Origin of the sequence: Collinsella sp. TF10-11AT (assembly GCF_003437565.1) — a bacterium.
Taxonomy (GTDB): domain Bacteria; phylum Actinomycetota; class Coriobacteriia; order Coriobacteriales; family Coriobacteriaceae; genus Collinsella.
On sequence record NZ_QSQW01000002.1, the window covers coordinates 230,686 to 277,680 of the forward strand.

Sequence of the window (46,995 nt, forward strand, 5' to 3'; positions counted from 1 at the left end):
GGCCTACGCCGTGCTTTCGGACGAGCAGAAGCGTTCGCGCTACGACGCCATGCGTTCGGGCAACCCCTTCGCCGGCGCTCCTACGGCTTCGCCCTATGGCGGCGGCTACGCCGGCAGCGCGGGCTATGGCAATCCCTTTGAGGGCGGTTTTCCCTTTGGTGGAGCCTGGGGCCAGCCGCGTCGCGGGCAGGCTGCCTACAATCCCGAGAACGGCGCCAACGTGGTCGTCGATATCAAACTCGACGCCAAGGAGGCAAAGGGCGGTGCCCGCAAGACCGTCCGCTACACGCGCTTCGATACCTGTAACAACTGCGGCGGTTCGGGCTCTGTCTCCTCCGAGCATGCCCATACCTGCCCAAGCTGTGGCGGCCGCGGCCATATCGACGTCGACCTGTCCTTCCTGTTTGGTGCGGGCACGTTCCAGTCGGTCTGCCCCGAGTGCGGCGGTTCCGGTAAGGTCGTGGCCGACCCCTGCCCTGATTGCGGCGGCAGCGGTCGTACTCGCGTAACCTCCGAGCAGACGATTGAGTTTCCTGCCGGCACGCACGATGGCGACGAGGTCCGCATTGGCGGCATGGGTCATGCTGGCACCAACGGTGCCGCGGGCGGCGATCTGGTCGGCCGCGCCCATGTTGAGGCCGAGCGCTTGGAAGGCAAAGCTCGTACCGGTTTTTACCTGATGGGCATCGTGGCGCCGTTTTTGGTACTCTCGGCCATCTCGGGCGTGTTCTCGGCCTTTGCCGTGATGTGCTTTATTCCGTTTGCCATGGGCCTGTTCATGGTGCTTTCGGACGGCGTGCTTCATCGCAGCCTGCTGTGGTGGAAGCGCGGCGCGATGCAGTTTGCCAACGGTTTTGCCAACGGCTTCATGTTCGCGCTCGTGTCGGTTTGGTTCGCGAGCTGCTCGCAACGGGCCATGCTTTCGCCGTACCAAATGCAATAACATCAAACCCTCTGTTTGCGGTCGGCCCTGCTTGGGTATAGGACGCACTGTGACAATAATGAAAGTCGGAAGGATTCGGTCGTGTCGGAAAATAGGGATTACTACGAGGTGCTTGGCGTCGACAGGGATGCCGACGCGCGGACGATTAAGCGTGCGTTTCTAAAGAAGGCCCGTACCGTACATCCGGATGTTTCGGACGACCCCGAGGCCGAGGCCAAGTTCAAGGAGCTCAACGAGGCCTATTCCGTTCTTTCCGATGAGCAGAAGCGTGCTAACTACGACCGTTACGGCACTGCCGACGGCCCTGGTGGTTCGGGCTACGTCGATATCAACGATATCTTTGGTGGCATGGGCATGGACGACTTGTTCTCGTCGTTCTTTGGCGGCGGTGCCGGCGGTGGCGCCCGCAGCCGTCGTGAGCGTCGTCGCGGACGAGACATGGCCATCTCGCTTTCGGTGACGCTCGAGGAGGCGGCGCTCGGCTGCAAAAAGACAATCAGCTATGACCGCCTTGCTCCTTGCGAGGACTGCAATGGCACCGGTAGGGCAGAGGGCGCACAGGAAAAGCAGTGCGGCCGCTGCCACGGTACGGGCTACGTCACGACGGTTCAGCGTTCGTTTTTGGGCCAGGTTCAGTCTTCCTCGCCTTGCCCTGACTGCCATGGCGAGGGCACGGTTATCGACCATCCCTGCGAGACCTGCGACGGTCAGGGCCGCACGCCTTCGCATGAAAAGATTGACATCGATATTCCCGCCGGCGTTTCGACCGGTCGCCAGCTGCGTGTGAGCGGCTTTGGCGAGGCCGGCCTTCGCGGCGAGCCTTCGGGCGACCTGATTGTCAACGTGCGCGTTGCCGACCACGAGCGCTTTAAGCGCAACGGTGACGACCTGTACCTGGTGAGCGATATCTCGATTGCGCAGGCTGCGCTCGGCTGCGAGATCGAGGTCGGGGGCATTATGCCCGACGAGGTCGTTAAGGTGACGGTTCCCGCCGGCGCCCAGTACGGTGATACCGTGAGCGTCAATAATTACGGCATGCCTCGCATTGGCGGTGGCGGTTCGCGTGGCCGCCTGATCGTGCAACTGCGCGTGGTCGTTCCCACCAATCTTTCCAATAAGCAGCGCGAGCTGCTCCGTGCTTTTGCCGATGATATGGGCGATGACGTCGCTTCCGGTAAGAAGTCGGTGACCGACCGCATCAAGAGCGCCCTCGACGATATCCTCGATTAAGGAGCCCGCGTGCTCGCACCCCATATTTCCGTCGTCAACCTCGGCTGCCGTGTCAACCGGGTTGAGTCCGACCGTATCACTGCCGATCTTATGCGCCTGGGCTTCGCTATTGTGGAGCCCCAGGATGCCGATCTGATCGTCATTAACACTTGCGCCGTTACGGGCGAGGCCGAGGCCAAGACCCGTAAGGCCGTCCGTCATGCGCTGGCCCATCCAAACGAGCCCTATGTGGTCGTGACCGGATGCGTGGTCAATTTGCATCCCGAGGAGCTGTCGGAGCTTTCGGATCGCGTGATTGCCGAGCCGTCCAAGATAGATGTCGCCGAACGTGTATGCGAGGTGCTGGGTGTTGAGTCCGATAGCGTTCCCGCCTGCAGCGATGGCGAGGTGGTCGATGCGCTCGGTCGCTCTCGCCTGGGCGTGAAGATTCAGGATGGCTGCAACCATCGCTGCACCTATTGCATTGTGTGGAAGGCGCGCGGCCCCGAGCGCTCCGTGCCCGTCGAGTCCGTGCTCGAGCAAGTTCGCGAGGCCCAGGAGGCCGGCGTGCCCGAGGTGGTGCTGACCGGTGTGAACCTGGGTGCCTACGATGGCAAGAGCGCGACCGACGAGCACGTCGAAATCGATGAGCTGCTCGAGGCCATCATGGAGCGCACGACTATTGCGCATGTGCGCATTTCCTCGGTCGAGCCCATGGATATCTCCGAGCGCCTGCTTAAGGTTATGGCGCGCTTTCCGCAGCGTATCGCCCCGTTTTTGCACCTGCCCGTGCAGTCCGGCTGCACGGCGACCCTGCATCGCATGGGCCGTCCCTATAGTGCGGAGGCCTTTGAGGACACGGTGCGTATGATTCGCGCCAATCTGCCGCAGGCGTCCCTTTCGTGCGACGTCATCGTCGGTTTTCCCGGTGAGACGGACGAGGAGTTCGAGGAGTCGCTGGCGCTGTGCCGCCGTGTGGGTTTCTCGCGTATGCACGTGTTCCGCTACAGCAAGCGTCCCGGTACCCTTGCTGCCGACATGCCCGACCAGGTTCCGCCCGAGGTTATGGCCGAGCGCAGCCGCCGTATGCGGGCCGCTGCACAGGAGCTCGCTATTGCCGACGCTCGCCGTCGCGTGGGCACGGTCGAGCGTGCCGTGCTCGAGTATGGCGACAACCTGACGCTCGGCTCGTTCCATCATGCCCGTCTTGACGATACCTGTGGACTTACAGCCCCGTGCCTGCTCGATGTTGCTATCATCGGAGTCGATGATTCCGGCTTGGTCCATGCACGCAGGGAGGTTCATGGAAGCCTCGAAGATTAGACTTACCGTTCCCGAGGGGATTGATCCCTCGCGCGTTTTGGGCGCCGGCGACGGCGTCCTTCGTGCGCTCGAGAGCTTGGTTCGCGCTCATGTGGTCGCCCGTGGCGATAGCATCTCCGTGAGCGGCGACCCGGACGAGGTCGAACTCGTGGCGCGCTTTTTCGAGCACGCTTTTTGCGAGGCGGCCGCCGGGCGCACGCTGTCTGCCGACGATGTCTCTCGCTGCCTGGCCGTCTTGCGCGACGGTGAGCACGAGGCTACGTCGCTTCGCGATGACGTGCTGCTTTCGTATCGCGGCCGCGTCATTCGCCCCAAGACGCTCGGCCAAAAGCGCTATGTGGATGCCATCCGCACGCATACCATCACGTTTGGCCTGGGTCCTGCCGGCACCGGTAAGACCTATCTGGCCATGGCGCTCGCCGTTGCCGCGCTCAAGCGTCACGAGGTGGGCCGTCTGATCTTGACGCGTCCGGTTGTCGAGGCGGGGGAGAATCTGGGCTTTTTGCCCGGCACCCTCGAGGAAAAGATCGATCCCTACATGCGTCCGCTTTACGACGCCCTTTTTGACATGATGGATCGCGAGCGCACCGATGAGCTTATGGAGCGCGGCGTGATCGAGATCGCCCCGCTTGCCTACATGCGCGGCCGCACGCTGAGTGATGCCTTCGTGGTGCTCGACGAGGCACAAAATACCACGCCCGAGCAGATGAAGATGTTCCTGACGCGCCTGGGCTTCAACTCCAAGTTCGTGATTACCGGCGACCTGAGCCAGCGTGACCTGGTGGGTCGTCGTGGTGGCTTGGCGGATGTCGAGAAGATTTTGGGCCGTGTCGATGATGTCGCATTTTCGCACCTCGAGCGTGCCGACGTGGTGCGCCATGCCTTGGTGGGACGTATCGTCGAGGCATACGATACTTATGATGATGTGCGCGAGAAGCGCGTACGTGACCGAAAGGAGTCCCGTTGAGTGTATTGATCAGCAACGATGCCGAGCTCGATACGCTGCTCGACGCGCAGGAGGTGGAGCACATCTGCGAGGTTGTGCTTGCCGCCGAGGGCGTTGAGCGTGAAGTCGAGATTTCCCTTTCGTATGTCGACGAGGACGAGATGCACGAGCTCAACCACGAGTGGCGCGGTATCGACCGCACCACCGATGTGCTCTCGTTTGAATGCGACTCGGCCTTTGACGAGGATATTCCCGCCGACGAGACGCTCGAGCTCGGCGATATCATCTTGGCCCCGCAGGTTATTGCCCGTCAGGCCCCCGGTTTTGGCAATAGCCCCGCTGACGAGTGTCGTCTGATGCTCGTACACGGCATGCTGCACCTGCTGGGCTATGACCATATCGAGGACGACGAGGCCGAGGTCATGGAGGCCCGCGAGGACGCCATCCTGCGCGATCTGGCGCTCGAGCGCGGCGAGGACCCCAAGCTAGTCCACGTCGGCCCCATCACCAACCACGCCCACGACTAGGAGCCGTCTATGATTCCCGGATCGAACAAGGACCATCCGTCCTTCTTAAAGTCGTTTTCTTACGCTATGGAGGGCTTCGTCACCGCCGTCAAGACCGAGCGCAACATTAAGGTCATGCTCGTGGCGGGCGTGTGCACCGTCATTGCAGGCTGCATCGTGGGGCTCGACATTGCCGAGTGGGCCACGATTATCATCTGTTGCGGCCTGGTGATCCACGGCGAGCTTTGCAATACCGCCATGGAGGCCATCGTCGACCTGGCGACCCAGGAGCTCCATCCGCTGGCCAAGCGTGCGAAGGACATCGCCGCCGCCTCCGTATACGTTCTTTCCATCACCGCCGCGATTGTGGGCTTGCTGGTATTTGCCCACGCGCTCGGCTTTATTTAGAAAGGGATTCCCATGTCCGACAATATGCAGTCTACCGATGAGATTTTGGACGACGAGTCCCCGGATGCTAAGGCGACCGAGGCCTATGAGGAAGTCGAGGAGTTCGACCCGTTTGAGGGCATGAGCGACGAGGAGCTCGACGCCCTGTGCGATGAGGACGACAGCCTCGCGGGCTTTGGCGACGTTGAGCCCGGTTTCCGCAGTGGCTTCGTGGCCTTGGTCGGCCGCCCCAACGCCGGTAAGTCAACGCTGCTCAACGCCTGCTATGGCAAAAAGGTCGCCATCACCTCGCCGGTGGCCCAGACGACCCGCCGCCGCATGCGCGCCGTCGTCAACCGACCCGGCTACCAGCTGGTCTTTGTCGATACCCCGGGTATCCACAAGCCCAAGGACGGTCTAGGGTCCGAGCTGAACAAGAGCGCGCTGTTCGAGCTGAACGATGTCGATGTTGTCGCGTTTTTGATTGATGCCACCAAACCGATCGGCAGGGGAGACGCCTGGGTTGCCGAGCGTGTCAAGAATGCCCGTTCCAAGAAGGTCCTGGTGCTCACCAAGGCCGATGAAGCCGACCCCGCACAGGTCATGGAGCAGCTTAAGGCCGCCCACGAGCTTATGGAATATGACGACGAGATCGTGACGTCGTCGGTCAAGAACTTTAACGTCGATGCCTTCATCGAGACCGTTGCGCACTTTTTGCCCGAGGGTCCGCGTTGGTTCCCCGAGGACATGGGTACCGACGCTTCCGACGAGACGCTCGTTGCCGAGTTTGTGCGCGAAAAGGTCTTGCGCCGCACCCGTGATGAGATTCCGCACTCCGTTGGCGTTATTTGCGATGCGCTCGAGCAGACCAAGAAGGTGCTGCGTGTGCACGCCACCATTTATGTCGAGCGTGAGGGCCAAAAGGGCATCATCATCGGCAAGGGCGGCGAGATGATCAAGCATATCGGTATCGACGCCCGTCGCGATCTTGAGCGCATCTTTGGCACGCAGGTCTTTTTGGAGTTGGACGTGAAGGTCAAGGCCGGTTGGCGCGACGACGAGGCTCAGATTCGCCGTTTTGGCTACAACGCCGAGGACTAAGGACGCGCAGCGCGCATGGCAGGCTCCCGGACATATCGCACGAAGGTGCTCGTGCTCGACAAGACCAAGCTCAAAGAGACCGACCTGATCTTGACGATGCTTGACGAGCGGGGGCGGCAGGTTCGTGCCGTGGCAAAGGGCGCCCGCAAACCCGGCGGACGCCTGGCTGCGCGCTGCGAGCTGTTCTGTACGGTAGATATGCTGCTCGCACATGGACGGTCACTCGACGTGGTTTCCCAGGCCGAGCTTATGGAGGCGCCGCTCGGCGTTGCGCCCGATTACGAGACGACCTGCGCCGCAAGCGCGATCGCCGAGGTCGCGCGCGTGTGCTCGTTCGAGGACGCCGAGGACCCGTTTACCTTTGCTATAACGCAGCGAGCGCTTGCCCTGGTGGGCAGCGGGCTCGACACGGCGCATATGGATCTACTTGTGGCGGCATATGTCTTTAAGCTGCTGTCGCACGTTGGCTATCGACCCGATTTTTCGGCCTGCGTGCTGTGCGGAGACCCCATGCTGTCGTATTTTTCGCCCCAGGCGGGCGGCCTCATGTGCGGGTCGTGCGCGTCGAGCGTTCCAGGTGCCGAACTGGTGTCGACCGGTGAGGCCGCATGGCTGCGCGCCCTCATGTCCATGACCTTCGATGCGCTTTTGGCCGAGCGAATCGACCCGCATACCGCAGCCTTTTTGCTGGGGCTTTCGCATGTTTGGGCTGCGACGCACACCGATCAGCGCCTCCGTGCGATGGAATTCATGTTGGGTCGGTGATGATGCGCAGGCGCGGGCTGCTTGTGGTAACATACCGACCTGTTGGTACCTCGACCTTGGTTGCTCGCTCCACCGGCGGCTTCCCAGTCCGAGGCGAATCGAGTCGCCCGATGGCGACGCAAAAAGAAAGGTGAAACAATGACTGTTTCCAAAGAGCGCAAGGCGGAGCTGACTGCCCAGTTCGGTAACACCCCGGTCGACACCGGCAACCCCAAGGTTCAGGTCGCCATCCTGTCCGAGCGCATCAAGGAGCTGACCGAGCATATGAAGTCCCATCAGAAGGACTTCCACACCCGTCGTGGTCTGCTCATGCTCGTCGGTCGTCGTCGTCGTCTTCTCTCCTACATCAAGAAGAACGACATCGTCGAGTACCGTGAGCTCATCAAGGCTCTGGGCATCCGCGACAACATCCAGTAGGATTTGTACATGCTAAGAGCGTCCTGCGCAGCGGGGCGCTCTTTTTGTGTAAGGGCGCGAACAATCACGCTCTGAAGCGTGGCGGGGGCAGGGGGTCCGCGTCACATGAGAAGCCCGCAGGCAAGGGGCCTGTGGGGTAAAGGAGAACAATGACACTCGTATCCAAGACCTTTGAGCTGTACGGCAAGACCTACACCTTTGAGTCGGGCGAGCTTGCCAAGCAGGCCACCGGCGCCTGCCTGGTCAAGCAGGGCGACACCACGATGCTCGATACCGTGGTCGTCTCCAAGGAGCGCAAGAACTATGACTTCTTCCCGCTGACCGTCGACTTCAACGAGAAGATGTACGCTGCCGGCCGCATCCCGGGTGGCTACCTCAAGCGTGAGGGCCGTCCCAGCGAGAAGGCCACGCTCACCGCGCGCATGATCGACCGTCCGATTCGCCCGAGCTTCCCGGACGGCTTCCGCAACGAGGTGCACATCGTCGCTACCTCGCTTGTCGCCGACCAGGTCAACCCCTTTGACGTCATCAACGTCATGGGTGCTTCCCTGGCCATGACGCTCGGCGGCGTGCCCTTCGAGGGTCCGCTTGCCTGTGTACGCATCGGCCGCAACGTGGAGACCGGCGAGTTTATCGTCAACCCCACTTATGAGGAGCGCGAGAACTCCGACCTGGACCTGGAGCTGGGCGGCTCTGCCGACTTCATCTCGATGGTCGAGGCCGGCGCCGAGGAGATCTCCGAGGACGACATGCTCGCCGCTATGAAGTTTGGCCAGGAGGCCCTCGCTGCTTTCTGCCAGGCTCAGGATGAGTTCGTCGCCGAGTGGGAGCAGGTCAACGGCCCCATCGTCAAGAAGGAGTACCCGCTCGACCAGCCCGTCGAGGAGGTCCAGGAGCGCATCTTCGCCCACTACGACGAGATGGCAGCCGCCTTGCGCGACGCCGACAAGCTCTCCCGTATCGGCAAGGTCGAGGCTCTGAAGGAGTCCATCCGCGCCGAGTTCACCGAGGAGGAGCAGGCTGCTTGGGAGCGCGAGATCCCCGTGGCGCTCAAGAAGCTCGAGAAGAAGGCCATGCGCACTATGGTCGTCGAGACCGGCGAGCGCGTCGACGGCCGTGCCGCCGACGAGATCCGTCCCATCATGGTGAAGGACAACTACCTGCCGCTCGTTCACGGCTCCGGTCTGTTCCAGCGCGGCCAGACCCAGGTGCTCTCCGTCCTGTCGCTCGGCATGCTCAACGAGGGCCAGCGTCTGGATACCATCGAGCCCACCGAGGGTAAGCGCTACATGCACCACTACAACTTCCCGCCGTTCTGCACCGGCGAGACCGGCCGCATGGGCAGCCCCAAGCGTCGCGAGATCGGTCACGGCAATCTGGCAGAGCGCGCTCTGCTTCCGGTGCTTCCCGACGAGAACGAGTTCCCCTACGCCATCCGCGTCGTCTCCGAGGTCATGGAGTCCAACGGCTCCTCTTCGATGGCTTCGACCTGCGGCTCCACGCTCGCCCTTATGGACGGCGGCGTGCCCATTAAGCGCCCGGTCTCCGGTATCGCCATGGGCCTGATCCAGGAGGAGGGTAAGACCGTGGTCCTGTCCGACATCCAGGGTCTCGAGGACTTCCTGGGCGACATGGACTTTAAGGTCACCGGCACCACCGAGGGCATCACCGCCCTGCAGATGGACAACAAGGCCACCGGCCTCACCTTCGACATCCTGGCCCGCGCCCTGCAGCAGGCCAAGGAGGGTCGCGCCTTCATCCTGCAGAAGATGCTCGATGTGATCCCCGAGCCGCGCCACACCACACGCAGCACCGCTCCGCGCATCGTCTCCATCCAGGTCCCGACCGACAAGATCCGCGACGTCATCGGTTCCGGCGGTAAGGTCATCCGCGGTATTCAGGACGAGACCGGCGCTTCGGTCGACATCCAGGAGGACGGCACCGTCTTTGTCGGCGGCACCGGCGAGTCCGTGGACCAGGCCGTCGAGCGCATCAAGCTCATCATCAAGGTTCCCGAGCCGGGCGAGGAGTACACCGGTCGCGTGGTCTCCATCCAGCCCTTCGGCGCCTTCGTCAACCTGCTGCCCGGTAAGGACGGCCTGCTGCACATCTCCCGCGTCGCCAAGGGCCGCGTGGAGAAGGTCGAGGACGTCCTCAATGTGGGCGACGAGGTCAAGGTCGTCGTCATCGAAGTCGATGACCGCGGCAAGATTTCGCTCGATCGTCTGGATAAGCCCGAGGCCCCGGCTCGCGCCGAGGGTTCCTCCGAGGGCGACGGCGAGCACTTCCAGCGCCGTGAGCGTCCGCGTCGCGAGCGTTCCGAGCGCAGCGACCGTCCGCGCCGTCCCGGTGACAACGGAGGCCGCAAGCCCCGCCGTCACCACGACGCCGAGTAACAGCCGTACATAAGCAGCTCATGCAAGGGCGACTCCTAAGGGGTCGCCCTTTTGTTTGCGCCCGGGAGGGCCGCATATGAAGTTTCCTGCTCTACAGTCCTGCGCAAGACGGAAAGCACATTAAGTGCTTTCCTTTGCGTGCGGAACTCGCGATAAACTTCATATGCGCCCCTCCCGGTCGCAAGCAAAAGGGCTGGTTAGTGCCGCTCGCTATTTAGCTAGACAGTCTATTCAGTAGTCAGATTTCAGATCTGTAGATAGCCGCAGCAGCATCTTCCCAGATAAAACCGACCAAAACAAACCTGTCCCTTTTTGGCAGGTTTCCCGTGGGGCGGGCGCTGATGAAGTTTATCGCGAGTTCCGCACGAACAGGAGGCCACTTAATGTGGCCTCCGTCGTGAGCAGGACTGTAGAGCAGGAAACTTCATCAGCGCCCGCCCCACGGGAAACCGGCGGGATAGACCAGTTCAGATGGGGCTTTGATGCATGGGTGGTCTGTTGTTGTGCAAATGGGTATCATACTGTGGTTATTGCATCGACTCTGCGATGCATATTTGTACGTTCCCGACGGTCGGTTTGCCAGAAGCGCCCCGTCGGTTGTTTCAGACCCGTTTCGAAGAAAGGAAACAACACTAACCTATGGCAGCTAAAAAATCATCTCCCTTGAAGATCATCCCGCTCGGCGGCCTTGACGGCATCGGCAAGAACATGACGGTCTTCGAGTGCGGCGACGACATGGTGCTCGTCGACGCCGGCCTCATGTTCCCGGATGACTCCCAGCCCGGTATCGACCTGGTGCTTCCCGACTACACCTATGTTTTGGAGAACGAGGAAAAGCTCCGCGGTATCGTCGTCACCCACGGCCACGAGGACCACACCGGTTCGCTTCCGTATCTGCTGCAGGACCTCAACAACAAGGTGCCCATCTTTTCGAGCAAGCTGACGCTTGGCTTTATCGAGGGTAAGCTTTCTGAGTTCCGCATCCGCGCACCCAAGTTCCGCGAGGTCAAGGGCGGCAGCCATGTCAACCTCGGCGGCATCTCGCTCGACTTCTTCTCGATGACGCACTCCATCCCCGGCGCTCTGGGCGTGTTCATCCGCACCAATCAGGGCACCGTTATGCACACCGGCGACTTTAAGCTCGACCAGACGCCCATCGACGGCGTCACGCCCGACTATGCCGCTATCAGCCGCTTTGCCAAGCAGGGCATCGACCTGTTGCTGTCCGACTCCACCAATGCCACGGTTCCCGGCTTTACCAAGTCCGAGGCCGAGGTTGGTCCCAACCTGCTACATGCCATCAAGAACGCCCCGGGTCGCGTGTTCGTCGCTTCGTTCTCGAGCCATATCCATCGTTTGCAGCAGATCTGCGATGCCGCCCGCAAGTGCGGTCGTAAGGTCGTTGTGACCGGTCGTTCCATGCTCACCAACACCCGCGTCGCGCGCGAGCTGGGCTACCTCAACATCGACGATGCCGATATCATCGATGCCTTCGATATCGATAACCTGCCCGACGACAAGATCGTCGTCATGTGCACCGGTTCGCAGGGCGAGCCGCTGTCGGCCCTGTCCCGCATGGCCAATGGCGAGCACAAGACGCTCTCTATCCACGAGGGCGATACCGTCATCCTCTCGGCAACTCCCGTTCCCGGCAACGAGAAAGCCGTCCAGCAGGTCGTCAACAGCCTGGCCAAGCTCGGCTGCGACGTGTGGGATAAGAACCGCGCTCTTGTCCACGTCTCGGGCCACGGTAGCCAGGAGGAGCTCAAGCTCCTGATGGCCATGGCCAAGCCCACGTACTTTATGCCGGTTCACGGTGAGGCCGTGCATCTGCGCGCCCATGCCCAGCTTGCCCGCAAGATGGGCATCAAGGACGATCATATCTTTATCCTCGATAACGGCGACACGCTCGAGATGCGCGGCGGTATCGTCAAGCGCGGTACGCCCGTCGAGTCCGGCGTCGTCTACGTCGACGGCCTTCGTATCGGCGATACCGACCCCATCGTCTTGCGCGATCGTCAGAAGCTCGCCAATGACGGTATGGTTACCGCTGTTGCCATCGTCTCGCTTAAACACAAGAAGATCGAGGCCATCGAGTTCTCGGGCCGCGGCGTCTCGTTTGCCATCGACGACCAGTTCTCTGAGGATGCCTCCGCGTCCATCATGAAGACGATCGAGAAGGGCAAGTTCAGCTTTACGAGCAGCGGTTCCGATGCCATTCGCAAGGCCGTGCGCGACTCACTCTCTAACTTTATCTGGAGCCGTACGCGCACTCGTCCGATGATCATCCCGGTCGTCATGGAGGTTTAGTTTGGCGCGCGGATCTGCACAAAACGCCAAAGGCAATAAAGCCAACAACCAACCGGCATCTGCTAAGGGTGCCGGTTCCCATCTTCGTGCCAATAAAGGTCACGAGGCCGACTTCGACGATTTTGAGCCCCTGGTCGAGCCTTCGGCCAACCGCGATATCGCCGGCGTGGTCATTGCCGTTTTGGCGATTGCGTCCTTCATTGCCGTGATTTCGCCGGCGACCGCACCCGTTACGGCTGCGGTTGCCGGTTTCTACCACCTGGGCTTTGGTCTGGGCGCCTACGTGCTGCCGATTGTCATTTTGCTGTTTGCCGCCACGCTCTTTTTAGGCGAGGATTCGCCGCTCAACGTGCGCTCTGTTGCGGGCGGTGCCGTGGTCTTTATCGCCGTCGTCTCCATTCTTTCGCTGATGGTGCCGGGTACGAGCGACTCGTGCGACCTTATGTTCACGCTGCAAAACCTGTCCGCCTCGGGTGGCTACATCGGTGCGTTTATTGCGAGTGCATTGCAGAATGCCCTGGGTAAGCCTATCGCAATGGTGGTCCTATTGGGTCTGGCCGTCGTTGGCTTTGTCATCATCGGCTTTTCGGTGGGCGGCGTTTTGCGCTCTGCCCGCGACCGTGCGGCCGATTTTGCCGAGCGCCGTCGTGCCGACGTCAACGCGAGTCCGTGGGGTGACGACGAAGCCCTGTCGGTGCCCGGCGTTGCCCGTCCGCACCTGAGCATTCTTCGTCAAAAGGGCTCCGATATGGCCGTGACCACGGTGATGGGCAACGATGATGACCTGGTTTTGGACGATGACGACGAGGACGAGGATCCGTTTGTCGACGTGTCCGATGCCGTGGAGGCCGAGCGCGCCAAGACGACGCTGCTGCCGCGCCGTCATGCCAAGAAGAGCAAGACGGCTCCCAAGCTCAATACGAGTGAACCCGACCCGTCTTGGTCCGAGAGCGAGATTGAGCTTACCGAGGGCGATGACGAGGACGACGAGGCTCCGATCGAGACTGCCAAGACGACCTTGCTGCCGCGTCGCCATGCCAGGCGCGGCCAGGTGACCGGCCAGCTTTCGATGGAGGACGATCCGGACAAGGTCGACGAGTCCGAGCCGCCGTTTGCCGTGAATCCCGTCTCGGCCGCCCCTCAAATTCCTGATTTCCTCAAGCATCCCAAGGTTGCCGATGCGTCTGTTGCGAGCGCTGCCGAGGCGTCTACTTCGAGCGATGGGGGAGCGGACAATGCCCCCGCGGATAACGAGGGCGAAGAAGAGGACGGCCTTAAGCTTCCGCCGCTCGAAATCCTGCATGCAAACCCTCAGTCCGCTTCTGCCGCATCTTCGGACAAGGAGCTGGAACAGACCGCCGAGTCGCTGCAGTCCACGCTGCTTGAGTTTGGCCGTAGCGCTCGCGTTGTCGGCTGGATTGCCGGCCCCACGGTGACGACTTTTAAGCTGCAGCCCGGCGAGGGTGAGCGCGTGAGCAAGATTTCGAGCCTTGAGGACGACATCGCGCTGTCGCTTGCTGCTCAGTCCGTGCGTATCTTTGCCCCGATTCCCGGCACCTCGCTCGTGGGTATCGAGATCCCCAATCGCAAGCGTCAGAACGTCAACTTGGGCGACGTGCTGCCCTATGTTAAGGGCGGTCCGCTTGAGCTTGCCATCGGCCGCGACGCCGAGGGCACGCCGGTCGTCGCCGACCTCGCCAAGATGCCCCACCTGCTGATCGCCGGTACCACGGGTTCCGGTAAGTCGGTCATGATCAACTCCATCATCACGACCCTGCTCATGCGCGCGCTCCCCGAGGACGTTCGCTTGATCATGGTCGACCCCAAGCGCGTCGAGCTCGCAGGCTATAACGGCCTGCCGCATCTTTACGTGCCCGTAGTGACCGAGCCCAAGCAGGCCGCGAGCGCCTTGCAGTGGGCGGTGTCCGAAATGGAGCGCCGCCTGAAGGTCTTCGAGCGCCTGAACGTGCGCAAGATCTCGACCTATAACGAAAAGCAGGCCGCCGGCGAGTTTGAGCATTACGATAACCCGCCGCAAAAGATGCCCTACCTGGTCATCATCATCGACGAGCTTTCGGACCTGATGATGGTCGCCGGCAAGGACGTCGAGGCCTCGATTGTGCGTATCGCCCAGCTGGGCCGTGCCGCCGGTATCCACCTTATCGTGGCGACCCAGCGTCCGAGCTCTAACGTGGTGACGGGCCTCATCAAGGCAAACATTACCAACCGTATCGCCTTCAACGTCGCAACGGGCATCGACTCCCGCGTCATCATTGACCAGATGGGTGCCGAAAAGCTCACCGGCTTGGGTGACATGCTGTTCTCAAAGGTCGACTGGGGCAAGCCCCGCCGCATCCAGGGCTGCTTTGTTTCGGATGACGAGATCAACGAGATTGTCGAGTTCGTTAAGTCGCAAAGCGAGCCCGACTACCATGAGGAGATCCTGTCGGCTGTGGCACCTGCCTCCATGTCCATGGCAGGTGGCGGCGGCATCGTGCGAACCGGCGTTGCCGAGCCTCAGGACGACGATCCGCTTATCTGGGAAGCCGCTCATATTGTGGTGGAATCGCAGCTGGGCTCCACATCTGGCCTGCAACGCCGCCTGAAGGTTGGCTATGCGCGCGCCGGGCGTATTATGGACATGCTGGAAGAAAAGGGTGTCGTCGGACCGCCCGACGGTTCCAAGCCGCGCGAGGTTCTGCTGGATGAAGAAGGCCTTGCCACGCTGGAATCCGTCGACGCCGAGATGGCACGTGAAGATCGTGAGTTTGGAGGATTCTGATGGCTGCACGCTTTGGTGACATGCTGCTCGAGCAGCGTCGCCGAATGGGCCTTTCCATTCAGCAGGTCGCCAACACCATCAAAATCAGGCCGCAGATCATCGAGTTTTTCGAGAATGGCAATTTTGCATCGATGCCTCCGCGCGGCTATGCGCAGGGCATGATTTCGAGCTATGCGCGCTTTTTGGGCCTCAATCCGCGGGAGGTCGTCAACGCTTATTTTGACGATCTGATGGCATATGAGCGCGAGACGTCGCAGCAGGGCGGTCGTTTTCAGGACGCCGCCGGCTACGTCAATTCGCGTTCCTCGGTCGACAACGGCCGCTTCCTGATGGTTCAGGGCGGGCGTTCGACGCGTTATGGCCAGCGCCCTCAGCAGGCTGGCTATGTTACCGAAACGGGCTCGAGCGAGGAGATTCGTTCCCAGCGCGATCGTTTTCGCAGCACGCCGGCGCCCGAGGAGCGCGCACTCCCCGCTGCCCGCGGTGTCGCACGTGACCCTCGTGCCGGCTACGGCGATGGTGGTTATTCCGATCGCGGTTGCCGTGGTGTCTCTACCGGACGCTCTCGCGGTGGCTATGCGGACGCCGATGCCACGCAGGTGACGCCGCGTCTTCGCTCTCAATCACAGCCGTATGACCAGCGCTCTTCGGCTCCGCGTTCGGGCCAGCGTGGCTATCAAGGCCGCGGTGAACTTGCGCCCCGCTCGGGTCAGCGCAGCCTTCAGGGCCAGGGCGGCTATCGCGGCCGTTCCGATAGCAATCGCGGTCGTATGCCTCAGGGAGGCGGCCGCAGCAGTTCCGGTCGTGGACGCGGCGGATCCCGTACTCCTCAAAACAACGGGCTCGATCCGCGTATCGTCTACGCCGGCATCGGCGCCGTGGCATTGCTGCTGATTGTGCTCATCGTGGTGCTTCTGCGCGGCTGCGCATCTTCGACGCCCGAGACCACGCCCGAGACGCCCGCTGCCACCAAGACGACGACTAAGAAGTCTTCTAAGAAGACCGAAACGGTCGACGAGGACGAAGACACCGATGAGGCGACGGATGAGTCGACTGATTCGGACGCTACCAAGACGACGGCCAAGAAGGAAGAGAGCGAGGTCACGAAGGTCAAGGTCTCCGTTGCCAAGGGAAAGACCGCGTGGATTGAGGTCAAGGTCGACGGCAAGTCGGTCTATGGCGCCCAGGCGACTGGCCCCTTTGAGCAGGAGTATACGCCCGAGTCCTCGATCGAGATCACCACGTCCAAGCCTTCCGATGTCACCGTTACCAAGAACGGTGAAAAGGTCCGTTACGATACCAAGACCTCGGGCGTGGCGCGCGTGACGATCACCGTTCCCAAGAAGGAGACGTCTGATTCCGAGAATGGTGAAAGTTCTGATGGTACCGACACCACCGATGGTACCGATACCACCGACGGTACCGATGCCCAGTCCACGGATGGCGCCGATACCGCAACTGACGGTCAGACACCCACCGATTCTACCGACAATTCGTACGATAGCTACTAGGCCGCTCGTACGCGAAAGGAAACATCATGGCTAAAGATTCAAGCTTCGACGTCGTGTCCGAGGTCAATATGCAGGAGGTCGACAATGCCTTCCAGCAGACCACGCGCGAGATTTCCCAGCGCTATGACCTCAAGGACTCCGGCGCCACCATCGAGCTTTCGAAGGGCGACAAACTCTTTACGATCAACGCCCCGGCCGACTTTGTCTCCAAGCAGATCATCGATGTCCTGAGCTCCAAGCTCATCAAGCGTGGCATCGATCTTAAGGCTGTGTCCTGGGATGCGCCTCAGGCTGCCTCGGGCGGCACCGTGCGCGTGCTCGGTCACATCGTCGAGGGTATCGACCAGACGACTGCCAAGAAGATCAATAAGGACATTAAGGATCAGAAGCTCAAGGTCAAGGTGACGATTGAGGCCGACAAACTGCGTGTTTCCTCTGCTTCCAAGGATGCGCTGCAGGCCGTGATCCAGTTCCTGCGCGACCAGGACTACGGTCAGCCGCTGCAGTTCACCAACTACCGCTAATTCATTCGAAAGGACTGCTCTCCAACATGGATACACCGTTGGGCTCCGTGCTCTACATCACCCTCGGGTGCGCTAAGAACGAGGTTGACACCGACCGCATGCGTTCTCTTTTGACCGCCGCGGGCTACGAGGAGGCATTCGACCCGCAGGATGCCGATATCGCCATCGTCAATACATGCTCGTTCCTCGCCTCCGCAACGTCCGAGAGCATCGAGACCACGCTCGAGCTCGCCAACGAGGTTCAGGACGGCGTTCGTTCTTGCCCCATCGTCATGTGCGGCTGTGTGCCGTCGCGCTATGGCGACGATCTGCCCGATGAGCTGCCCGAGGTCGCTGCCTTTGTGAAGGCCGACGAGGAGGATGGCATCGTGGCGGTCATCGATGGCGTGCTGGGCGTCGAGCGCGAGATTGCCGTCTATATTCCGCAGGTCAAGCGCACCGTCGAGGGCGCTGTCGCCTACGTCAAGATCTCCGATGGCTGCAACCGCTTCTGTAGCTTCTGCATGATCCCGTATATTCGCGGTCGCTATCATTCGCGCAATGCCGAGAGCATTATCTCCGAGGTGCGCGACCTGGTTGCCGGCGGTGTGCGCGAGATCGTGCTGATCGGCCAGGACACGGGTATTTGGGGCACCGACTTTGCTGACGAGGATGTCGCCGAGGGCTCGCCGCGCAATCTGGCGCAGCTGCTGCGTGCCGTCGCCGAGGCCGTGCGTCCGCACAACGTCTGGGTCCGTGTGCTCTACCTGCAGCCCGAGGGCATGACTGACGAGCTCATTGAGACCATTCGTGATACGCCCGAGGTGCTGCCCTATATCGATATCCCCGTGCAGCACTGCGACGCGCGCATCCTCAAGGCTATGCGCCGTTCTGGTTCGCGCCAGGAGCTCGAGGACCTGTTCCGCGATCTGCGTGAGCGCATCCCCGGCATCGTGATCCGTTCCACGGCCATGGTCGGCTTCCCGACCGAGACCGACGACGAGTTCCGCGACCTTATCGACTTTATGGACACCGTCGGCTTCGACTACACGAGCGTCTTTGCCTACTCGCAGGAGGAGGGCAGCCTGGCCGCCAAGATGGAGGGCCAGGTCGACGAAGAGGTCAAGCTCGAGCGCGCCCAGGAGGCCATGGACCTGGCCGAGTCGCTCGGTTTTGCTGCAACTGCCGCACATGTGGGCGAGCGCGCCCAGGTGATTGTCGACGGTATCGAAGAGACCGAAGACGGCGCCGAGCTGATCGGACATGCCTGGTTCCAGGCGCCTGATTCCGATGGCGCGGTGCATCTGGATGCCAGCGAGGCATCTGTGGGCGATATTCTGACGGTCGAGTTTACCGATAGCTTCTGCTATGAGCTTATCGGCCATGTTGTGGAGTAGGAGAGCGTCGTGGCAAACGAGAGCAATAAGGAACTGACGAGTGTTTGGACGCCCGCCAACATCGTGACGTGCGTTCGCATCGTCTTTATCCCGGTGTTCATGATCGTGTCGGCGCTTTCTCACACGAGTGTTGCCGGTACAGATTGGAGCACCTTCGACGGCCCGCTCGCCGCCGCTGCCTTCATTCTGTACGTCATCCTGTCGTGCACCGATAAGGTTGACGGCTACCTGGCGCGCTCGCGCAACGAGATTACCGACTTCGGTAAATTCTTGGACCCCATCGCCGACAAGCTGCTCGTATTCTCGGCCCTGCTGCTATTCTTGGACTTTGGTGCCGTGTCGGTTTGGTCCGTGTTCATCATCTTGTTCCGCGAGCTGCTGGTAAGCGCCCTGCGCATGGTCGCTAGTGCCGCCGGCGTTGTCGTTGCGGCCGATAAGCTCGGCAAGTACAAGACGGCGACCACGATGGTCTCCATCTGCGGTTACCTGTGCGTCTTTGCGATGGCCGGCTTGCACCTTGGCCCGCTGGCGCTGACGCTCGGCATCTACTCGGTGTCGCGTTTCCTGTACGCCGTTGCCGTTGTCCTGACCGTTATCTCGGGCGCCCAGTACTTCTGGAACTGCCGCAAGATCGTCTTTTCGGTCTAGGTCCTAGTGGGTATGACGGACTCTTTTGAGCAGATTTCCGCACATAACGAGGGGCTGGCGCGCGATATTGTCGAGCGCGCGAGCGCTCGGGGCGTGACGGTTTCGACGGCTGAGTCGCTGACAGCAGGTATGATCTCCTCGACGATTGCCGATATCCCGGGCGCCTCGGCGGTGCTGCGTGGCGGTGCGGTGACCTACTGCGATGAGATCAAGCATCGCGTTTTGGGTGTTGATCAGGAGACGCTCGACCGCTATACCGCGGTGTCGCATCAGACCGCGCGCGAGATGGCGGCGGGTTCGCTGGAGCTGTACCAGAGCGATATTGCAGTGAGCGCAACGGGTTATGCCGGCCCCGGCGGTGGCACTGAGGACGATCCGGCTGGCACTTTCTATATTGGCTGGGCGTATCGCGCGGCTGATGGGGAAGTGCCGGTCGTGGACTCTGTGCGCTGCCACTATGAGGGCGACCGTTCGTGTGTTCGTGCCCATGCGGTCGCGGAGGCATTGGGACGCATTGCCCTTGTGCTCAACTCTATGGAATAGACGTGTTTTAAGGGGCCTTAGGGCCCCTTAATTGTGGAGATAGGGACCTCTGACAAATTCAGCGTTTTTGCTGGTCATAGGTTTATTTTCGCCTTCCTTGCTTATATTTGGCCCTATGTGGTCAAGCATTTGGTCAGTATTTGGTCGGCGTTTGGTTGGGTTTTGGAAAGACTGCCTGCATATGATTTATCTGAACGGTTGACCACGAACAGCCGTTCGTTTATTATCGATGCAGGTTGTTAAGAGGAGGGCTTTTCATGGCCAAGAATTCAGGTCCCGTACGTACCGTTCATGCTCGCACGACGGGTAAAGAGCGCGATGAGATGATCGCCACCACCAAGGCCGAGATCGAGAAGAAGTTCGGTCAAGGCTCCATCATGAGGTACGGCGACGGTGGCCCCGAGCTCGAGGTCGAGGCCATCCCTACGGGCGCTCTGGCACTCGATGCCGCTCTGGGTATCGGCGGTGTGCCGCGCGGCCGCATCGTCGAGATTTACGGTCCTGAGTCCTCCGGTAAGACGACGCTTTCGCTTGAGATCCTGGCCGAGGCCCAGGCAATGGGTGGCGTGGTGGCATTTATCGATGCCGAGCACGCGCTCGATCCCACGTATGCCGCGCGCATTGGCGTGGATATCGACGAGGTACTGATTTCCCAGCCTGATACGGGTGAGCAGGCGCTCGAGATTGTTGACATGCTCGTGCGTTCCGGCGCCATCGATGCCATCGTCGTCGACTCCGTCGCCGCGCTGACCCCGCGTGCCGAGATCGAGGGAGAGATCGGCGATACCACGGTCGGTTTGCAAGCTCGCCTGATGAGTCAGGCGCTCCGCAAGCTCGCCGGCTCGCTGTCCAAGTCCAACACGACATGCATCTTCATTAACCAGCTGCGAGAGAAGATCGGCGTCATGTTCGGCAACCCCGAGACCACGACGGGCGGCCGCGCCCTTAAGTTCTTCTCTTCGGTGCGTATCGACATTCGCCGCATCGACAGCATTAAGCTTAAGGATGAGGTTATCGGTAACCGCGTGCGCGCCAAGGTCGTTAAGAACAAGGTGGCAGCTCCGTTCCGTTCTGCTGAGTTCGACATCATGTACGGTACGGGCATCTCTAAGGAGGGCTCGATTCTGGACATGGCTGTCGAGTGCGGCATCTGCAAGAAGATGGGCTCCTGGTTTGCCTATGGCGAGGACAAGCTCGGCAACGGTCGCGAGGCCGCCAAGGCGTTCCTGCGCGAACACCCTGATTGCGCCGACGAGATTGAGCATAAGGTCCGCCTTGCCTGCGGGCTTGAGTTTGACGACGATGCTCCATCCGAGGTCGAGCTGACCGATCAGCCTGCGCCTGAGGAGTTTGACGAGCTTTACGCCATCGATGGTTCCGCCATGCTCGATGATGACGACGAGTAGCGGTTACGCTCATGTCGTATACGGTGACCGAGGCCACGGTCGTCTTTCCCGATAAGAAGGCGGCCTCCTCGTTCTCGAACGGGTATGCGTCCAAAAAGCCTTGCGCACATATCGATTGTGAGCTTGAGGGCGGTTTTGAGCGGTCCATTTGGATTCCCGTGCGGGTCGCGCGCCTGTATGTCAAAAACCGCCCCGATCTTCCCTGTGATTGGGACAACTTTCGTGAGGCGGTGCAGCTCGTCGAGCGTAAATGTGCACTTACCATGGTGACCGAGATGTTATCGCGCCGCGACCATGCGACGGGCGAGGTCCGTGACAAGCTGGCTCGCTACGGCTTTCACCAGACCGCGATCGATTTCGCCGTCGAGCGCGCCACCGAGTATCGCTTTTTAGACGAGAACCGCTTTTGCTCGTACTTTATCGAGGAGCGCAAGCGGCGCGGTTGGGGACAGCGCAAAATCGAGACCGAGCTCAAGCGCCGTCATGTCGTGCTCGATGACATTCCCGGTTATCCCGAGGATTATTTTGCCGTCGAAGACGATTTGGCGCGTGCGTCAGCCCTGCTCGCCAAGCGGCGTGTCCCAGAGACGCGCGGATTCGAAAAACTGGTTCGGTTTTTGATGGGCAAGGGCTTCTCGTATCATATCGCCGCCGATGCCGTTAAGGCACGTCTCGATGCCGAACGTGAGGAATGTGCGGTTTAGGCGTATGCGTTTTGTGGCCCTGCCGTTCACCGCGTTTTAGCCGCCGTGCTGGGGCCATTTATTTGACAGTTGTTGTGGTTCAACGTACGATAAACAATGTCATTTGCTTTGTGATATGTGCTCATCTGTAATGAGTTTGTTTATATGTTTATCTGTATCCGACCCGCATAAGCTGCGCCCATATTACTCAAATGTCGCGAGCCGTTCGTAAGGACGGTTCGCTTTGTTGTGTAACGAATCCATAAAAAGGAGTGAGCATGCCTATCATCGCAGCGCTCGTTGGCATCATTTTGGGTGCCATCGCCGCCATTGCCTACATGCGCACCGCCAAGCAGGGTAGTCTTCACGAGGCCGACGAAAAAATCCAGTCGGCACACGCACAGGCTGAGTCCCTGATCGGTGATGCTAAGCGTCAGGCCGAGACCCTCAAAAAAGAGGCTCTGCTCGAGGCTAAAGAGGAGATCATCAAGAACAAGCAGGCCGCTGAGGCCGAGGACAAGCAGCGTAAGAACGAGATTCGTACGCTCGAGAACCGCGTGATGCAGCGCGAGGAATCCCTCGATCGCCGCAACGACGCTCTCGACAAGCGCGAGCATCAGCTGTCCAGCCAGGCCGGTCAGGTCGAGAAGCGCTCCCGTGAGCTCGAGGAGCTCTGCGCAAAGCAGACCTCCGAGCTCGAGCGTATCGCCGACCTTACCCGCGAGGACGCCCACAAGGAGCTCCTCGATAAGGTTCGCGGCGAGGTCACCCACGAGGCCGCCACGATCATTCGCGAGTCCGAGCAGCAGGTTCGCGCCGAGTGCCACAAGACCGCCCAGGAGATTCTGTCTCTGGCGATTCAGCGCTGCGCTGCCGATCACACTGCCGAGGTCACCGTTACCTCCGTGCACATTCCCTCTGATGACCTCAAGGGCCGTATCATCGGTCGCGAGGGTCGCAACATCCGGACCTTCGAGCAGGTTTCCGGCGTCAACCTCGTGATCGACGACACGCCCGAGACCGTCGTTCTTTCGAGCTTCGACCCGGTCCGTCGTGAGACCGCCCGTGTCGCCCTCGAGAACCTCATCGCCGACGGCCGCATTCACCCTGCCCGTATCGAGGAGATGTATCACAAGGCTGCCGACCTGGTTCAGCAGCGCGTGCGCGAGGCTGGCGAGCAGGCTGCCTTCGATACCGGCATCCACGATCTGCACCCCGAGATCGTCAAGACCCTTGGTGCCCTGCGCTACCGTACCTCGTTTGGTCAGAACGTGCTTCAGCATTCCCTCGAGGTCTCTGATCTGTGCGGCGTGATGGCTTCCGAGCTTGGCCTGGACGTTGTGACCGCCAAGCGCGCCGGCCTGCTTCATGACCTGGGCAAGGCAATCGACCACGACGTCGAGGGCCCGCATGCCGTCATCGGCGCCGAGCTTGCCCGCCGTTATGGCGAGAAGCCCGTTATCGTCCACGCTATTGAGGCTCACCATGCCGATGTCGACCCCAACACGGTGCTCGATGTCCTGGTGCAGGCCGCCGATGCTGTCTCTGCCTCTCGCCCCGGTGCCCGTCGCGAGTCTGCCGAGAACTACATCAAGCGTCTTGAGAAGCTCGAGGAGATCGCCAACTCCCATGACGGCGTCGAACGTACCTATGCCATGCAGGCCGGTCGCGAGGTCCACGTCATGGTCCAGCCGGACAAGATCTCCGATGCCCAGTCCACGGTCCTGGCTCACGATATCGCCCATCAGATCGAGGAAGAGATGGAGTATCCCGGTCAGGTGCGCGTCGTCGTGATTCGCGAGAGCCGCGCTGTCGATATCGCTAAATAACATGAGCGACGCGAACGAGCTCATCTCATTTATCGCGTCGATGTCGGGGGAGGGCAACCTTCGCGTCGAGGAGAACCTTGGCGAGGGGTATGTCCGCCTCCGCGTTTCGGAGGCCGAGCGGCGCCAGGCTAAGCACGACATTCAGCATGTCGAGGACATCGTCATCGAAATGCTCCGTAATGCTCGCGATGCCGGCGCCGACAAGGTCTATCTCGCCACGACCAAGGAAGATGGCGTCCGCACGCTTGTCTTTCTGGATAACGGTTCTGGCGTTCCGCAGGATATGCAAGAGCGAATCTTTGATGCCCGCGTTACCTCCAAGCTCGAGAGCATGAAGATGGACCGTTGGGGCGTTCACGGTCGTGGCATGGCATTGTTTTCGATCAAGCAGAACACCGACGAGGCCCGTGTGGTCACGTCCGGCGTCGATCTTGGTTCAGCCTTCAAGGTGAGCGTTGCGGCCGACCGCCTCAGTGAGCGTGCCGATCAGTCCAGCTGGCCCCAGGCCGTCAAGGATGAGGACGGACGTTATGTCTGCGCTCGCGGTCCACATAATATTATTCGCGCTGCTTGTGAGTTTGCGCTCGAGGAGTTGCGTGGTTGCGATGTCTATCTCGGTTCTCCGTCTGAGATTGCCGCGACCCTTTATGCTCAAGCGTCAAGTCGGCTCGATACGTCTCGTCTCCTGTTCATTGATGACGAGAGCGAGCTTCCGGTTGTCGATCGTTTAGGCCTTGCTTCTGATGCCGAGGACTTTATCCGTATTTGTTCGGGTTTGGGTCTTGAGATGTCCGAGCGCACGGCCCATCGCATTTTGGCAGGGCAGATTAAGCCCGTTCGCGGTGTGACCGCGCGTCTGCTGCGCGAGCGTGAATCGTCCTCGCATGCGCCGGCTCCTGTCGATCTCGCGAAGGATCGTCGCGGGCTACGTATTGCCAAGGATGACATGGCACAGTTTTCGCGCGCTGTGGAACGCGACTTTAATGACCTTGCCACCCGGTACTATCTCAACCTTTGCGGCGACCCAAAGATCCGTGTTTCGCGTGATCGAATCACCGTGACCTTTGATCTTGCCAAAGAGGAATAGTGCCTTTACCGAGTCCACTCGGTACGATACAGTTATTGCAGTTAAAACGTACTTTTAAATGCAGGAGTTTCTTCATGGATTGCCTGAAGGTATCAAGCAAATCATCGCCCGCGTCCGTTGCCGGCGCCATCGCCGGCATGGTCAAGGATGGTGTACCCGTCAACATCCAGTGTGTCGGCGCCGGTGCCGTCAACCAGGCTATTAAGGCCGTTGCTATCGCGCGCGGTTTTTTGATTCCAACCGGTTTTGATATTTCCTGCGCGCCCGTGTTCTCCGACATCCTCATTAACGGGGAGTCGCGCACGGCCATCCGCCTTTCTATCTACGTTCACCAGATCAATCGAGCTGCTATGGATAACGTCGTCATGGATGATGTTAAGCCTGTGGCATAGCTTCTGCTTGCCTTGTTTCGCTCCCCATCGTTAGGACTTATGCACATGGACCAGCGTTCCGTACGCGATATTCTTGCCGGTAAAACCTACTTTATCCGCACCTTTGGCTGCCAGATGAATCAGCACGACTCCGAGCGTGTGAGCGGTCTGCTTGATTCGTATGGCTGCCTCATGGCGTTCGATCCCGCGCATGCCGATATCGTTGTCTTCATGACGTGCTGCGTGCGCGAGGCCGCCGATACTCGCCTGTACGGTCAGTGCAATTCCTGCAAAAGCCTGCCGCCTTCGCCTTCGGGCAAGCGCGTGGTTGCCGTTGGCGGTTGCATCGCGCAGCGCGATGGCGAGGGCCTGCTCACCAACGTCGATAACGTCAATGTCATCTTTGGCACGCATTCCATTGCACATGTGGCCGAGCTCATTGCCGAGGCGTTCCTTGATGGTAAGCGTCATATCCGCACCAATGAGCATGAGGATACGGACGCCATGAGCATGCCGTGGCATCGCGAGACCCAGTATCACGCCTGGGTGCCCATCATGACAGGCTGCAATAATTTCTGCACCTATTGCATCGTGCCGTACGTACGCGGTCGCGAAAAGAGCCGCCCCTTCGAGGAGATTGTCGACGAGGTGACCGGTCTGGTGCGCCAGGGCGTGCGTGAGATTACGCTGCTGGGCCAAAACGTTAACTCATATGGTCGCGATCTGTTTGGCAAGCCGCGTTTTGCCGATTTGCTGCGTGCCGTGGGCGATACGGGCGTGGAGCGCATCTTCTTTACGTCTTCGCATCCTAAGGACCTGCTGCCCGAGACCATCGACGCCATGGCCGAGACACCTGCCGTAATGCCGCAACTGCACCTGGCCGTCCAGTCAGGTTCGACGCGGATCCTCAAAGAGATGAATCGCCGTTATACACGCGAGGACTATCTGGGCCTGGTCGATCGCATTCGCAACCGCATGCCCGATATCGCGCTCTCGACCGACATTATCGTTGGCTTCCCGGGCGAGACTGAAGAAGACTTTGAGCAGACGCTCTCACTTGCCGAGACGGTCCGCTATGCTCAGGCCTATACCTTCATCTATTCCAAGCGCGCCGGTACCCCGGCCGCCGAGATTGACGATCCTACGCCGCATGAGGTTATTCTCGAGCGTTTCAATCGCCTGGTTAAGGTTATCGAGACCACGGCACACGAGTATAACCAGGGTGAGCTTCATACTGTGGTTCCCGCGCTCATTGAGGGAACGAGTAAAAAGAACGATGCGGTCCTGCTGGGCAAGAGTCCCAAGAATCAGACCGTGCATGCGCCTATCCCCGAGGGTTACAGCATCGATCAGCTTGTTGGCAAGATCGTTGATGTTAACGTTGACGTTGCCAAGACCTGGTATTTGTCCGGTTCCGTTGTGGGCGAGCCGCGCTAATGGTTTCTCCCGGGGCAGGCCTTTCCGCCGTTGCGATCGTCGGTCCGACAGCGGTTGGTAAGAGTGATGTTGCCGACCGTTTGGCAGCTCGTCTTTCGTCCGAAGTGCTGTCGTGCGATGCGATGCAAATCTATCGCGGCATGGACATCGGTACCGCAAAGATGGCGCCCGATGAGTGTACGGCGCCGCTGCGTCTCGTCGACATTGTAGAGCCGGGTGTAGCATATTCTGCTGCGCTTTATCAGGCTGACGCTCGCGCGCATGTTGAACGTCTCCTTGGTTCGGGTTGCCTGCCGGTTTTTTGCGGAGGTACGGGGCTGTATCTCAAGGCTGCCCTTGATGAGATGGACTTTCCCTCGGGTGAACTTGAGGACGATCGCCGTGCGGGCTATCAGGAGCTTGCCGAGCGTATTGGCGAGGAAGAACTGCATGCCCTGCTTGCCGAGCGCGATCCAGAATCGGCTGCTGTTATTCATCCCCATAACGTGCGCCGTGTGATTCGTGCGCTCGAGATGCATGATGATGGTATCTCCTATGCACAACAAAAAAGTCAGTTTAGTGTTCCGCGCGAGCATTATCATGCCCTATGGTTTGGTCTGACGCGTAATCGCGAGGTGCTCTACGAGCGCATTAATCTGCGCGTCGATCTGATGTTTGAGCAGGGTCTTGTCGATGAGGTCCGCGGTCTTATGGCCCAGGGTCTGGGAGATGCCCTGACGTCGATGCAGGCAATTGGCTATAAAGAGATCATTGATGCTTTCAATGGCGTGATGAGCATGGATGAGGCCCGCGAACTCATTAAGATGCGTTCGCGTCGTTATGCCAAGCGTCAGCTTTCGTGGTTTAAGCGCGATGACCGTATCGTGTGGTTTGATATGGATGAATGTACGATCGATGAGGTCGTTGAGGATATCCTGCATCGTATTGAGGCTGCCTAATGGCCCGTTTCCCCCTTGTTCCCACGGCACCCGAGCCCGAGCGTGCCATTTTAGTTGGTGTTGAGTGGCGCGACAATGCATGGCCGCTCGATCGCTCGCTTGATGAGCTGGAGCGTCTTGCTCACACAGCTGGTGCCCGGTGCGTGGCACGCTTGTCGCAGCGTTTGGTAAAGCCGTATCCTAAATCGTTTATCGGTTCCGGTAAGGTTGAAGAGCTGTGCGGCCTGGTGCATCGCATGGATGCCGATGTCGTTATTTTTGACGACGACCTGACCCCCTCGCAGCAATCCTATTTGGAGAAAGCCGTGGGCGAGCCGGTAAAGATTATCGATCGTACAGCACTGATCCTGGATATCTTTGGCCTGCATGCTCAGACGCGTGAGGGACGCCTGCAGGTACAGCTGGCACAGCTTCAATATTTGTTGCCTCGCCTGCGTGGCATGTGGAGCCATCTCGCCAAGGAGCAGACGCGCGGCGGCATCGGCTCACGTTTTGGTCAGGGCGAAAGTCAGCTCGAGGTCGACCGTCGCCTCATTCGTAATAAGATCACTGCGCTTCGTCGTGAGCTCAAGCAGGTTGAACAGCGTCGCGATGTCCAATCCAAGAGTCGCATTGAGTCACCGGCGTTTCGCGTCGCGTTAGCCGGTTATACCAATGCCGGTAAATCGACGTTACTCAATCGTCTGACCGGCTCTACGGTACTTTCGCAGGACAAGCTGTTTGCTACGCTCGACCCGACGACGCGTTCGTATCGTCTGCCCGGCGGTCGCGGCATGACGATTACCGATACCGTCGGCTTTATTCAAAAGCTGCCCCATGGTCTGGTCGATGCCTTTAAATCGACGCTGTCCGAGGTTTTGGGTGCCGATCTAATTCTCAAAGTCGTAGATGCGTCTGACGAGGACTATGAGCGGCAGCTGGAGGCTGTCGACCGCGTGCTTGATGAGATCGGCGCCGGAGAGCGTTTAACGCTGACCGTATTCAATAAAATCGATCTTCTCGATAGCGTCGATCGATTGAGTTTCCGTCGTCGCTATCCGGAGGCCGTTCTGTTCTCGGCCCAAACGGGCGAGGGCCTCGACGATCTCGTCGACCGGATTGCTCGCGAGGCAGCTGCCACCGATGTGTTGCTCTCCGCTGATATCCCGTATCGTGAGGGCGCTCTCATCACGCTGGTGCATGAGCAGGGAACCCTTCTGCATGAGGAATATCTCGAGGACGGCGTTCGCATTGTGGCGAAGTTGCCGGCTCGTATTGCACCGCGGCTCGAGCGTTATCGCACCGAGTAGACGAGCTCCAAAATGCCCAGAATGATGGGCTGATGCAGCAGATAAAAGGGGAGAGCGTGACGTCCAAGGCTGGCGAGCGCCGGCAGGGGGTTGGCGTAGGCCCAGCTAGGGACGGTCTTATCGATTCCCTGCGCTATGTGTGCGGCGAAGTATCCTGCAAGATACATAAAGATAAACGGGATGATGGGGTAGTAATCACCTGAGATAAACCCAGGGCTCGGAAATCCCAGCCACGCTAGGTAGGGGACAGGGTAGATCGTTTTGGGGATGCTCCAGGTGATTGCGAACAACATAAGGCATAGGGGCATGCCCCATCTCGCCGCTATCTTCTTAAGGACGGGATCGGTCAACGCTACGATGCCGGTGCATGCGGCCATGCAGTAGATGATGCCAAAATTAACCGAATCGTCGACTGAGACAAGTGTTGTTGCCAACCAGACAACGAGTGCTGCTAAGGCGTATTTGGCGGCACGTTTGATATTGTTGCGCGAAAGGGTGCACATCCAACCGGCGATAAACAAAAATACCCAGCTGATGCTGGCGCGCCAGATGTCTTGAAAGACTGACTGGGTAAACCAGGGTATATCCCAGCCGTACAGGTAGGCGAGATCATAGCAAGCGTGAAAACCTGCCATAGAAATCATCGTAAACCCGCGGACGGTATCAAATATGGTTATGCGTTTTTGCATTACGAGAACCGGCGCATCAAGCCGACGACTTTGCCCAGGATAACGGGATTCGTTGCATAAATAGGTTCCATGGTGTCGTTCTCGGGCTGCAAGCGCACACGCCCCTGCTCCTTGTAGAACGTCTTGACGGTCGCCGAACCATCAATCATGGCCACGACAATTTCGCCGTTCATGGCACTCTTTTGTTCACGGACGATGATGTAATCGCCATTGAAGATGCCGACATTGATCATTGAGCTCCCATGCACCTCAAGGATAAAGGAACCCTGATCAGTGGCGATTTCGGTCGGGATAGTAAACGTGTCTTCGATATTCTGCTCGGCCAGAATGGGAATCCCAGCCGCGACGCGACCAACGAGCGGTAGCGAGACCGTTCCGCGAGGTGCGGTGGGCTCGTCAGATTTAGAAATTGAGACAGAGGAACCATCCTCGTTAAAGAGTTCCAGGGCGCGCGGTTTGGTGGCATCGCGCTTGAGTAGCCCGCGCGCCTCCAGGGCAGAGAGATGGGCGTGCACGGTGCTGGGGGAGGAAAGGCCCACGGCAGAAGCCATCTCGCGCACGCTGGGCGGATAACCCTTCTCCTGCTGATATTCCTTGATGAAGTCGTAAATTTGCTGCTGACGCTTGGTAATTTTGCGAGCCATCAGGGCATCCTCTCTACCCATGTCAAACAAATGTTCGAATTTTGCTTGACAGGAACAACTGTTCGAAGATAATAATAACCGAACATTCGTTCTCGCGCTAGACATTTTTGTCCGCGCGGCTTGATAAAACTGTTCTCCGCAAAACACGCGAGAGGAGAACATGATGAACGTAACGAATATGGTCCAGGGAAACCTCGCCCTTAAGCTCGAGACGCCTGCAGAACCCACTTTTACGGTTGTTCAGGGTGGCCGCTCCGGCTTTCAGCCTTTGACCGTAAAGCCTGCGCGCAATCAGCAGGCTGTAGTCGCGCCGGCCCGCGTTGCCCCGAAGGTTCCGACGATTGTCGCCGTCGCCGTTGCGCTTACGCTCTTCTTTGTCCTCGCTATGTCGGTCTTTAGCGCTCGTCACGCCGCGTATGCCGAGTCCGTTTCCAACATTACCTACGAGACCATTCGCGTTCAGCCTGGCGATTCTCTTTGGTCGCTTGCCGAGGAATATCCAATCGAAGGCCTTTCCACGCAAGAGACTTCCGACATGATCCGTAGCGTCAATCATCTGGAGCATGGTTCGCTCGCCGCCGGTGCGCATCTTAAGGTTCCTGATCGTTCGTAATCATTATCGCGCTGCGCATGGTACCCTTGTTATCGTTTAAGAGGAGGTACCATGCGCTGTCCCAAATGCGGCAAGGCACATACCCGCGTCGTTGATTCCCGTATGCAGGAGTCAAATAACACCATTAAGCGTCGCCGCGAATGTTGCTCGTGTAACTACCGCTTTACAACGTTCGAGCGATGCGAGGACCCTATCGAGGTCATTAAGTCAGACGGAACCAAGCAGCGGTTCGATCGCAATAAGCTGCTCGTCGGCTTGATGCGAGCCACCATCAAGCGCGATATCGACACTAAGAAGCTCAATGAGATTATCGATGACATCGAGGTCGAGCTGCGCTCTCGCACGCTGACGGCCGTCACGTCCCATGAGTTGGGTGACATGGTGCTCAAGCGCTTGGCCAAGATCGACAAGGTTGCGTACATCCGCTTTGCCTCGGTCTACCGCGATTTCAAAGACGTCGATGAGTTTCTGCAAGAGCTCGACAAGCTAAGGTGATTCCATGTCCAACATTACCGTCAACATAAAGCGTCTCGATCCCACCGTCGAGCTTCCCAAATACGCCCATCCCACTGATGCCGGCTTGGATTTGCGCTCCAACGAGGACTGCGTCCTGAAGCCCTTCGAACGCCGTCTGGTCTCTACGGGGCTGGCCATCGCCCTGCCCGATGGCTACGCCGGCTTCGTCCAGCCCCGCAGCGGCTTGGCCATCAAGCAGGGCCTGTCTATAGTCAATACGCCGGGCCTCATCGACGCCCACTACCGAGGAGAACTCAAGGTTATCCTCATCAATCTGAATCCCTCCATTAACATTCAAATCAATAAAGGCGACCGCATAGCCCAACTCGTCATCCAAGAAGTCCCCACGGTCAACCTTATAGAAGTAGAAGAACTAGACGAAACCGACCGAGGCAAAGGAGGCTTCGGCTCCAGCGGCATCGCCTAGGGCGCTCGTATCCCTCCCGCCCGGGGCTTACCTATATCATTCCATGCTCAAACATTCTCGCGTCGCTTCGCTCGCTGCGAAACTGCGCGTGGAACGATATGTGTGAGAGGCAGGCGGGCGGTTACTCGCTTGAAACAATATTTACTTTTCTAGTAAGTCGATGCGATAAAGGGACGCCTCCTTTGTCGCATCGACTTACTGTATTTATATTTTCTGGTTCCCCTTTGCAGATTCTACTGGAGGGGAATCTGGTATAGCTGCTAGTACGTAAACGCAGCTTACCTGCGGGAGGCCCCTATATATCGTCCCACGCGCAGTTTCGCAGCGAAGCGAGAATGTTTGAGCATGGGATGATATATAGGGGCCTCCCGCAGGTAAGCGGACATTAAGACGCTACCTGATATGCGCAGGTTTTTCGCCCCAGTAGAAGCGGCAGAAGGCTCGTTTGCGCTTTTGGGGTTTGCCTACGAGCTCCATGGCGGCGATGGCTATGTCTTCGGCTGCGTGGGGGCGGCGTAGTACTTCGCCGTTGATGAGTAGGGCTTTGAGTGATTCGGGATGATCGTGCAAGTGACGTAGGGTAACGATGAGCTCTCGTGCGGTGGTGACATGCATGCTGGCGCCCATGCCGGTGAGCATGGTGGTGTTGGCCTTTTCCTGGCCATAGGACTTGCCCAGCAGGATCATCGGCAGGTGTGCGCACAGGCATTCGGTGACGGTGAGTCCGCCCGATTTGAGAATTGCCAGGTCGCAGCCGTGCATAAGCGCTGCCATATCATCGACATAGTCCAGAACCGTGACGTTTTCGAGCTTCATGGCGTCGAAGAGCGTTTTGAGGCGGGTGGCATATTCGGTGTCTTTGCCCGGCAAAAAGACAAAGTGCATGTCTTCGAAGCTGCGTAGGAAGGGGAGGGTGCGGTCCATCTCCGCGCGAAAGCGAACGTACGGTTGAGGCAAGCTGGCACCGGCCATTACCAGCACGACGGTCTTGTCGGTGGGGAGGTTGAACTTAGCTAGCTCTTCCTCGCGATCGTAATCCGTGTCGAATCCGGCGCGAATAGGAATGCCGGTAATGCGAATCTTTGTCTCGAGCACCTTGCGCGGACGCAGCGTTTCGGCCATAAATTCGTTGGCAACACAGAATAAATCGGTGTCCTTGTGGGGCCACCATCCCTCGACTTCGTAGTCGGTCGGTACGCAGATGACCGGATAATCGATACCCGTAATTACGCGGGCGCCCACGGCAACATTGGCTGCTGTGATGTGCGTTGCGACCACGGCTATGGGCCTGCGGCTACGAATATAATCGTTGAAGGCGGGGAACATAATTCTCGACCATGCCGTGCCACCACCCCAGAGCAGATGTCCCGTAAGCGTATATCGCCAGGTCAGGTCGTAAATGGGGCGCGTGGCTCCCGTAAAAGAAGCCGCGGTCTTATTGCCGTCGAATTTAATACGTCCAAAATCAAGGATATCGAGCACTTCAATCTCAACATCCTCGGGGATACCATTGGTGCCGCGGATGAGGTCGAATGCCTGCGCAATCGCATTTGCGGCGGCCTTGTGGCCCGAGCCAACCGAGGCGTGCACGATGGTCACGAGAGGTTTTTGCTGATCCAGGAGCGTGGTTTGCTCCGATTGGGGAGTGCTAAGCGTGAGCAGGGGAGCGTCGTCGCTCGTCTGCGTCTGATCCATCGATAACTCCCCTTCGACGTTGTAACACGGATTTATCATTGTAGTGCATGAGTGTCACGTTCACGTAAATTTGGGTATGAGCGCAAAGAACGACAACGTTTCGACGAGAGGACTCTTCATGATTACCGATCAGACAATCGATGTTGCGATTATCGGCGGCGGTCCCGCGGGTTATGCTGCCGCCATTTATGCGGCGCGCGCCAATCTTACGACAACCGTTCTTGAGCAGGGCATGTCCGGCGGACAGATTGCCACGAGCAACGAGATTGAGAATTATCCTGGCATTCCGCTGCTGAGCGGTGCCGAACTTGGTGAGCGGTTTCAACAGCATGCTGAAGGCCTGGGGGCTCAGGTTGAATGGAGTATGGTAACAGGCGTCGACTACGATGCCGATGCGGCTCAATTTACCATCCATCATGATATGGGTGACACAACGGCCAAGAGCGTCATTGCGTGCATGGGCGCCACACCGCGTCCTGCGGGTTTTGTTGGCGAGGACACGTATCGCGGTCGTGGCGTTTCGTATTGCGCAACATGTGACGGTATGTTCTTCCGCGGCAAGCAGGTCTTTGTTATCGGAGGCGGCAATTCAGCATGCGAGGAGGCGCTGTTCCTTTCCGACATTGCCAGCAGCGTGACCATCGTGCTGCGTCGCGATCAGTTCCGTGCACCCGAGGGCGTTGTGAATAAGGTGCTTGCAAAGGACAACATTTCAGTTAGGTACCAAACTAGTATTGTTAAGCTTTCTGGTGAAGCGATGCCCACAACCATTACGTTCAAGGACAATGCGACTGGTGAAATGCACACTGAGTCCTTTGAACCTGGCTCATTTGGCATCTTTGTCTTTACGGGGACGCAGCCGCATACCGAGCTGGTTGAGCATCTCGTCGATCTGGCTCCCGACGGCGGCATTGTCACCGACGATTCGATGGCTACCCGTACGCCCGGCTTATTCGCAGCCGGCGATATCCGTTCCAAGCGTTTACGCCAGGTTGTGACCGCCGTTTCGGACGGAGCCATAGCGGCAACCAGCTCATACGCTTTCCTACGCGGATAAGTACGATAATATATCTTATGTAAGGTTGCTATCTTTACACAAAGTGGTTGGACGGTGCATCAATGTGCTGTCCAACCACTTTTACTTGGCGACTATGTGGTATGCAAAACTAGATAACCTAGAATACAATATAGAAAACGAACGGAGGCCTCTTATGAACCACGCTAAACATGTTATCCCGATGTCCGATACGTCGGTCAGCATTAAGCCTGAGGATATTCAGCCGACGGTTCTGCCGGATGCATTTATTCAGTCCGATATGGTGGGTAAACTCAACGCGTTGAGCCTGCCACGCTATGACCAGCTGCCCAACGTAACGCTCTATCGCGATCAGGTCATTGAGTATGTTGCACTGTGGATGGAGCCGCTTTCCATTTGCGTAGAGCAGCCCGTTATAACGCCGTCGATGATCAATAACTATGTGAAGGTCGGCCTCGTTCCTGCTCCCGTTAAAAAGCAGTATGGCCGTGAGCAGATTGCGCGTCTCATCGCCATTTGTATCTTTAAGCAGGTGCTGCCCATCGCAGCGGTTCAGGCGCTCTTTAATATTCAGCGCTTGAGCTACGACGCTCCGACGGCTTTCGATTATGTTGTCGATCAGCTCGAGGCATCGATTCGTGCGGCGTTTTCTGTTGAGCAGACTCCCGTGCCCGATACCGCACATCAGGTTACGCGCGAATCGCTGCTCGTGCGCAGTGCGGTATCGTCCTTCGTTTCGAAGGCGTATCTGATGAGCTATCTCAAGTTCAATGGGTTTAATAGCTAACCGAGGTATAAGACGGGCGGGATAAAGAGCCAATGGCTCCTTATCCCGCCCGTACGTTTGTCTAGTTGGATATTATCGGCCCGACGCCACGCCCATACCGTAGCCGATAATGAGGCCGTGCATCTCGGCATAGTATGAATCTAGCCCGTTACAGGGCATGATAATCGTCTTGGAGCCGGGCCAATGCTCCGCAATGCGGCTGGCAAGCGCCTGAGCGCCCGCCTCATTCTCGACATGGTCGATAACGACCTCGCCGCCGGTAAAGCCTTCGGCCTCCATGGTGTCGACAATCTTGGTGAGCATCTTCTTTTCGCCGCGGGTGTGCCCAACGAGTTCAATTTTGCCCGCTTCGCTCGCCGTGCCCAAAATGCGGATATTGAGCTTGTTGGCAATGACGCCGGCTGCCTTAGGGATACGTCCGGCTTTGGCCAGGTTTTCGTAATTGCACAAGCTGAAGAGGATTTTGCTGTTCTGCTCAAGGCTATCGAAGTATGCGCAAGCGTCCTCGAATGAGACATCCGGATTGCTTGCAAGATAGCGGTCGAACAGCAAGAAAATGAGGTCCATTTTGCCGCCAGCTGCGCGCGAATTGACAAGATGAATATTGCGGTCCGGTTCCTCGGCAAGAACCATATCGCGAGCCGTGGCTGCTGCGTTGTAGCTGCCCGACACGCCCTCAGAGATTGGCATGCAGATGGTCTTGTCTGCCAATTTGAAGAGCTCGGCCCACTCCCCTACGCTGGGACAAGCGCTCGAAGAAGCGTTCGTCTCCGCCTGAACAGCGCAGTTGAGCTCATGAACATCGAGCGAAAGGTCATCGATGAATTCACGCTCCCCCACTCGAATTTTGAGGGGTGCGAATGCAAAGGTGGTACGGGGTGCAGTCGGTTGCCAATCGCGAAGATTGCAGCTCGAATCGGAGATAAGTGCCCAGCTCATTGAGGGTCCTTTCTAATTGTTCCTCAACAATTATAGCCGTCTTTCTCATAAATTGAACGGCTATCTAGTTTTGAATACTAGATAGCCGTTCTGTTCATAAGGCAAACGGTAGGCGCAAAAAGAATGGGCCTCGTGACTCAAGATCGCGAGGCCCACGTTCGTTCGCTGTAGTAATAAATTAGTAGCGTACGAAGATGTAGTTGTTGTTCATACCGGCTGCAACGGAGCTGATGATAACGCCGGTTTTGTAGTCGGAAGCATGGATCATCTGACCATTACCGATATAGATGCCGGTATGGTAGGAGTTAACCACAACATCGCCGGGTTGCGGATCGGACACACGGGTCCAACCCATGAAGGTGCCGGTGGTGCCCAGGCGGCAGTAGCGGCCCGTGAGGCAATAGCTTACAAAACCGGAGCAGTCAAAGCTGTTCGGTCCAATGCCGCCCCAGGAATAAGCGTATCCGAGCTTGCTGTAGGCGCGCGAAACAACGGTACCGCCGTCAACGGACTGGCTCGGTGCGGAAGGCGTCGGAGTCGGAGCGGGCGTCACGGGCTGCGGCGTGGGAGCAGGAGCCGGAGCGGGCGCGGGCGTGTTGCCGCCGTTGTTGGTCGTTCCGCCACCATTGTTGGTGTTCTCGGTCGTAACGGCGGTGTCGTTGCTCACCGTGGCCTTTTCGGCAGTACTGGCATTTATGCCAGCCTGCAGCGCGGCGTTGGCCTCGGCCTCGGCGGCAAGCTCGGCTTGCAGCTGAGAATCCAGGGAGTTCACGACGCTCTGGGCCTCAGCCTGCTGGGCATTGAGCTCGTCGACCTTCTTCTGCGTCGCGGCTACGTTCTTCTCCTGCTCGGTCTGCTTATCGGTGAGCTGCTGCTTAAGGTCCTTGACATCCTGAATGGTCTGGGCCTGCTTGTCGGACACCTTGCCGTAGTAGAAGAGACGGTTGAGCATGTCGCCCAGATCGTCGACGCCCGTCAAAACCTGAAGCAGGCTCAGACCGCCGGTCTTGTACTCACCGGCAACGTAGTTAGAGAGCTTGGCCTGGCCTTCGGCGATCTCTTGCTGCTTTTGCGTGATCTCGCCTGCAGTCTGATCAAGCTCCTGCGTCTGTGCGGAGAGTTCTTCATGAATTTGCTGGGTTTGCGTGCCGATCTGCTCGAGCTTGGTACGAGCAGCGGCAAGGTCGGATGCGGTATCGGCGTAGGCCGGAGCCACGAGGCCCAGGCCCAAAACACAAGCGAGGGTTGCCGTAGCAGCGCAGCGTGCCATGTTTCTGTGCGTGTTTGCTGTGCGCATGGAGCTTCCTTTCCGGTATCTAAGGGTAGCGGCTAGTCCACCGTTACCAGGCTAAAGAGCTCAATGTCCTCGTTAGAAGGCGTGAGCTTCTTGCGCGGGTTGAGAAACGCAAGCTCAAGGATACAACCGTAACCCACAAGCTTCGCGCCCATATCTCGCACCAGTTTACCTGTTGCCTCGACGGTTCCGCCCGTCGCGACCAAGTCGTCCAGAATCAACACGGTATCTTTAGAGCTGATAGCATCGGCGTGAATCTCGATAGAATCCGTTCCATACTCGAGCTCGTAGCTCTCGCTGACCGTCTTGCGCGGCAGTTTACCCGGCTTACGTGCGGGAACAAAGCCGGCACCCAGGGCGACGGCCACGGGAACGCCGACCATAAAGCCGCGGGCCTCGGGTCCTACGACCTTGGTAATGCCCATGTCGGCAAAATGCTCGGCCAGGGCATCCACCATGGCCTTCAGGGCCTCGGGATTGCCAAAGAGCGGCGTGATGTCCTTAAAGACGACTCCGGGCTCGGGATAGTCGGGGATATCGACGATATGAGATTCGAAGTCGTACATGGCGTGACCTTTCATGGATTGCCGGGTGGACGGCGGTTATTTACCCGTGTTAGCAGACGAGCTATGCGAGGGGACGACGACCTTGGACGGCTGCACGAGCGACTCCTCGTGCGCGGCAACCGCGGGGACGCTTGCCCCATCGCTTTTGGCCTTGGTGGACTCGGAGCGAGCGATTTCCTCATCGAGTGCATCGATATCGGCATCCTCGACCACGGCGTTGAGCGACTCAAAGACACGGTTCTTAAGTAGCGCGGTATGCACACCCTCGGTGAGGTCGTGCAGTTTCTTAAAAGCGCGCTCGAGCTTGGCGTCGCGCTCGTCATCGGAGGTATCCATGCCGAGCATGCTCACGAGAACCTGCTCAAACATCGAAGATTCGCGGTTTGCCGACGATACGTACTGACGCAGGTTGCGCGGCTCAATGTGGAAGCGCGACAGCTCCGAGCAGTAACGGATAATCGGGAAATCTCGGCCATCGACGAGCTCACGGTTCTGCGGGCTCTTGATGATGCGGATAAGATCGTTCTCGGCAAGGGAGCGGATAAACGAAATCTCAACACCGAGCATGTCGGGGATCGTCTCGATGGGATGCAGCTTTTGCTTGGTCTCCTTGGGCTCCGTCTTAAGCGGAACATCGGACAGAAGACCCACCTCGTAAGCCAAAGTGGACAGGTCCGTGGCGTTTTCCAAGCGCTGCTTAATCACGTTGAGCGGCATGTAGCGGGTCTTCTGCAAGTGCAGGATGACCTCCAGGCGATCAACGTCCTCCTTAGAGTACTGACGGTATCCCTTAGGCGTACGATGAGGGGTAATGAGCCCCTCATCTTCTAGAAATCTAATTTTTGAGTTCGAAAGATCGGGGTATGCGCCTCGAAGTAGGTTGACGACTTGGCCGATACTCAGATAGTTGCGTTCGGCCATGCCCTACTCACCGGTTTCGATGCGCTCCGGCGTGCTCTCGTGGTAGATGAGCGTAAACGTACCGATCTGGACGGAAGAACCGTCGTGCAGCGGGGCTGCATTGACGATGGCACCGTCGACCCAGGTGCCATTGAGCGAGCCCAAGTCCTCGATGCGAGCGCCGAGGCCCTCGCGGATAATGCGCGCGTGGCTGCGCGATACGGTCATGTCATTGAGGAAGATGCCGTTCGCAGGATCGCGGCCGATGGTGGTCACGTCGTCCTCGAGCTCAAAGGCGGCACCAGTCTGCGGACCCTTGACGATGGACAGAACGGGGGCGGTGATGCGCACGTTGGCCATGAGGTCGGGAACGGTGACGTCGCTTGAAGGCACGCGGAATACGCAGGTAGCGTCAGCAGTCTTATCATTCTGAGCCATATTGTTTACCATGTTGTCCATGACAACCCCTAACTTATCGCGGACGTGCCGCAAATAATGAACCGTACGTAATCATACCCCAACGAATCAGTCTTCGATTTCAGGGTTCAGAAAGTCGATGTCCTCGTCTTCGGGATGCGCGAGAGCCTGTTTAATGGCCACTCCGCCCTTAATGGAATAGATGACAGCCGTGAGCATGGAGAAGATCACGCCGCCGTACACAAAGAAGATGCCGAGGGGCACCGAGCTTCCGTTGAGGCCCGGGAAGGCCGTAAGGGTTGAAGGTAAAAGATGCAGGCCGTCAATAACGGGGAACCCGAGCAGCATGAGCGAGAAGCCGGTCATGAGCAGTGCAGTGGCAATCTTTCCGGGAAAGACGACATCGATGGGGCGACGGTGATAATGACGCACGATAAGCGTGCCGATGCCCAGATAGATGTCGCGGCCAATAATGAGCACGCAGACCCAGATTGGCAGCTCTCCGCGAACCACCAGCCCAAGTACGCCGGTGAACAGCAGCGCACGGTCGCAGATGGGATCCATGACCTTGCCGAGCCACGAGACCGTCTTGGTCATGCGGGCGATCTGACCGTCCATCCAGTCGGTGGAGGCGGCAACGGCGTAGATAACGATGGCGATGACGCGGTTGTTATCCGTCACAAACAGGTACAGAAATACCAGGGTGAGGATCAGGCGCGTAAAGGTGATGAAATTGGAGATCGTAAAGATCTTATTCGACGGGTAATCGGAAGTGCCGATAAGCTCCTTTTTGATCTTCTTTTTGATGCCCACAGGACTCCCCCGCTGGTTAACGACAAAACTTTCGATACTATACCCGTTCCGGCGATGTCTATCCAGCGTAAGCATAGAGAGTCCAGACATATGGAGGATGCTACTGGGTTGTGCGGCATTCTGCATTTGTGTACATCAGCCTCCAAATATGACATTTTTCGGCATCTTTGATGGCTGATGTACACGTTTTGATTCGGTGATTACATCGATCGGGAAAGTTGTTGCCTTAAGCAAATTAATCATGATGTGCGGGTCGAGAAGGGTTGGCGCCAAAAGAGCCCAACGGCCGTTACGGCTTCGTTAGAAACACGCCCCACCATGGATGGTGAACCCGAAAGGTAAGGCGCGCGGGCACGGTGACTCGGCCCGCGCTCCCGGAAGAGAAAGGATAAACCCATGGGTTACATGCTCGAGACGCGCGGGCTCACCAAGCGCTTTGGCCGCGGCGACCAGGCGCAGGACGCCGTGGCCGACGTGAGCCTTCATATCCGCGAGGGCGAGGTGTACGGGCTGCTCGGTCCCAACGGCGCCGGCAAGTCGACAACGCTCAAGATGATCTGCGGGATGCTGCGGCCGACGGCCGGGGAGATCCTCTTTGCCGGGCACGCCTGGCGCCGCGAGGACCTCTACGCAATCGGCAGCCTCATCGAGGAGGCGCCGCTCTACCCCAACCTCACCGCGCGCGAGAACCTGCGCGTGCGCACCACGCTGCTGGGCCTTCCCGAGAGCCGCATAGATGAGGTGCTCGCCGCCGTGGACCTCGCGGACACCGGGAAGAAGCGCGCCGGGCGCTTCTCGATGGGGATGCGGCAGCGCCTGGGGCTCGCGCTGGCGCTGATCGCCCGGCCACGCCTGCTCGTGCTCGACGAGCCCACCAACGGGCTCGACCCCATCGGCATCGAGGAGCTGCGCGACCAGATCCGCGGCTTCGCGGCGGCGGGTACGACGGTAATCGTCTCGAGCCACATCCTCTCCGAGGTGCAGCAGATGGCGGACACCATCGGCATCATCTGCGGGGGGCGCCTCGCCTACGAGGATGCGCTTCGGCCCGGGCAGGACCTCGAGGAACTCTTCATGAGCTTCTGTCGGGAAGGGCGACGAGCGCGCGGGGAGGTGGCGGCATGACGGGTGAGAAAGGCGGCCTGCTCGCGGCCCTGCGCGCCGAGGCCCTGAAGTCGCGCCACGCGGCACCGGTTCGCCTGGCCGTGCTCATGGCGCTGCCGATGCCGCTGCTCGGCGCGATGCCCTACCGGGGCGTGCAGATCTTCAGCGCGTGGAACTACTGGTACGCGCTCTTCCTGCCCGTGTGTCTCTCGCTCGTGGTGGCGTGCGTCGCGCGGGCGGACGCTCGCACGCGGATGCGGGGGCTTCTGGGCCTGGGCTTCCCGCTCGGGCGCGCCTGGTGGGCCAAGGCGCTCTGGTGCCTCGCGCTCTGCACGCTCTCGAACCTCGTGGTCTTCGGCATCTACCTCGCGGGATCGGCGTTCTCCTCGCAGGGCCTCACGGCCGCGGGCACGCTCACGATGCTCCTCTGCGCGCTCGTCAACACGGTGACCGCGGCGTGGATGATCCCCGCAGGGCTCTTCCTCACGGCGCGGCTCGGCATGCTCGCGGGCATCTTCTGCCCGCTCGTCGCGCAGCTCGTGGGTGGGTTCGCCTGGTCGTTGGTGCCGTTGCCGCAGCTCTTTCCGCCGTCGGCGAGCATGGTCATCCCCACGAGCTTCATCCCCGTGCTGCCGAGCGGCGAGCCACTCGCGGCGGACATGGCGCTCGGCGGGGCGCTCGCGGCGGACGGCATGCTCACGCTGGCGGGCCTTGCGGTCAGCGCGCTCGCGTTCGCCGCGCTCACGGCGGCGGGTGCGGCCTGGTTCGCGCGCTCCGAGGAGAGGTGATGGCCATGTCACGAATCTCCGACCCGACGCCGCGCATGACCCTCTCGCGGGCCCTGCTCTCCGAGGCCCTGCGCCTGGCGCGCTCCCCGCTCACGGCGGTGCACCTCGTCTGCGGCCTGGCGGCCGGTCTTGCCTGCGGCGAGTACTTCTCCGTAGCCCGATGGGACCCGGCGTTGGGCGCGGACGCCTACGTCCAGTTCCTTGGCGCCCTCATGCCGCTCATGTCCGCCATCGTCTGCGGACTTGCCGTGGACGAGGAGCGCGCTGCCGGGCGCCTCGCCAACCTCATGGCGGTCCCCTCGCGCGGGCGCGCCGTCGCGGCGAAGCTGCTCGCCCTTGCGGCGCTCGGCGCCGCCGCGCTGGCCGTGGCGCTCGGCGTGTTCGGGGCCGTGCTCGCCGTCGCCGGGCGCCTGCCGCTCGGGCCCGCTCCGTTTGCGGCCGCGTGGGCGGGCATCGTGCTGGGCAGCCTGCCCCTCTACGCGCTGTGGCTCGGCGTGGCCCTGCGCCTCGGCCGCAACGCCGCCATCGGCGCCGGAGCTGCGGGGGTGCTCCTCGCGTTCTTCTCGGTGGGCGGACTTGCGCACGGCCTCATGACCGGCGAGCTCTCCGGTGCCCTGGCGACGCCCCTGTGCTGGGTGCCGCTCGCCTGGCCCGCGCGCCTGGGGTCTCTCGGGGTTGAGGCCTTCATCGACGCCGCACGCGCGGCGGGCCCACTCCTCACGACTGCGCTCGCTGGCCTCGTGCTCACCCTGGCAGCCGACGCCGTCCTTCTCGCCTGGTTCTGCCGCTTCGAGGACGGGAGGGCAGATGCGTAGAAAGCCGCTCGCCGCCATGCTCGTCCTCCTCTCCGCAGCGCTCGTCCTGGGCGGGAATGCCCTGCTCGACGCCGACTGGGGGTCGGCGCTGCGCTCGATCGCCGACCGCGTGCTGCCCAACCCTGAGATCGCCATGTGGGCGCCCGAGCCCGAGCCCGGCAGCCACTTGAGCTCCTACGCCGACGCCACCGGGGCGGGGGCAAACTACGTCTACCTGGTGGACGCGGCGGATGACAGGGGCAATGTCCGAGAGCTCCAGCTCATCTTCTTCGGGCGGGAGTCGGACGGCGAGGGCTGGCTCGAGATCGAGGCGCGCGGCGGCTCGGGCGTGCGCTACCGCGCGTGCGACGCGGCCGAGGCGCCCGAGGCTGCGCGCGGGGCTCTGGACCGCTGAGTGCGGCGCTAGTACAATTCCGACGAGAGTTTCAGGAGGTCAACATGGCGAGGATACTGGCAGTGGATGATGAACGGGCGATCCTCGACGCGCTCGCGCGCGTCCTCGGCCGCGACGGCCATGAGGTCGTCAGGGCGGCGGACCCGACGGCGGTCCCGGGGATGGACCTCTCGCGCTTCGACCTCGTGCTCTGCGACGTCATGATGCCGGGGCTCGACGGCTTCGAGCTCGTGCGGCAGATCCGTCCGGACTTCGACGGGCCCATCGTCTTCCTGACCGCGCGCGTGGCCGAGGAGGATGCCGTGGCCGGCTACGGCCTGGGCGCCGACGACTACGTCCGCAAGCCCTTCGGGGCCGCGGAACTGCGCGCCAAGGTCGTGGCCCATCTACGCCGTGAGCGCCGGCCGCGCTCGCACGCCCTCTCCTTCGGGGAGGTGCGGATCGACCTCGGGGCGCGCGACCTCGCCGTGGGCGGCGAGGCCGTGCCGCTCACGCCTACCGAGTACGCCATCTGCGAGTACCTCGCCCGCCACCCCGGGCAGGTCATGAGCCGCGCGCAGATCCGCGAGGCGGTGCTCGGCTGGGAGAGCGACGCCGACGACGCGGCCATATCCATGCAGGTCAGCCGCGCCCGGAGGAAACTCTCCGAGGCCGGTGCCGATCCGATCGCGACCGTCTGGGGGATGGGGTACAAGTGGCAGCTCTAAGGACCGGGGCGCGAGGTCGCGGGGGCATGCCGCTCTCCTTCGTCATCGCGCGCTACTTCGCCTACGCGTTCGCGGCGGTCGCCACGGCGTGGCTCGCCTCGTTCATGGCGCTCTCCGCGGCGATCAACGCGGGCTTCGTCTACGAGGCAAGCTGGGGGCCGGCCAATGTGCGCGAGGTCGCGGAGGGCCTGGCACGCGACGGCGTCTGCGGACAGCAGGACGTGCCGACGGCGTACCGCTACCTCATCCTGAATAAGGACGGATACGTGCTGATGACAGACCTCGATGGCACGCGGCTCGAGGACGCGACGGAAATGGCCCGTGCGGCACTCGCCGCGGATCCGGGCACAGTGGAGATCGAGGGCGGGGGCTCGGGCCTCACCTACGCCGCGTTCCCGCTCAAGGGCGGCGGGGCCTGCGCACTCGTCAGCGAGTACCTGCCGCAGTGGGTCTCGCGCGATCTCGCCAGCCTGCTTCCCAATCCGCAGAACCTCATGCTCGTCGGCGCCGCTGTGGGAAGCGCGCTCGCGCTCGCGCTCGTGGCGCGCCGTGCGAGCCGCGTGATCTCGCGCAAGATGGCGCCGCTCGCGGAGGCGGCGGGGCGCGTCGGCGCGGGGGAGCTCGACTTCGCGGTCGGCAGCACCAACGTGCGTGAGGTGAACGACGTCCTCGCCGCGATGGACGCCATGCGGGCCTCCCTCGCCGAGTCGCTCGAGGCCCGCTGGGCCGCGGAGCGGGGGCAGCGCGAGCAGATGGCGTCGCTCGCCCACGACCTCAAGACGCCGCTCACCGTGCTGCGCGCCAACGCCGACTTCGTGGCGGAGGAGCTGGAAGACGAGAAAGACGCCGACCTCGCGGCCGCCGCGCGCGACATAGCCGGCAGTGTCGAAAGGCTTGACGGCTACGTGCGCCTGCTCATCGAGGCGTCGCGCGGGTCCGGCGGGGCGGAGAGGGCCCCCATGCGGCCGGCCGAGCTCTGCGAACAGGTCCTCGCCGAGGCCGCCCAGATCGCCCGGGCGCGAGGCGTGACGCTCGACGCAGCCACGGGCCCCGCTGTCGCGGGCGCGCCCGAGGCCCCACTCGACCGAACCACCCTGGCGCGAGCCGCCGCGAACCTCGTGGCCAACGCCGCCGAGCACGCGCGCTCGCGCGTGGTGGTCTCCTGCGACGTCGCTGGTGGATACCTCGTCATCGAGGTCGCCGATGACGGACCGGGCTTTTCTCCCGCCGCCCTCGAACGCGGCTGCGAGCGCCTCTTCACAGACGACTCCTCTCGCTCCTCGCGCGACGGAGGCCGCCATTACGGGCTCGGCCTCCACGTCGCCTCCGAGGCCGCGAGCGCCCACGGGGGCTCCGTCTCGCTCGCCAACAGCCCCTCGGGCGGCGCGGTGGCCACCATCGCGGTCCCCCTGTGCGGGGCCTGACGAATCAGGCCCCGCACACTGGCATGCCTCGCAACCAAACGCCTCCCGAATAATTCATGAGGCCGTACTCGTATTCGAGCCTGTCTATCTCCGCGGCGAGGGCCTCCGTCATGTAGAAGGTTTTCGTGCGGCCCGTCGACTTCGCCAGGTGGTCGTACCTGTTCGAGAGGTCCTCGGGGATTCTCAGGACTGCGGTGGCGGTTGCCATGATGCACCTCCCGGTTAGATGCAATACGTGTATTACATTCTGTCACATCACCCGCACCGGCGTACGGCCGCATCTGCTCTTTTACCTTACATTATGTCAACCGGCCCATGGTCGGCTTATTCAGCCGGATTAAATCAAGCATTAAATCAATCCAGACCTATAAGGGGCGGCGGAAATCCATTGAGGAATGAGGGCGCCGTCCCTAGGTCGGCTCCTCGATGGCCGCGGCTGAATTCCCCTGCCATCGTCTGCGTGGGTTCCGGCACGGGGTTCTGGCACTGCTCGAGTGGGGCACAAGGCTCGGCTGTCGGTCGTGCCGGACGGCATACGTTTTGAGACCGGCAAGCTGTTGCCGGCTCGAGGACAGCGGCCCGGTGCACCGGGCCGATCGATAGAGGACTCAGGTTCACAGCGCAGTTTCTTGGGGCTCGCATATATAGGAAGACTTGATCGGCAATCGATTTTAATGAAGTCGACAGCGCGTGTCAGAGCTTTCAACAAACCGCAGGTAAATCCGTGTACCAAAAATTGGTACACGGATTTACCTGCGATGTTCATGCTTGGTCAAAAGCCCATCAAGCGATATATTCATTATTTTAATGCGCGCGCCTGAGCTTTTGGCTGAAGTGGCAGTCCGACCGCCGGCAGGCGGCCACGCTATGTCCAAAGGCCACGCCTACTCCCAGTGCCCGGCTACGTCGACGACCCAGTGCTGCCCGTCGAGTTCCTGCCGCAGGGCTACATCAGGGACGTCTTATTGGGGGACGACCACATGGAACCCCGGGAGATCAAGCTGTACGGCTGATCCATCCGTCAACAACATGTCAAAGCCCCAAAACCCAACAGGATCGCGAACGAGGGGATGAATTGACCGCCCGGGTATTTGCGCCCGGGCGGTCAATTTTATCAACCATGGGTGCGATTCTGTGAGGCCATTTTTCTGGCATCCGCCGTTTGCTCCGGTCTCAACGCACCCATCGACCGTTCAGTTATCTTTGCGAACGCGACCACGTGCGCATTTGTCGAACAATCAAATGTCCGACAATGTCTGACGGAGCTGTCAGACATTCACGCACGAACAGGTGAGCTTCGCGAGCGATTGTAGGCAACTAGTAGCCCCAGCTGCGTCTTTAGCGCAGGTTCGACGTCTGACATCTTGAATGTCTGACGTTGAACGAAGCTGGTTGATAACAAGCAGGTGGAATAAACATGGAGCCCGACACCTCTCGCGCAATCGGCGCGCGGCAAGGGTCTGGCCCATCTCATATGTTGCCAACGCTAACGGTGAACCTGAGCGCCCGGGCACATTCTTTGTTGGCTGAAACCGGCATAGCAACTAGCGGAAGGCATCATCGAAGGAGTGTGCTGGAAAGCACCCGTCTCCTTAACTGTTAGAAATGCAAGTTAATAATCTACGTGGTCAATATAATACCGTTGAACCCGCATATCGATACCGCTCAGCCATTCGCCTCGCCCCCGTCGCACGTATCTT

At 60.0% G+C, this 46,995-nt stretch carries 46 protein-coding genes (1 of these 46 only partly in view); 36 read left to right on the forward strand and 10 right to left on the reverse strand.

Annotation, left to right across the window (positions count from 1 at the left end):
* From DXC99_RS02495 to hflX, 25 genes are all read left to right on the forward strand, one after another.
* Nucleotides 1-943, forward strand: partial view of a DnaJ domain-containing protein gene (locus DXC99_RS02495; RefSeq protein WP_195239268.1) — the 3' portion only. It extends 161 nt beyond the left edge of the window; the window shows 943 of its 1,104 coding nt (coding positions 162-1,104); the start codon falls outside the window, past its left edge; its stop codon occupies nucleotides 941-943.
* 81 nt (nucleotides 944-1,024) lie between these two features.
* Entirely contained in the window at nucleotides 1,025-2,173 is a 1,149-nt protein-coding gene (gene dnaJ, locus DXC99_RS02500) for a molecular chaperone DnaJ (protein ID WP_117583205.1), read from the forward strand.
* A 9-nt stretch (nucleotides 2,174-2,182) separates the two neighbouring features.
* The gene (locus DXC99_RS02505; RefSeq protein WP_117583204.1) at nucleotides 2,183-3,475 is read left to right on the forward strand and encodes a MiaB/RimO family radical SAM methylthiotransferase; all 1,293 of its coding nucleotides are present in this window, start codon (nucleotides 2,183-2,185) and stop codon (nucleotides 3,473-3,475) included.
* Nucleotides 3,456-4,442, forward strand: a complete 987-nt coding sequence (locus DXC99_RS02510; protein WP_117583203.1) for a PhoH family protein — start codon at nucleotides 3,456-3,458, stop codon at nucleotides 4,440-4,442. Before DXC99_RS02505 ends, DXC99_RS02510 begins: the two co-directional genes overlap by 20 nt.
* Nucleotides 4,439-4,948, forward strand: coding sequence for an rRNA maturation RNase YbeY (ybeY, locus tag DXC99_RS02515; RefSeq protein WP_117564282.1), 510 nt, complete (start codon nucleotides 4,439-4,441; stop codon nucleotides 4,946-4,948). The genes DXC99_RS02510 and ybeY overlap by 4 nt, the downstream gene beginning before the upstream one ends.
* A gap of 9 nt (nucleotides 4,949-4,957) precedes the next feature.
* Nucleotides 4,958-5,335, forward strand: a complete 378-nt coding sequence (locus tag DXC99_RS02520; RefSeq protein ID WP_099431794.1) for a diacylglycerol kinase family protein — start codon at nucleotides 4,958-4,960, stop codon at nucleotides 5,333-5,335.
* A gap of 12 nt (nucleotides 5,336-5,347) precedes the next feature.
* Nucleotides 5,348-6,415, forward strand: a complete 1,068-nt coding sequence (gene era / locus DXC99_RS02525) for a GTPase Era (protein ID WP_187362360.1) — start codon at nucleotides 5,348-5,350, stop codon at nucleotides 6,413-6,415.
* 15 nt (nucleotides 6,416-6,430) lie between these two features.
* The gene (gene recO, locus DXC99_RS02530) at nucleotides 6,431-7,180 is read left to right on the forward strand and encodes a DNA repair protein RecO (protein WP_117629181.1); all 750 of its coding nucleotides are present in this window, start codon (nucleotides 6,431-6,433) and stop codon (nucleotides 7,178-7,180) included.
* Between the two features lie 138 nt (nucleotides 7,181-7,318).
* Nucleotides 7,319-7,597, forward strand: coding sequence for a 30S ribosomal protein S15 (gene rpsO, locus DXC99_RS02535; RefSeq protein ID WP_035138510.1), 279 nt, complete (start codon nucleotides 7,319-7,321; stop codon nucleotides 7,595-7,597).
* Nucleotides 7,598-7,746: 149 nt separating this feature from the next.
* A complete protein-coding gene (locus tag DXC99_RS02540; protein WP_117583200.1) occupies nucleotides 7,747-9,993 on the forward strand; it encodes a polyribonucleotide nucleotidyltransferase in 2,247 nt (748 codons plus the stop codon).
* A gap of 639 nt (nucleotides 9,994-10,632) precedes the next feature.
* The gene (locus tag DXC99_RS02545; RefSeq protein ID WP_006235967.1) at nucleotides 10,633-12,303 is read left to right on the forward strand and encodes a ribonuclease J; all 1,671 of its coding nucleotides are present in this window, start codon (nucleotides 10,633-10,635) and stop codon (nucleotides 12,301-12,303) included.
* 1 nt (nucleotide 12,304) lies between these two features.
* Nucleotides 12,305-15,085: a DNA translocase FtsK gene (locus DXC99_RS02550; RefSeq protein WP_233503785.1), complete on the forward strand. Its 2,781-nt coding sequence runs from the start codon at nucleotides 12,305-12,307 to the stop codon at nucleotides 15,083-15,085.
* The gene (locus tag DXC99_RS02555) at nucleotides 15,085-16,596 is read left to right on the forward strand and encodes a helix-turn-helix transcriptional regulator (RefSeq protein ID WP_117583198.1); all 1,512 of its coding nucleotides are present in this window, start codon (nucleotides 15,085-15,087) and stop codon (nucleotides 16,594-16,596) included. Before DXC99_RS02550 ends, DXC99_RS02555 begins: the two co-directional genes overlap by 1 nt.
* Nucleotides 16,597-16,622: 26 nt before the next feature.
* Nucleotides 16,623-17,120 (forward strand): YajQ family cyclic di-GMP-binding protein, encoded by a 498-nt coding sequence (locus tag DXC99_RS02560; RefSeq protein ID WP_117583197.1) that lies wholly within the window; start codon nucleotides 16,623-16,625, stop codon nucleotides 17,118-17,120.
* 26 nt (nucleotides 17,121-17,146) lie between these two features.
* Nucleotides 17,147-18,496 (forward strand): 30S ribosomal protein S12 methylthiotransferase RimO, encoded by a 1,350-nt coding sequence (rimO, locus tag DXC99_RS02565; RefSeq protein WP_117583196.1) that lies wholly within the window; start codon nucleotides 17,147-17,149, stop codon nucleotides 18,494-18,496.
* 99 nt (nucleotides 18,497-18,595) lie between these two features.
* On the forward strand, nucleotides 18,596-19,144 hold the full coding sequence (gene pgsA / locus DXC99_RS02570) for a CDP-diacylglycerol--glycerol-3-phosphate 3-phosphatidyltransferase (RefSeq protein WP_229071689.1): 549 nt from the start codon (nucleotides 18,596-18,598) through the stop codon (nucleotides 19,142-19,144).
* A 12-nt stretch (nucleotides 19,145-19,156) separates the two neighbouring features.
* On the forward strand, nucleotides 19,157-19,687 hold the full coding sequence (locus DXC99_RS02575; RefSeq protein ID WP_117583194.1) for a CinA family protein: 531 nt from the start codon (nucleotides 19,157-19,159) through the stop codon (nucleotides 19,685-19,687).
* Nucleotides 19,688-19,944: 257 nt separating this feature from the next.
* On the forward strand, nucleotides 19,945-21,093 hold the full coding sequence (gene recA, locus DXC99_RS02580; protein ID WP_022094695.1) for a recombinase RecA: 1,149 nt from the start codon (nucleotides 19,945-19,947) through the stop codon (nucleotides 21,091-21,093).
* A gap of 11 nt (nucleotides 21,094-21,104) precedes the next feature.
* Nucleotides 21,105-21,797 carry a regulatory protein RecX gene (locus tag DXC99_RS02585; protein ID WP_117583193.1) on the forward strand — a complete coding sequence of 231 codons (693 nt, stop codon included), beginning with the start codon at nucleotides 21,105-21,107 and terminating at the stop codon, nucleotides 21,795-21,797.
* Between the two features lie 257 nt (nucleotides 21,798-22,054).
* A complete protein-coding gene (gene rny, locus DXC99_RS02590) occupies nucleotides 22,055-23,605 on the forward strand; it encodes a ribonuclease Y (protein ID WP_117629182.1) in 1,551 nt (516 codons plus the stop codon).
* Nucleotide 23,606: 1 nt separating this feature from the next.
* Nucleotides 23,607-24,692 carry an ATP-binding protein gene (locus tag DXC99_RS02595; RefSeq protein WP_117629183.1) on the forward strand — a complete coding sequence of 362 codons (1,086 nt, stop codon included), beginning with the start codon at nucleotides 23,607-23,609 and terminating at the stop codon, nucleotides 24,690-24,692.
* Nucleotides 24,693-24,766: 74 nt separating this feature from the next.
* Nucleotides 24,767-25,084: a stage V sporulation protein S gene (locus DXC99_RS02600; RefSeq protein WP_006235982.1), complete on the forward strand. Its 318-nt coding sequence runs from the start codon at nucleotides 24,767-24,769 to the stop codon at nucleotides 25,082-25,084.
* A 45-nt stretch (nucleotides 25,085-25,129) separates the two neighbouring features.
* On the forward strand, nucleotides 25,130-26,500 hold the full coding sequence (gene miaB, locus DXC99_RS02605) for a tRNA (N6-isopentenyl adenosine(37)-C2)-methylthiotransferase MiaB (protein ID WP_117583190.1): 1,371 nt from the start codon (nucleotides 25,130-25,132) through the stop codon (nucleotides 26,498-26,500).
* A complete protein-coding gene (gene miaA / locus DXC99_RS02610; protein WP_117583189.1) occupies nucleotides 26,500-27,438 on the forward strand; it encodes a tRNA (adenosine(37)-N6)-dimethylallyltransferase MiaA in 939 nt (312 codons plus the stop codon). The genes miaB and miaA overlap by 1 nt, the downstream gene beginning before the upstream one ends.
* Nucleotides 27,438-28,727 carry a GTPase HflX gene (gene hflX, locus DXC99_RS02615; RefSeq protein WP_117583188.1) on the forward strand — a complete coding sequence of 430 codons (1,290 nt, stop codon included), beginning with the start codon at nucleotides 27,438-27,440 and terminating at the stop codon, nucleotides 28,725-28,727. The genes miaA and hflX overlap by 1 nt, the downstream gene beginning before the upstream one ends.
* Here the strand turns inward: hflX and DXC99_RS02620 are convergent.
* Together DXC99_RS02620 and lexA are read right to left on the reverse strand one after the other, a co-directional pair.
* Nucleotides 28,712-29,362 carry a heparan-alpha-glucosaminide N-acetyltransferase gene (locus DXC99_RS02620; RefSeq protein ID WP_233503784.1) on the reverse strand — a complete coding sequence of 217 codons (651 nt, stop codon included), beginning with the start codon at nucleotides 29,360-29,362 and terminating at the stop codon, nucleotides 28,712-28,714. The two genes, hflX and DXC99_RS02620, sit on opposite strands and share 16 nt — an antisense overlap.
* A gap of 53 nt (nucleotides 29,363-29,415) precedes the next feature.
* Entirely contained in the window at nucleotides 29,416-30,060 is a 645-nt protein-coding gene (lexA, locus tag DXC99_RS02625; RefSeq protein ID WP_040359862.1) for a transcriptional repressor LexA, read from the reverse strand.
* 163 nt (nucleotides 30,061-30,223) lie between these two features.
* Between lexA and DXC99_RS02630 the strand changes: the two genes are divergently transcribed.
* Genes DXC99_RS02630 through dut form a run of 3 tightly spaced genes read left to right on the forward strand, consistent with a single transcriptional unit; the run spans nucleotide 30,224 to nucleotide 31,616 of the window.
* Nucleotides 30,224-30,673 carry a LysM peptidoglycan-binding domain-containing protein gene (locus tag DXC99_RS02630; protein WP_158551612.1) on the forward strand — a complete coding sequence of 150 codons (450 nt, stop codon included), beginning with the start codon at nucleotides 30,224-30,226 and terminating at the stop codon, nucleotides 30,671-30,673.
* 51 nt (nucleotides 30,674-30,724) lie between these two features.
* Complete coding sequence (nrdR, locus tag DXC99_RS02635) at nucleotides 30,725-31,168, forward strand: transcriptional regulator NrdR (RefSeq protein WP_022093781.1); 444 nt, start codon at nucleotides 30,725-30,727, stop codon at nucleotides 31,166-31,168.
* 4 nt (nucleotides 31,169-31,172) lie between these two features.
* Nucleotides 31,173-31,616, forward strand: a complete 444-nt coding sequence (gene dut, locus DXC99_RS02640; RefSeq protein WP_117583185.1) for a dUTP diphosphatase — start codon at nucleotides 31,173-31,175, stop codon at nucleotides 31,614-31,616.
* Between the two features lie 393 nt (nucleotides 31,617-32,009).
* Here dut and DXC99_RS02645 read toward each other — a convergent pair whose 3' ends face one another.
* Nucleotides 32,010-33,311, reverse strand: coding sequence for a glycosyltransferase (locus DXC99_RS02645; RefSeq protein ID WP_117583184.1), 1,302 nt, complete (start codon nucleotides 33,309-33,311; stop codon nucleotides 32,010-32,012).
* Nucleotides 33,312-33,429: 118 nt separating this feature from the next.
* Here DXC99_RS02645 and DXC99_RS02650 point away from each other — a divergent pair, with 118 nt between their 5' ends.
* The gene (locus DXC99_RS02650) at nucleotides 33,430-34,368 is read left to right on the forward strand and encodes an NAD(P)/FAD-dependent oxidoreductase (RefSeq protein WP_199408846.1); all 939 of its coding nucleotides are present in this window, start codon (nucleotides 33,430-33,432) and stop codon (nucleotides 34,366-34,368) included.
* A 154-nt stretch (nucleotides 34,369-34,522) separates the two neighbouring features.
* Nucleotides 34,523-35,134, forward strand: coding sequence for a DUF1836 domain-containing protein (locus DXC99_RS02655; RefSeq protein WP_187361898.1), 612 nt, complete (start codon nucleotides 34,523-34,525; stop codon nucleotides 35,132-35,134).
* Nucleotides 35,135-35,206: 72 nt separating this feature from the next.
* On the opposite strand, the gene DXC99_RS02660 is transcribed toward DXC99_RS02655, so the two are convergent.
* From DXC99_RS02660 to DXC99_RS02685, 6 genes are all read right to left on the reverse strand, one after another.
* Nucleotides 35,207-36,073 (reverse strand): DegV family protein, encoded by an 867-nt coding sequence (locus DXC99_RS02660; RefSeq protein ID WP_117583182.1) that lies wholly within the window; start codon nucleotides 36,071-36,073, stop codon nucleotides 35,207-35,209.
* A gap of 178 nt (nucleotides 36,074-36,251) precedes the next feature.
* Entirely contained in the window at nucleotides 36,252-37,370 is a 1,119-nt protein-coding gene (locus DXC99_RS02665; RefSeq protein WP_117583181.1) for an NlpC/P60 family protein, read from the reverse strand.
* A 32-nt stretch (nucleotides 37,371-37,402) separates the two neighbouring features.
* Nucleotides 37,403-37,933, reverse strand: a complete 531-nt coding sequence (locus DXC99_RS02670; protein WP_199408847.1) for an adenine phosphoribosyltransferase — start codon at nucleotides 37,931-37,933, stop codon at nucleotides 37,403-37,405.
* Between the two features lie 36 nt (nucleotides 37,934-37,969).
* Nucleotides 37,970-38,854 (reverse strand): MerR family transcriptional regulator, encoded by an 885-nt coding sequence (locus DXC99_RS02675; RefSeq protein WP_117583179.1) that lies wholly within the window; start codon nucleotides 38,852-38,854, stop codon nucleotides 37,970-37,972.
* Nucleotides 38,855-38,857: 3 nt separating this feature from the next.
* Nucleotides 38,858-39,292 carry an FHA domain-containing protein gene (locus tag DXC99_RS02680; RefSeq protein WP_199408848.1) on the reverse strand — a complete coding sequence of 145 codons (435 nt, stop codon included), beginning with the start codon at nucleotides 39,290-39,292 and terminating at the stop codon, nucleotides 38,858-38,860.
* 66 nt (nucleotides 39,293-39,358) lie between these two features.
* On the reverse strand, nucleotides 39,359-40,063 hold the full coding sequence (locus tag DXC99_RS02685) for a CDP-alcohol phosphatidyltransferase family protein (protein ID WP_089573364.1): 705 nt from the start codon (nucleotides 40,061-40,063) through the stop codon (nucleotides 39,359-39,361).
* A 396-nt stretch (nucleotides 40,064-40,459) separates the two neighbouring features.
* Between DXC99_RS02685 and DXC99_RS02690 the strand changes: the two genes are divergently transcribed.
* Genes DXC99_RS02690 through DXC99_RS02715 form a run of 6 tightly spaced genes read left to right on the forward strand, consistent with a single transcriptional unit; the run spans nucleotide 40,460 to nucleotide 45,295 of the window.
* Nucleotides 40,460-41,188 carry a lantibiotic protection ABC transporter ATP-binding protein gene (locus tag DXC99_RS02690; RefSeq protein ID WP_055250122.1) on the forward strand — a complete coding sequence of 243 codons (729 nt, stop codon included), beginning with the start codon at nucleotides 40,460-40,462 and terminating at the stop codon, nucleotides 41,186-41,188.
* On the forward strand, nucleotides 41,185-41,955 hold the full coding sequence (locus DXC99_RS02695; protein WP_117629184.1) for a hypothetical protein: 771 nt from the start codon (nucleotides 41,185-41,187) through the stop codon (nucleotides 41,953-41,955). The genes DXC99_RS02690 and DXC99_RS02695 overlap by 4 nt, the downstream gene beginning before the upstream one ends.
* Before the next feature lie 5 nt (nucleotides 41,956-41,960).
* A complete protein-coding gene (locus DXC99_RS02700) occupies nucleotides 41,961-42,770 on the forward strand; it encodes a lantibiotic ABC transporter permease (RefSeq protein ID WP_233505652.1) in 810 nt (269 codons plus the stop codon).
* Nucleotides 42,763-43,164: a hypothetical protein gene (locus tag DXC99_RS02705; protein ID WP_117629186.1), complete on the forward strand. Its 402-nt coding sequence runs from the start codon at nucleotides 42,763-42,765 to the stop codon at nucleotides 43,162-43,164. Before DXC99_RS02700 ends, DXC99_RS02705 begins: the two co-directional genes overlap by 8 nt.
* A 44-nt stretch (nucleotides 43,165-43,208) precedes the next feature.
* Nucleotides 43,209-43,871 (forward strand): response regulator transcription factor, encoded by a 663-nt coding sequence (locus DXC99_RS02710; protein ID WP_117629187.1) that lies wholly within the window; start codon nucleotides 43,209-43,211, stop codon nucleotides 43,869-43,871.
* 26 nt (nucleotides 43,872-43,897) lie between these two features.
* Nucleotides 43,898-45,295 (forward strand): sensor histidine kinase KdpD, encoded by a 1,398-nt coding sequence (locus tag DXC99_RS02715; RefSeq protein ID WP_117629188.1) that lies wholly within the window; start codon nucleotides 43,898-43,900, stop codon nucleotides 45,293-45,295.
* A 4-nt stretch (nucleotides 45,296-45,299) separates the two neighbouring features.
* On the opposite strand, the gene DXC99_RS02720 is transcribed toward DXC99_RS02715, so the two are convergent.
* Nucleotides 45,300-45,503, reverse strand: a complete 204-nt coding sequence (locus tag DXC99_RS02720) for a ribbon-helix-helix domain-containing protein (RefSeq protein WP_117629189.1) — start codon at nucleotides 45,501-45,503, stop codon at nucleotides 45,300-45,302.
* Between the last annotated feature and the right edge of the window lie 1,492 nt (nucleotides 45,504-46,995).

Excerpts from the sequence above, each read along its gene's own strand:
- DXC99_RS02670 (WP_199408847.1), bottom strand. The coding sequence starts at position 37,933 with ATGTACGACTTCGAATCTCATATCGTCGATATCCCCGACTATCCCGAG.
- hflX (WP_117583188.1), top strand. The coding sequence starts at position 27,438 with ATGGCCCGTTTCCCCCTTGTTCCCACGGCACCCGAGCCCGAGCGTGCC.
- DXC99_RS02680 (WP_199408848.1), bottom strand. The coding sequence starts at position 39,292 with ATGGACAACATGGTAAACAATATGGCTCAGAATGATAAGACTGCTGAC.
- DXC99_RS02700 (WP_233505652.1), top strand. The coding sequence starts at position 41,961 with ATGTCACGAATCTCCGACCCGACGCCGCGCATGACCCTCTCGCGGGCC.
- miaB (WP_117583190.1), top strand. The coding sequence starts at position 25,130 with ATGGACCAGCGTTCCGTACGCGATATTCTTGCCGGTAAAACCTACTTT.
- DXC99_RS02655 (WP_187361898.1), top strand. The coding sequence starts at position 34,523 with ATGAACCACGCTAAACATGTTATCCCGATGTCCGATACGTCGGTCAGC.
- DXC99_RS02705 (WP_117629186.1), top strand. The coding sequence starts at position 42,763 with ATGCGTAGAAAGCCGCTCGCCGCCATGCTCGTCCTCCTCTCCGCAGCG.
- DXC99_RS02520 (WP_099431794.1), top strand. The coding sequence starts at position 4,958 with ATGATTCCCGGATCGAACAAGGACCATCCGTCCTTCTTAAAGTCGTTT.
- DXC99_RS02650 (WP_199408846.1), top strand. The coding sequence starts at position 33,430 with ATGATTACCGATCAGACAATCGATGTTGCGATTATCGGCGGCGGTCCC.
- DXC99_RS02665 (WP_117583181.1), bottom strand. The coding sequence starts at position 37,370 with ATGCGCACAGCAAACACGCACAGAAACATGGCACGCTGCGCTGCTACG.
- DXC99_RS02545 (WP_006235967.1), top strand. The coding sequence starts at position 10,633 with ATGGCAGCTAAAAAATCATCTCCCTTGAAGATCATCCCGCTCGGCGGC.
- pgsA (WP_229071689.1), top strand. The coding sequence starts at position 18,596 with ATGATCGTGTCGGCGCTTTCTCACACGAGTGTTGCCGGTACAGATTGG.
- DXC99_RS02585 (WP_117583193.1), top strand. The coding sequence starts at position 21,105 with ATGTCGTATACGGTGACCGAGGCCACGGTCGTCTTTCCCGATAAGAAG.
- DXC99_RS02690 (WP_055250122.1), top strand. The coding sequence starts at position 40,460 with ATGGGTTACATGCTCGAGACGCGCGGGCTCACCAAGCGCTTTGGCCGC.
- DXC99_RS02595 (WP_117629183.1), top strand. The coding sequence starts at position 23,607 with ATGAGCGACGCGAACGAGCTCATCTCATTTATCGCGTCGATGTCGGGG.
- DXC99_RS02560 (WP_117583197.1), top strand. The coding sequence starts at position 16,623 with ATGGCTAAAGATTCAAGCTTCGACGTCGTGTCCGAGGTCAATATGCAG.
- recO (WP_117629181.1), top strand. The coding sequence starts at position 6,431 with ATGGCAGGCTCCCGGACATATCGCACGAAGGTGCTCGTGCTCGACAAG.
- recA (WP_022094695.1), top strand. The coding sequence starts at position 19,945 with ATGGCCAAGAATTCAGGTCCCGTACGTACCGTTCATGCTCGCACGACG.
- dut (WP_117583185.1), top strand. The coding sequence starts at position 31,173 with ATGTCCAACATTACCGTCAACATAAAGCGTCTCGATCCCACCGTCGAG.
- DXC99_RS02660 (WP_117583182.1), bottom strand. The coding sequence starts at position 36,073 with ATGAGCTGGGCACTTATCTCCGATTCGAGCTGCAATCTTCGCGATTGG.
- lexA (WP_040359862.1), bottom strand. The coding sequence starts at position 30,060 with ATGGCTCGCAAAATTACCAAGCGTCAGCAGCAAATTTACGACTTCATC.
- rimO (WP_117583196.1), top strand. The coding sequence starts at position 17,147 with ATGGATACACCGTTGGGCTCCGTGCTCTACATCACCCTCGGGTGCGCT.
- nrdR (WP_022093781.1), top strand. The coding sequence starts at position 30,725 with ATGCGCTGTCCCAAATGCGGCAAGGCACATACCCGCGTCGTTGATTCC.
- rpsO (WP_035138510.1), top strand. The coding sequence starts at position 7,319 with ATGACTGTTTCCAAAGAGCGCAAGGCGGAGCTGACTGCCCAGTTCGGT.
- rny (WP_117629182.1), top strand. The coding sequence starts at position 22,055 with ATGCCTATCATCGCAGCGCTCGTTGGCATCATTTTGGGTGCCATCGCC.
- DXC99_RS02715 (WP_117629188.1), top strand. The coding sequence starts at position 43,898 with ATGCCGCTCTCCTTCGTCATCGCGCGCTACTTCGCCTACGCGTTCGCG.
- DXC99_RS02555 (WP_117583198.1), top strand. The coding sequence starts at position 15,085 with ATGGCTGCACGCTTTGGTGACATGCTGCTCGAGCAGCGTCGCCGAATG.
- era (WP_187362360.1), top strand. The coding sequence starts at position 5,348 with ATGTCCGACAATATGCAGTCTACCGATGAGATTTTGGACGACGAGTCC.
- DXC99_RS02600 (WP_006235982.1), top strand. The coding sequence starts at position 24,767 with ATGGATTGCCTGAAGGTATCAAGCAAATCATCGCCCGCGTCCGTTGCC.
- DXC99_RS02675 (WP_117583179.1), bottom strand. The coding sequence starts at position 38,854 with ATGGCCGAACGCAACTATCTGAGTATCGGCCAAGTCGTCAACCTACTT.
- DXC99_RS02510 (WP_117583203.1), top strand. The coding sequence starts at position 3,456 with ATGGAAGCCTCGAAGATTAGACTTACCGTTCCCGAGGGGATTGATCCC.
- DXC99_RS02710 (WP_117629187.1), top strand. The coding sequence starts at position 43,209 with ATGGCGAGGATACTGGCAGTGGATGATGAACGGGCGATCCTCGACGCG.
- DXC99_RS02630 (WP_158551612.1), top strand. The coding sequence starts at position 30,224 with ATGAACGTAACGAATATGGTCCAGGGAAACCTCGCCCTTAAGCTCGAG.
- DXC99_RS02695 (WP_117629184.1), top strand. The coding sequence starts at position 41,185 with ATGACGGGTGAGAAAGGCGGCCTGCTCGCGGCCCTGCGCGCCGAGGCC.
- DXC99_RS02620 (WP_233503784.1), bottom strand. The coding sequence starts at position 29,362 with ATGGCAGGTTTTCACGCTTGCTATGATCTCGCCTACCTGTACGGCTGG.
- DXC99_RS02575 (WP_117583194.1), top strand. The coding sequence starts at position 19,157 with ATGACGGACTCTTTTGAGCAGATTTCCGCACATAACGAGGGGCTGGCG.
- DXC99_RS02540 (WP_117583200.1), top strand. The coding sequence starts at position 7,747 with ATGACACTCGTATCCAAGACCTTTGAGCTGTACGGCAAGACCTACACC.
- DXC99_RS02720 (WP_117629189.1), bottom strand. The coding sequence starts at position 45,503 with ATGGCAACCGCCACCGCAGTCCTGAGAATCCCCGAGGACCTCTCGAAC.
- DXC99_RS02645 (WP_117583184.1), bottom strand. The coding sequence starts at position 33,311 with ATGGATCAGACGCAGACGAGCGACGACGCTCCCCTGCTCACGCTTAGC.
- miaA (WP_117583189.1), top strand. The coding sequence starts at position 26,500 with ATGGTTTCTCCCGGGGCAGGCCTTTCCGCCGTTGCGATCGTCGGTCCG.